Here is a 57,671-nt window from a genome sequence, read left to right as displayed (position 1 = left end):
TTCATCCCCCAATATTTTGCTTCAATAGGAATGGTAATAATTCCAACCATAACTGAAGTTGATATTAACATTGTTATTTGAACCATACCAGCTCCATTTTTTAGTAGTGTGGCCGCTAACGGAAAGGTAACAAATCCAGGTATTACAGTACAAGAACCAATAAGTGCAGCTAACATTATACCTAATATACCTGATTGCTGCCCCATTATTTTTGAAATAACATGAGGACTTAAAATAGCAAGCATAATTCCTATAACAAATAATATTGAAAGAAATAATGGCAAGATATTTTCAAAGGATTTCCATGCTTTTTTTAAAGCTAATAATGTTTTCTTACGACTCTTAAACAAAGATATAAACAATAGAATAAATGCTAAAAGATATAATCCAATAGTAAACATAAAATTTTCATAACCTCCGGTAAATTAATTAGATATCAATGAAACTTAATGATGATTTTAACACTATAGTGTGTTTTACACTATCATCATACATCTATTTTATTCTAGTGTCAATAACACTAAAGTATTATTTGCAATTAGGTGTATAAAATAATATAATGTGATAAGAATACAAATAAAAAGGAGAGATTTTATGGCCAATAAAAGAAATCAATCTCGTCATTTGCCTGCATTTATTTTACTAACATTAGCTGAAGGTTCTACTTATGGTGGTGCAATATACACTTCACTTATAGAAAAGATACCTAATTTTCAATGTGATCAAGGTGCTATATATCGTACTCTCCAGCAACTTGAAAATGACCATGCAGTAATATTTTCATGGGATACAACTAATTCAGGACCTGCAAAGAAAATTTATAGTATTACTGAAACTGGATTGAAGCAGCTTGATGATTGGAAAGATGATATAGAAAAAAGAATTGTATATTTAAAATGCTTTTTAGATAGATATGAAAGTTTTAAAAAATAAAACTATCTGTTACATACTATTACTGTAGTTTAAAAATAATTCGGTGTAAGTGTGCAGTGGAAGTTTGGATTTTAACTTTCATTCCGTGATATATGATAAGGGTGTCATCACGGCTAAATGTTTTAATTATTCTAAAGCTCGAAATTTTTGAAAGCCTAAGAACTTTGTCAAACTCGGTTCCCTCAGACAGGACTAAAGTTCTAAGGCTTTCAAAAATTTTGAGCTAAGAATAATACTAAAACAATTTAGCTAATGTGATGATACCCTTATCATATATCACTGCATAAAAGTTAAAATTCAAACTAGTAACTTCCAAGTATACACACCTAATTACATTGTTATAGGTAATTTTAGTAAGCCACAATCATATTATAACTATAATTTATAACACTTAAAATTAAGGCGTAGCCTGCTATTTGGCTAATATATTCAGTTTAAAAAGTAGTTCTATTCTGTGGAAATGTCTTAAAAAAGACTTATTGTTAATTTGAATACTGCTGCAATCTAGACTTAAGTATTTCCTTAGGCTGAAAACCCACTATTTTATCAACTGCTTTACCATCTTTGAAAATCATCAATGTTGGTACTCCTGTAATTTCATATTTTTCAGCTAAATCACCACTTTTATCCACATCAACCTTAAATATTCTAGCCTTTCCTTCAAGTTCTGTACTTAATTCTTCTAAAACTGGAGCTACCATCTTACATGGTCCACACCATTCTGCAAAGAAATCCACCAATACTGCTCCATCACCATTTAAAACATCATTCTTAAATTCACTACTATTTATTATTTTAGCCATAACTAATAACCTTCCTTTCAACTATAATTTTTAATTTTATTTATCTTTTAGCATGAAGAAAAATTGCCACCATATATGGTAAATCCTCTTGTAAACCAACTATTTGAGTAATCAATAGTTGACCCATTTATATATGCTTCAAGTTCTGGACTGTAGGCAACGTTTATACCTTCTGATTTAGTAATTACGTCATCACTATTTTTCAACTCATCCAGAGTTAACTGTAATTTTGGTCCGCCTCATCCATAACCTGCAAAAACAACTCTCAATATTGCATTTTTAGGATCCTTAACTCTTTGCTTCATTTCATTAAACTTTTCTGCTGCTTGTTTAGTAACCTTAACCATAATAATATTACCTCTCTTTCACATTTCTTATTTGAATCAATATTTATATAATTAATTTCTGTCTAGCTGATAATTTTTATAAGTATGAAAATACGGTGGAGTAACAAGTATTCACATAAACTTGAATATAACAACATATTTTCAAATCCATCATCTATCCTTATATTTATATATTACGATATTATAATATATATGTCAATATATTTTTTTAAATATTAAAAAATAGTCCCATTTAAGAGACTATCTAAATTTAAAACTATTATTATTTTTTCATTTCCTTAAGATATTGATTCGGGGTTACTCCTACACTATTTTTAAAATGTCTAATCATATGGCTTTGATCAACAAAACCTACTTCTAATGCTATATCTGTCATTTTCATTTTTCCATCTTTTAAAAGCTCTTTCACCTTTCTTATTTTGATATTATTCTGATAACAATGGGGAGCAAAGCCATATTCATTGGAAAAAAGCCTAATTAAATAGTAAGGACTTAAACCTGAAATTTGAGACAATTGATTTATTGAAGTATTTTCTTTATAGTTATATTCAATATATTCTTTTAATAACTTTATAACTCTTTGTTCATTACCTATACTTTTTAAACTACATATAGTATCTAAATATTTTATATTTAATTGTTCTATAATTTTAATGAATAAATCATTACTTTCTAAATCTATATTTTTATTTAAAAGATTGCAACAAAGTTTGTTTATTAAGTCATATAAATATGAATCATCAATTATATTATGAAAAAATAACTTTCTTGAATTTTTTTCTTTTGTATCTCCTAAAATGTTTTTCATGCACCCTTTATCAAAACAAATACACATATAATCATGTGTTCTTTTATTTAAAGATTTAAATGAATGAACTTCACCTGTATTAAGAACAAATACTTTACCTTTATCAGCACATAATTGCCTTTTATCTATGGAATATATTCTTGTCCCTCTATTTATAACTCCTAAACACATACTGCTGTGTGAATGTTTAGGAAATGCTCTTCCTACATTAATACCTTGAATTACATCAATATTATAAAAGTCATTTAAATGACGAAATTTAATTTTCTCCTTATCTATCAAGTATACTCCCCCATATTTCTATTGATTTAAAACAAAAACTTCTAATATAGTAATTATATCAGAAGCTTTACATATAATATAATTTTTTTCTATACTAACGCAGGTATAAATTTAGCAAATAAATATAGATCACCATTTACAGCTTTAACTTTATGTTGTATGCCTTGTGGTATTACACTGAGTGTTTCAATAGAATAATTTATTTCTTTATTCTCTAAAAAGCATTTTCCTTCACCATCAATTACCTCATGCAGTTCCCAATTGCCTTCATGAATATGTTGTCCTATTTCACATCCTGATTCAATCTTTACAATATGACAGCTAAACTTTCCAGCTGTGTCCTCACCTTTAACAATGTGCTTTAGATATACACCCTTATTAGGATTTTTGTTCCATTCTAACTTTTCAATATTAATTTCCTTGTTTTGGTATATCACCTTACCACCATTAAAAATTTTTACAATACCATTATTCATCACTATTGACCTCCTTGTATTTCTAGGAAACCCTTAAAGTTTATTAAACCTTCATTCCTAGAAACTTTTTATATTTTTATAATAAATGAATTTTAGAACTTCGTATTGTACGTTATTGCCATTATCTTTAATGGTTACTCATTCATATTGATTTTGTAGCCCACTATTTTTAGCAAGGTTATAATAAGGTAATTTAATTATGGAATTAGCATGTAAAGGTAGAATTACCTCTAAGGAATTAGAAAAATTATATGATGGACATATAAGCGATGAATCTATACTTTGTACTGATAGTCATAAAAATTACATACAATTTGCAAATGATTTATCATTAGAACACAAACGTATAAAAAGAGGTAAACATAAGGAATGGTTATATCATATTCAACATATTAATGCTCTACATAGTAATTTAAAGAAATGGATGAATAGGTTTAATGGTGTTGCAACAAAATATATCAACAACTATAATAAGTGTTATTAAAAACTATAGTTTAATAAACAGTACTATTTAAAAACGAAGCAAAAAAAATTTAAGGAGCAATATATATGAGTAACTTATGCAATGATATTGAGGCGATTTTTAAGAAAAATTCTAATGTTTTATTTGGTATTTCTAATATAGATTTTAGTGAATATAAATCAGATTATGAATGTGCATTGGTTTTTGCTGTTCCTCATACGGAATTATTGAGTATAAATGATTATAAAGAGGAGAAATTTGAAAATTTAATATGTGAAGCTCATGGTTGTATCAATTTATTATTAGAAGAGATTACCACCATATTAAATCAATACAAAATTCAATATTACATACCACCTGTTGCACAATCAAGTGAAGAAACACTCATTGCACCATTTTCATTTAAATTTGCAAGTGTCAATGCAGGTTTAGGGTGGATAGGCAAAAATGGCGTTTTGATTACAGAAAAATATGGACCAAGAGTACGGTTATCTGCAATATTAATTAATTATAATTTGCCGATAGGAACTCCTATTACTAAGAGTAAATGTCCGCCAGAATGCAATATATGCTTTAATGCTTGTCCTCATAAGGCTTTAACTGGTTATCAATGGAATATAGGTACAAAACGTGAAGAATTAATTAATTATAAATTATGCAATCAGAAAAGAAGCCTTTATTTAAAAACACATCATAGAAAACATTCTTGTGGATTGTGTATGGTATCATGTCCTATTGGAAGATAAAAATATATTAAGAGTTTCTTCTCATATTGAGCATTATAGGTGGACAATCCCACTTATAATTTTTAAGGCTATATTTCAACATTATATTAAAACATAGCCTATTTATAAAAAAACATACAGTAAAATAAAAAGTCCACAGGTATATCTTTTCCTGCGAACTTCTACAAAACATGAACAATATTATAAACAAATCCATATGAACTGCTTTTTGTATCTGTCTATTATTTTTTCTCTCCATCCTGTACAACTGACAGTTTCTCATCCAATGATGGATTTGCTAATCCTTTCCTTTTCTAAAAATACTATTAGATATATATTTGTGAAAAAACCATTCTCCTGCAGCTATAATTACAGCTGCTATTAATGCACTCATAAAATGTATTTGAGTAGTACTCCATATGTAATTAAACATATACATAGCAGCTAATGCCAGCGCAACATCTGCCATAGAAGCTATAGTATTGTTTGATGCGGGAAGTATTAACAAATCACCTATAATATATGCAATAATTGTAACAGCAGCAGCTATATAAAGTATAGATGCAAAAGTTAAAGTGGTTAATATACTGAAAATAATTTCTAAAACTACTGCCACCATTACAAATTTTATAAGTAAGGCTGCAATATGTCTCATACTATCATCTCCTCTAATTTTTTTCAAAATTAGTTTTCCTAGTATTATAAAAAATATCCAATTATTTTCATCAAAATAAAATCCATTTCTTTTTAATCTATACTTCCATTCTTAGTAATCAATATCTCTATTGTTTTTTAGAAACTATGTTTCATTTATTCTTACCTTTTTTATCACACTCTTATATTGATACATACGGTTATCTGCAATTCTTATCAGTTCATTAATTTCCAATCCATCTCTGGGAAAGTTAACAATGCCATAACTATAACTGCAAATAATTTTGTTTTTGCCAAAATTTATTGGATTATTTTTAAAGTGTTCAATTAATTCTTCAAATTTATCAATTAAATTTTCCAAATCCAAATTAAAGAAAACTCCAACAAATTCATCTCCCCCAAACCTTCCTATAATATCTGAAGCATCAGATAAACCACTCAATCCTTTTGAGAATGTTTTAATTAATTCATCTCCAGCTAAATGGCCATAACTATCGTTAACAAATTTTAGTTCATTTAAATCAAAAACCACTAAAAAAAATTCTTTTTTATTTATACTATAATTGTAAATATTATCATAAAGTAATTGTTCAAAATAGCTTCTATTATATACATTAGTTAACTTATCATATCTGGATAGATATACAGTTTTTTCATAAAGTTTATGCTTTGTAACTGCAATAGAAATCTGACTTGCCATGTATTCCATTAATTCCAAATATCCTTCATCAAATATATTGTTATATGTACTGTCAATGTTTAAAAAACCATATAACTCATTATCTATAATAATAGGCGCCCTAATTACAGATTTTATTTTTTTTCCTTCTGCTGTATCCAGCATAACTACATTTTTCATTTTATCCACATTATTATAAATAATTGCTTTATTTGTATTTTTTTCACTTTCACTCCATTCGAAACGTTCTTTAAAGTTAACTACAAATTTTTTAATATCTTTTGAATTATAACCTCTAGCTGCAACTATTTTTAAGTTTTCATCCTTATCCAAAAGTACTATTGAACCATTTCTATTCCCATCAATACAATTAATAACCTTATCTAATATTAATTGGAGTAAATCATTAATATCTGATATTTCATTAATGGAATACCCAATATCAAGCATAACTTCTTTTAACTTTAATAACTTATTTATTTTCTCTATATTCCTTTTTTGCTCTGTAACATCTATAAAAACAAGTATTTTGCCAATGATTTCACCAGTATTTTCATATATATTATTAATATTAATCTTATAGTATATTAACTGATCTTTATCCTTTGCTGTTATTAAACTTTCATTACTAGAACCATCCTTCACTGCTTTTAGTAATGTCCTATGATCTTTCAATACTTCATCAATTTTTTTATTGCCTGCTTCTACATATTTCAATTCTGAAATAATATTTTTTGATGCATTATTAAAGTTAACTATATTATTTTCAGAATCTAATATTATAACTCCATTCAGCATATTAGAAAAAACTTTCTCCAGCATAATTGATGTAGGCTTTAAGAATTTAGATCTCAATACAGGAATCAAATATATAGCAACATATTTCTTATCACTTTTCCATGCAAAATACCCTACAAAAAACAATACTAGTGAAGATACTAATAATATAAAGCTTAAAAGATTGTTTACCTTCAAAGAACTCACCTCATATGACTATTATACTAAATATTTATTACAAACCTATAGAACTTTTTTTATAGTCATAAAAAAAATTCCCCAAAGAAACTTCTTGGAGAATTTATAAAATATATTTACGAACTCATTATAACTACTTATTCAAAACTTCAATATATTTTTTCATATATAAAGGTAAATCCATTGGGCGTCTGCTAGAAACAAGGTTATTGTCTACAACTACAGCTTCATCAATCCAGGTTGCACCTGCATTTTCCATATCATCCTTTATTCCTGGAGTACTTGTAACCTTTTTTCCTTTTAAAATCTTTGCTGAAATTGCTACCCATCCAGCATGACATATTTGTCCTACTACCTTGTTTTCATCATTCATCTTTCTTACTATGTTTATAACTTCTGGAAATCTTCTTAGTTTATCTGGAGCCCATCCTCCTGGTATTAAAATACCGTCAAATTCTTCTACATTTATTTCTGAAAAAGCACAATCTGAGTGTGCAGGAACTCCATACTTACCAACATATGTTTCATCAGCTTTTTCACCAGCTACAATTACTTCTACTCCTTCTTCCTTAAGCCTTAAAATAGGATACCAAAATTCTAAATCCTCAAAATCACTATGAATAAGACTTAAAACTTTTTTATTAGTTTTCATGTTACTTCCTCCCTATAATATAATTAATGAATTTTCACTCTTTAAAATCTAATTATTAAGTTAAATAAGTTTTCTCTACTAAATTCATATATAGCTTTTAATGTATTACTATACTTGAATTCATACACTGTATGTCTTTTAAATCGCTATTGACTGATATCTTCATTATACATTTACTGGTATACAAATATCAATAAAAAGAAAGTCTGTGTCAAATTCAACACAGACTAATAATCACAATATCCTTTACTTCATCAAAGCCTTATGGTAAGTCTTTTTCCCTTTACGTATTTTTACACTATTTTTTAGTTGTTCTAAAGTAATATTACAGTCAATAGATTTAACTTTATCATCATCAACAAATACACCACCCTGTTGAACTACACGTCTTGCTTCACTCTTAGATGCAGTTAAACCACATGCTACCATTAAATCTAAAATACTAATAGCACCATCATTTAACTGGTCATCTGAAATTTCAGTAGTTGGCATATTAGAATCATCTGTACCACCTGCAAAAAGAGCATGAGAAGCGCTCTTTGCCTTTTCCGCTTCTTCTTCACCATGAACAAGCTTAGTCAATTCATATGCCAATATTTCCTTGGCTTCATTCAACTTACTTCCTTCCCATTTATCCATTTCATCAATCTGTTCAAGTGGCAAGAAAGTAAGCATACGTATGCACTTAAGAACATCAGCGTCAGCAACATTACGCCAGTACTGGAAGAATTCAAAAGGTGAAGTTTTATTAGGATCAAGCCATACAGCTCCATTTGCAGTCTTTCCCATTTTCTTGCCTTCAGAATTCATAAGCAATGTAATTGTCATAGCATATGCATCCTCGCCTAACTTATTGTGGATCAATTTCGTACCACCCAACATGTTAGACCATTGATCATCGCCGCCAAGCTGCATATTACAGCCATAATTTTTGTGAAGATGATAAAAATCATAAGATTGCATAATCATATAGTTGAATTCCAAGAAAGATAAACCCTTTTCCATTCTCTGCTTATAACATTCTGCACGTAACATATTATTTACAGAAAACCAAACTCCTACTTCACGAAGCACTTCAATGTAATTCAATTTTAAAAGCCATTCTGCATTGTTAAGCATGATTGCCTTGTCATCACCAAATTCAATAAATCTTTCCATCTGCTTTTTAAAACAATCACAGTTATGCTGAATTATTTCAGGTGTCATCATTGTACGCAAGTCAGTACGTCCAGATGGATCACCTACATGGCCAGTTCCACCACCTAAAAGAACTATAGGTTTATTACCTGCCATTTGCAAACGCTTCATAAGGCAAAGAGCCATGAAATGTCCAGCATGTAAAGAGTCGGCAGTTGGATCAAAGCCAATATAAAAAATTGCTTTACCATTATTAATAAGTTCTTTAATTTCATCTTCGTCAGTAACCTGGGCAATCAAACCACGAGCTACTAGTTCATCATAAATTTTCATTGTAACAACTCCTATCTATTTAATAATGAAACTCCTCCTCCCTATAGTCGGATGAGTAAGCGATCATCTCAAAATCGTAGATTTTGGATGCCTGCTTAAAAAAGCCTTCTGTTCCAATTGGAACAGAAGGCAAAAATTGCGGTACCACCTCTGACTTAGAAATTCCTCACAGAATTTCCCTCACTGAGTGCAATCACACTCTCACGCTATATCGGGCGTCCCCATCAAGCCCTACTATAATATTCAGGCAGCAGCTCCAGGATGTATTTCGAATCAGTGCATTTGCATCTTCTCACCAACCAGATGCTCTCTTAATAACATGAAACTGATCTACTTCTTTCCTCTCATAGCTTTTTAATAACTTAATTGAATTATAATTTATAAATCCAAAAAAGTAAAGTCACAAAATAACATATATGTTACATTTTATAACTTTTTAATCAATATATTTAAGAATATCTTTTGACAAAGTTTCTTTAAGCAGCGATATCAGTTTACTCTTTTCCATTTATCCTAATATCCCTCTTCAAATATTTCTTTTGAAACATACTCAATTTCAGGAAATAGTTGTGCATAATTCATACCATATTTTCTAAGCTGTTCTGTAATATCTTCCCTCGAATCTTTGCATATTATAAGTTTTTCCATATAATCAGAACTATCTGGAAGCTTATCAAACTCAATCATATTATTGGTATATGGAAAAATTGTAAATACTCCTTTTTGAGCCACAATTCTTGTATTATTTAAAGGTCCATACACTGCACAAGGCTTCTTATTGATAAATCCACTTTGTTGTGGTCCAAACATCTCATATACTTCTTTTTCCTCTACATTAGGAATATATCCTAAAGGATAAGCATTATTAAAGTTAAAAGCTTCATTTAATTTAATAGGATTCAAACACCAAACCGCAGGATCCTTAGCCAATTCTTTAGGTGTTGCATCTACATTAATGGCAAAAATAAGTGCAACTAGTGCATCCTCAGTCCAATCCATTAGTCTTGTAGGTACGCCATAATGCTGCATTAAAAACATCCAGTCCCAATAACCAGCAAGTCCTTCTGAAAAAGGATATGATGGTAACTGTCCTAAATAAGGTATTGCTTTTGATTTAAATTTTGATAAGAATGTTGTCTCATAATTCGCATTCAAATCATTTCTAGAAATAGAAGGCAGCATACTATAATCCTGATCTCTAACACCTCTGTACCAAATTTTCGAGCTATATTTAATTGTGTCATCATCCTGATCTTCTTCCCAAAACTTTTCATAAACACTATCTATAGCATTAAGATATTCCTCAACAGTCTTTATCTTACCTTCACACTGGTCCACTTTTTCTTTCTCTACTTTTTCTACTTTTTCTTTTTCTACTTTCTCTACTGGTTCAATTTTTTTATTATCTATATTAACTGAATTATTTATATGATTTCTACTCATCTTTAATCCTCCTAATAACTTCTTGATCTATAATATGTAGAATAAATGTGATGAGTGATAATAAAAATATGGAAACATTAAAATCTTTAGTATATACTGTAGAATGTATATTGATATTTGATTGAAGGTGATTTTTTATGAAAACAGGAAAAGTATTAATAGTGGATGATGAAATTAATATAACAGAACTCATTTCCGTAAATCTTGAAGAAAATTTTAATGTAGTATGTTGTCATAATGGCTTAGATGCAGTAGAACTTGCCAAAAAGGAACTTCCAGATATTATACTGCTAGATATTATGATACCAGAAATTGATGGATTTGAAGTCTGCAAAAGAATACGAAATGATGAAGTCACTAAAAAAATACCCATAATAATGCTTACAGTAAAAAGAGAAGAAAACGATAAAGTTAGAGGTTTAAAACTAGGTGCAGATGATTATATAACTAAGCCTTTTGGAATAAATGAATTATTAGCTAGAATAGATGCTGTACTTAGAAGATCAGATATGATATCTGCTTCCAATACAAGTGACAATATAATGCAAATAGGTGATATAGAAATTGACACTGATAAATATGAAGTTAAAAAGAAAGGAACTGTTATAGAACTTACTTTACGAGAATTTAAGTTATTACAAACCTTGGCTAAAAATAAAGGGAATTTAGTTTCAAGAGAAGTTTTGTTAAGCGAAGTATGGGGGTGTGGTAATTTAGGCGATTCAAGAACATTAGATGTACATATAAGAAAGTTAAGAAAAAAATTAGAGGATAATGATAAATTTCCTAAATATATCGAAACAGTAAGAGGCCTTGGATACATGATTAAATAGTAGAAGAACTTATCCAGGTACGTAGCTGCTCTTTACTCACACTTGGAGAAGTGGGAGTATTAGAGCAGGTAGTCATCGGATAAGATAAATATTATATTAGAAATAGGTGATTTTATGAGGAGAAAGCTATTCATTACTTATATTATTTTGGTTATGGTGGGTTCTTTAATTACAGGAGCATTGTGTTTAAGTTTTGTAAGAACCTACTATGTGAAGAATATTCAAGATAAACTTGTTAGTAATGGAAATTTGATTACCACTACTCTTTTAAATTTAGTAGATGAAAAAACTGAAATTGACTACATGGCTATGGCTCAAAAATTTTCTTCTCAAACCAATTCGGAAATATCTTTTATAAATGATAAAGGTTATATTCTAGCTGATTCTAGTGGCAGCTTAATGCTTGAAAATCAAATTAACAAACCAGAAATACAAAATTGTCTGCATGGTAAAACTTCAGTTAGTGATAGATACAGTAAAGTTAAAGGTGAAAGATTTATTTATGTGGCATTAAGTCCTGTAAAAATATATGATAATAAGGTTATAGTACGACTTGGAATGTCTCTTAAGGGTTTTGATAACCTTAATAAAGTGTTCTTGAGCTGCACTTTAATTTCTATACTTATAGGGGTTATTGTAGCAGTAGTAATTGGATGCTTTTTTTTAGACAATATGATGAACCCCTTGCAAAAATTAAATAATGCAGCTAAGAGAATATCTAATGGAAATTTTAATCATAAAGTAAGGATTAACACAAAAGACGAACTTGAGGAGCTTGCAAATAGCTTTAACAACATGTCTTCTACAATAAATAATGTACAATTAAACTACAGAAATCTGGAGTTAAATTCAATTTTAAATAGTATAACCTATGGAATATTAGTAATAGATATCAACTGGAATATAATACTTTCAAATCCTGCAGTTATAAAAATACTAAGGCTAGATAAAAATTTAAACATAGGAGATAACTTAAAAAACAGCATAGAATCGCAAGAACTCTATAATTTAATTGAAGAAACCTTTGATAATAATGTACATAAAGAGAAAGAATTAGGCTTAAGAGATAATGATGATAAAATATATAAAGTATATACTAAATTAATAGATTATGATGTTGAAAATTTAGTATATGAAAAAGGTATAGTAATTATTTTACAAGATATTTCAGAAATTAAGCATCTTGAAAAGATGAGAAGTGAATTTGTGGCTAATGTTTCTCATGAATTAAAGACACCACTAACTACTATAATTGGTTTTGTGGATACTTTAAAAAGGAAACCAGGAGAAGACAAAGAAAAGAGACAAAGGTTTTTAGGTATTATATCTGAAGAAGTAGAAAGATTAAAAAGGCTTATAGAAGATATACTTTTGCTTTCTCATCTAGAAAATCAATCTTCTTCAAACAATCTAGAAGAAGTAAATATATATAAAGAGTTAGATGATATCTTATATATGTTAACTCCTTCAGCAAACAGAAAGAATATAGGTATTAATTTAATTGTAGAGAGAAATTTCACATTATATGTGAAAAGCAAGGATTGGTTTAAGCAAGCTGTAATGAATCTTATAGATAATGCAATAAAATATACGCAGCCAGAAGGACACATCAATGTTTCAGCATATATAAAAGAAAATAATGCTTTTATTATTGTAAAGGATAATGGTGTTGGTATACCAAAAGAAGATATATCAAGGGTTTTTGAAAGATTTTACAGGGTAGATAAATCTAGAAGCCGCAGTGAAGGAGGAACAGGACTTGGATTAGCTATTGTAAAACATATAGTTTCCGAATTAGATGGCAGTATATATTTAAATAGTGAGTTAAATAAAGGCAGTGAATTTATTATACAGCTTCCTTTAAACAAATTAGATGCTATTTAAGTACAGCTTATTATGGGAAGTAAAGAAAACGTTGACAATGGATATTAAATCATATATAATGTTAACAATGTTAATTTTGTTAACAATGTTAATTTATTTAATAATGTTAACAATGTTATATATGGTTTTAAATATTAAAATATTATTGATTTGGAGTTAGTTGAGATATGATTAAATTTTTAAAACCATCAAGTGCAAAAACTTATTTACCAGAAAAAAGCATAGACAAAGAATACAAAAAACTACGATTTCAAGTGCTTATAACTATATTTATTGGATATGCAGCTTATTATTTTGTAAGAAAAAACTTTATACTAGCAATGCCTTATTTGGAAAGTGAAGGTTTAGATACAGCAAAATTAGGGTTTGCTGCTGCAATTTTACCTTTTAGTTATGGTTTAAGTAAATTTTTTATGGGAGTTGTTTCAGATAGAAGTAATGCTAGAATATTTTTTTCTCTAGGTCTTATATTGTCTAGTATTATAAGTATTTTGCTAGGGACCACAACAAACATAAACTTAATAATTGTTCTTATGTTTATCAATGGTTGGCTTCAAGGAATGGGATGGCCCGCTTGTGGACGAGTAATGTCTCATTGGTTTTCAGATAGAGAAAGAGGTATGAAAATGTCCATATGGAATGTATCTCATAATTTTGGAGGAGGAGTTTTAGCTACTATATCCAGTATTGGAATAATTATTTTTGGTACCTGGAAAAGCTTATTTTACTTCCCTGCAGCTATTTCCATATGTATAGGTATAGCTTGCCTTATATTCTTAAGGGATACACCTCAATCCTGTGGATTACCACCAATTGAAGAGTATAAGAACGATTACCCTGAAACAAATGTGGATGATAGAGAAAGAGAACTACAAGCACATGAAATATTGTTTAAATATGTATTGAATAATAAGTTTTTATGGTATTTAGCTATAGCAAATATATTTGTATATATGGTTCGCTATGGAGTTCTAGATTGGTGTACTTTTTATCTTACTACAGTAAAAGGAGCTCCTCAATGGCTTTCACAAAGATGCTATTCTCTATACGAATATGCTGGCATACCAGGAATATTAGTTTCAGGTTGGTTAAGTGATAAATATTTCAAAGGCAGAAGAGGTCCAATTTCAACTATTTGCATGACTTTTGTAACATTAGCCATATTACTTTATTGGATGAATCCAGAAAATAACTACAGCGTTGATGTTATAGCTTTAATACTCATAGGCGGCCTCATTTATATTCCAGTAGTTCTTGTTGGAATTGCAGCTATAGACATAGTACCTAAAAAAGCTGCTGGCACAGCTGCAGGATTTACAGGTCTATTTGGATATTTATTTGGTACAGCCCTAGGCGATTGGTTAATAGGTGTGATACTTAAGTATAATGGTTGGAATTTAGTTTTTTTGATGCTTATTTGCGCCTGTGTTTTAGGAACATTATTCCTTGCACTAACTTGGAATCTTCATGATAGAGAAAAGCTTGATGAAGAAGATGAATACATTATTTAATTCATATCTACATTATAAAAAGTGAAAAACTCTAGGATTAGAGTTTGAAATATATTACATAATCAAGGGGGAATTTTTAAATGTTTGGAATTTTTAAACCTGCACCTCATATAAGTAGGCTGCCAGAAGAAAAAATCGATTCAACCTATAAAAGATACAGAATACAGGTTTTTTTAAGTATCTATTTAGGTTATATGCTTTACTATTTCGTTAGAAGTAATTTCTCATTAGCAAAAGCTTATCTTATACATCAAGGTTTTACTAAAACAGAACTTGGACTTGTAGCTTCAGCACTTGGACTCGCCTATGGTATAAGTAAATTTGTAATGGGTAATTTATCAGACAGATCAAATCCAAGATATTTCCTAGCTGCAGGATTGATACTTTCAGGAATTGTAAATTTATTTTTTCCAATTACAAAAGGCATAACTTTTTTATTTGCATTAATGTTCTTAAATGGATGGTTTCAAGGAATGGGATGGCCTCCATGCGGAAGAACAATGACTCACTGGTTCTCTGATGGAGAGCGTGGTGTTAAAATGTCTATATGGAATACTGCACATAATGTTGGTGGTGGATTCATAGCCGTTATTGCATTAGCTGGTGTTTCAATATTTGGAAGCTGGAAAGGATTATTTTATTTACCAGGCTTAATAGCAATTGTAGGTGGTTTATTGTACATAATATTTGCTAAAGATACTCCACAATCTGTTGGACTTCCTCCAATTGAAGAATATAAAAATGACTATCCAGAAGTAAACGTTGAAGATAGAGAAAGAGAAATGACAGGTAAAGAAATATTGTTTAAGTATGTATTAAATAATAAATATTTATGGTATATTGCTCTTGCAAACGTTTTTGTGTATCTTGTTAGATATGGAATTATAAACTGGGTTCCAACTTATTTACAAGAAGCAAGACATTTTTCTCCTAAAGATACAGCTATTGCTTTTCAAATCTATGAATATGCAGCCATTCCAGGAACTATAATAGTAGGTTGGATAAGTGATAGATTTTTCAGTGGCCGTCGTGCTCCAATAGGTATAATTTGTATGATTGGTGTTACTTTTGGTGTATTTATTTATTCTCACAGCACTAGTCTTCTTGTAATAAATATTACACTAGCAGTTATAGGTGCATTAATATATGGCCCAGTTATGCTTATAGGTGTAAGCGCATTGGATATGGTGCCTAAAAAAGCTGGTGGTACTGCTGCAGGATTTACAGGTCTATTCGGATATATGGGTGGACAAGTTGCAGCTGAAATAGTAATGGGTATAGTAGTAGACAAGTTTAGCTGGAATGGTGGATTTATGCTAATTTTAGCCTCATGTGTACTTTCTATAGTATTCTTAGCCTTTACATGGAATGTTCATGATAGATCTAAATACAATAAAGATAATGAATTACCTGCATAAGATTAATTCTGAAATAGAGGGCTGTCGCACTAAAATAAATAATTAGTGTGACAGTTTTTTGCGTAAAAATAAATCTTTTAGTATTAATTATCCTTAACAATATCCTCAAGTCCAAATAACGCTGCTCCAATTGCTCCAACTATTTCTGGCTCATCTGAAATAAATAATTTTTCCCCTATTCTTTCTTCTAAAGCTTTTACAACTCCTATATTCTGGGCTACTCCCCCTGTCATCATAAATTCACTTTCTCCCCCTACTCTTCCAAGAAGGGCATTAGTTTTACTGGATATAGATTGATTTAAAGCATGGATAATATCGGCTTTTTCTTTATTTTGTGCAATAAGAGAAATTACTTCTGACTCAGCAAAAACAGAACACATACTGCTTATTTTTATATCTTCTTTCCATTTTAAAGATTCTGGCCCCATATCTTTTATATCTATTTCTAGTGTCCTAGCCATCATTTCTAAAAATCTTCCTGTTCCTGCAGCACACTTATCATTCATTACAAAATCAATTACTTCACCTTTTTCATTTAGTTTAATAACCTTGCTGTCTTGACCCCCAATGTCTATTATTGTTCTAATTTCAGGATTTATATAGTGAGCACCTTTTCCATGGCAGCTTATCTCTGTTACTTCCTTATCTGCAAAAGCTATACTAACTCTTCCATAGCCTGTAGACACAATTAACGAAAGCTCTTCCCTATCTAATCCAGCCTTTTTAAGTACTTCATCTAAGGCTTTTTTAGCACTTTCGCTACTTTTAGCTCCAGTTCTTACTACAGTATAAGCTACTATTTTCTTATCATTGTTTAAAATAACAGCATTAGTTGATGTTGAACCACTATCAATTCCCATTACATATTTTTTCTTTTCAGCATTTTCCTTAATATTTTTTCCCATAATATCATCACCTGTTTCATTTTTAGCATTTAATGCTTCAATAAAAGCTTCAACTCTTGTTTTTATTTGTCCTTCACACTGCTTAGTATAATCTGTTTCTACTTTCAATAAAGGAACATCATAATTTTCTTTAATATCTGCATATTCATAAGCATAAATATCACAGAACTTAACCGTATGATAAATAATTCCATCTAAATTTTTTTTCTGCTTCTCAAGGAAATCACTTCTTTCACTAATATCTGTCATGTGTAGACATGGGAATTTGCTTAACAATTGTTTTATATATTCATAATATATATTCTCACCTTTTAAGTTGTATTTACGTTCATCTCCAGTGCATGAAATATTAAATAATACATTAGCATCATATTTCTTAACTAATTCAATTATCCCCTCATTGCACCTTGCACCCATTAATCCTATATTTAACCCTTTTGAAGGCTTAATGAGCGATTCCTTTAATAAATCACATACTTCTTTAAGTTTTTTCTCATCAAAGCTTTTCCCACTAAATCTTTCATAAGCATATATCATTTCCTTAACTGCAACTTCATAAATTTTTATAGACTCTTCATTCACCTTTCTTGGTAAATCCAATATATAAATAAATTTGTCTAAAAAATTATCTTTTAATGTATCATAAAGTCTTCTAGTGCTGTCACAGCAGCTAGTTAATATTACTCCTTCATAATCATTAATAATCACATCTTCTACTACACCCTTAACATAAGAACATAAATTAGTATGCATCATGGTTTCTGCTTTATCATAACTTGTCACATTTGGTTCAATTTTCTTTACCTGGACTCCTAAACTCTTAAATATCTCTAAAGGTACATATTTGCATGCATATCCAATCATCTACTTGCCTCCGTATTCTTTAGTATTTCTAAAAATGCTTCTAATCTAGTTTTCAGCTGACCATCATGACAATTTCGTCTGTCCATACAGTCGCCATCTAAAATAAGCATTGGTATACTTTTTTCCTTCATAGTTTGTTTAAGCTGCATCACTCCACCTGAAGACTGTTTACAGCCCCAGTGGCAGAAATGAATGACTGCTTCAGATTGAAGGGTATCAACAGCCTTTTCAATTGCTTTAATTTTTCTTTCATAAGGACCATTATATATATTTAAAATAAGCTTTTTAGCTAATGCCTCCAGTGGATGTTCTACATCTAATTCTTCCATATAATCAAAGTTTATGTCGTAAGATTGAATTTGGTATTTAGGGTTAAAATTAAAATATTCTTTCATTGTTTCTTGATAATATGGTAAAAGATGAACCCAAAATATTTTTACTCCTTCACTTTCAGGATACTTTTTTATATCCTCCGCTAACAGCTTATAAAAATCATAAATTTCTTTAGTTCCTATACCTACATGAGCTGCAAAGAGCATGTACATATGTAAAGTTAAAGAACTTGGGTAATATTTTGTTCTTTGATATTTTAAGTATTTTTTAAAAAACTTCTTAGATTCATTTTCCCTTTTTAATATTTCTTTTAACTTATCCTCATCAAATTTTTTACCACTCTTTTCTTCAAGCATAGCAATCATATGTTTTAATTGAGTTACAACATATTTTTCACCCTCTAAAGAGTATTCATAAGGAATATCTAATATATATGAATCTAAATTATGTTTTTTAGCAAGATAACGTATTGTATTAACATTACCATCACAACAAGTAGATGTTGTAAATGCAAATTTAGGTTTGGGAAGTATGCCACTTTCAACTGTTCCAATAAAACCTTTATGGTAAGAGCATAAAGTCTCTGCTATACCAATATTTTCAGCATATTCATTTACAAAATCTTCACATTCAAATCCTGACATAAAACATGCCATACATTCTATTGATAAAGGATTTATATCAAAGCACTGCAATATTTCTACTGGAGTAAAAATATTAATCCATGCAGAATTCTCTGGTTCCTTTAAAGCTCTTAAAATTGAATTAATAGCTATTAAACTTAACTTTGTATAGGCTTTAGGAACTTCCTTAGATGATAATTTTACTATTTGCTTTTCCAAAAAAAGACCTAATTTAATCATCTTGTATGCTGTTTCAGGATTAGTTTCAGCTTCTTTCTTAGTTAATTCTTCATATTTTTTTACTATACTCATACTTCACCTCATTTTTATGACTAATTTTCAGGTTTAACATATTATTCCGCTTTATTCATATAAATCTCCTGCCAAACCTATTAAAATATCTCTTCTAACTATTTCATAGTTTGCATTTTTCTTTTCAATTGCTCCTCTTTCAATAAATTTATTTAATGTTCTTAATAAATGCCTATAACTTGTTCCTAGTAGCTCTGACATTTCTGTTAAATTACAATCCTGTATGATTTTAGTTTCTTCACCCTCATCATTAATAGATATAGCTAAAATATAGCTTGCTAGCCTATTTTCCAAAGGGTACAGAAGATTTATTGAATTACTATCTGTATTTCGAGCAAGTTTTTTACCTAAGCTATTTATGATGTATCTTAAAAACTTACCATCATCCATTAAGCGCTCTCCAATAATATTCAAATCAATAGATATACAATAAGTTTCTTGGATAGTCTGTATATTACAATGAAATTTATTTAGCTGTATACATTCAAGATCTCCAATCACCTCTAAATTACTATTAAAACTAAGTAGTAACTGTTTACCATTGCTTAATGTAGTATAAACTTTTGCTCTTCCTAGTACTAAAAAATATAATTTAGTTATGTTTTCATCTGATCTACAAATATGTTCTCCTTTATTGAATTTCCAAAGCTTCATATACATTCGCATATCATCTGTAAACATATCATTTAGACTGTATTTTTCAACATAATAATCAATCTTAGCATCATCAATAATTTCTATCATCAGATCTCACCTTTATCATTTTATTATATAATAGCCTTTTTTACAAATAAACCCAATTAGAAAATTCCTATTATTACCTTCTATAAATATAACATATATTTGAACATATATGACATATGTCATAGTATTGAATTTTATTATTATGGTAATTTAGTATTAGTTATTTTAGGAGGTCACAATATAATGTATAATTTTTTATCAATTTTAACAGGTGTTTTAATTACAATAATGGTAAGCTTTAATGCCATACTTTCAAAGAATTTTGGAAACTACACTTCAACTATTATAATTCATATTGTTGGATTAATTGCAATTTTAATTGTGCTAGCTGTTAAAAGGTTGAAAATTTCTTTTGATAGATCAATACCTCTATTTACATATACGGCTGGTTTTATAGGGGTTTTTACAGTTCTATTCTGTAATTCTTCAATGATAGCTTTAGGAGCATCTTTATCTGTTGCATTAGGCCTTTTCGGACAAGGAGTTACTTCAATTATAATAGATCACTATGGACTTTTCGGCATGGAAGTTGTGAAATTTAATAATAAAAAATTAATTGGATTTGTAATAATGGTTATAGGCCTTGTTGTAATGACAATTTATTAGAAAGGAGAATTATAATGATATTAAATATAATCCTTGCTTTGGCAAGTGGACTAACCAACGTTTTGGGTAGAATTATAAACTCAAATTTAGCTAATAAAATAGGTATTTTACCTGGCACATTCTATAACTATTTAACTGGCTTAATAACTTCGGCACTTTTCTTTATGTTTAGCAGTAATACCTTAAGATATTCTCCTGATAAATTTTTAGGCTTACCTGTATATGCATACATTGGTGGTGCTATGGGAGTAGTTGTTGTAGGAATCTCCAGCTACATAACCCCAAAAATCTCTGCTTTATATGCCACAATACTCTTATTTATTGGACAACTTTTTGCTGGAATAATCGTGGATTATTTCACATTACATGTTCTTTCAACAGGAAAAGTTGTTGGTGGAGTTCTAGTTTTATTAGGATTAGTTTATAACGCATTTGTAGATAAGATTGATGCAAGAACTGTTGAAAATTCTTAATAATTATTTAAATTATATGCACTATTATATAATTTTTATGGAAGCTACCTTAAGTAGCTTCCATAAAATCAATTCAAGCTATTTTACAAATATCGAGGCAAGCTTCCTCACTATGCTCGGAATGTCAAGCTCAGCTGACTACACCTTCAACATATATTATTACTCTTCACCAATTTCGATTTTCTTGATAATTTTTGCAGGTACACCTCCAACGATAACATTAGCCGGTACATCCTTGCTCACAACTGCACCAGCAGCAATGATAGCTCCATTACCAATAGTCACTCCAGGAACTACAGTTGCATTTGCTCCAATCCAAACATTATTTTCAATCACAATGGGTGCAGGATGCATATTGCTGCGTTTTCTCGGATCAATATCATGATTGAGGGTAGCAAGCACCACATTGTGCCCAATAAGAACACCATCACCAATAACAATACCGCCTTGGTCTTGAAAACGACAGCCCGAATTGATAAAGACATTCTTTCCCACAGAGATATTCTTTCCACAATCTGTATAGAAAGGTGGAAACATAGCAAATGTTCTATCAACGTCTTTACCAATTAGTCTGGAAAAAATTTCTTGAATTTCTTCTGGTGTATGATATTGTCCATTCAGATCAGCAGTCAATTTCAATGCCTCCTGGGAGACATCATGCATCAATAGGTGTAATTCAGAACCGCCCTCAACCGCTTCTCCTCTATTCAAGTGTGCTAATAAGTCATAAATGTCCATTGATATCCTCCTTTTAAAACTAATAACTGATCTGTCATTAATTTCGGACCTTGTTACTGCCAATATAAGAGTAGATTCAGCTGGTACTATATTTTTTATTTATACTATTTTATCTTATTGTTTCTTTCTATAACATTTTTTATAAATTGGAGCAATTTCGAAGCATAATAACCTACACACACAAACAACCCCATAATTGCCAGCTGATCAGTAAAAAACAAGCTTAGTGGTTCATCAAAATCAAAAAACATAAACTGATTTTTAAGCAGCATATAAGAACCGTTCTTCCGCTGCAAAAAGGCATATAATCCATAAACAGCAATCAAGGCAGTTACTATGTGCAGAAAAATAGTACGCATTTGAGAAGGCTCTTTTATTCCAGTAATCTTTTTTACAACAACCATGAGTATACTCCAATGAAGGCCAAGATGTACTGACATCAGAGCAAATCCCCAATAGGCAGCAAGCAAATGAATTGTTCTTGCAAAGGATGTGCCATCACTTATATGAAGGAACAGGAACACATGTCGTGATATCATAATTCCGCTGACCATAAGGCATATCATAATTACAAAAATTAGAACATTGATAACCGTTCCCAGGATTCGAATGCCAGAATACCGCCCTTTCAAAAGATTTTGATGCCATCTGTAATTCAAAATATGGTGGATGATGAATAAGATAAACATAGAAATTCCCACCAACTCATGAGCTGCTTCACCGACCAATGAATATGCCATGAGTACAAGCAGCATAACAGTCATTAATAAATCTACAATAATTTGAAATATTTTCTTTGATGTCATTTCATCTGCTCCTTTTAACCTTTGAAAATGAATCAATTCATTATTTAATAAATCCTAATTTAGACAGCCTATTCTTTACATTGTCCGACGTATTATTAGAAAGTTTTTCACTTATTGCAAGCCCTTCTAGAATTGTGGCCTTGGGTTCCATATTACCAATAGTCTTAATGCTACTTGAGAAGCCACTACCACCGCTGGTGCAAAATGGCACAATGGTTTTTCCAGATAAATCATATTCATCAAGGAAACTGTAAACAGTCATAGGCATATCGTACCACCAATTAGGATAGACAAGAAACACCACATCATAGGAATTCATATTCTCCATATGTTTTGCTAACTTTGGTCTAGCATTGTTACTATGTTCATCTTTCCCCTGCTTAACAGTGGCATTATAATCTGCAGGTAACTTATCTGCTGTCTGAATAAAGAACAAATTACTGCCTGTCATATCCTTCTGGATCATTTTTGCAACAATCTCTGTATTACCCTGAACACCATCCTTTGTAGCATTCAAACTGGCAGAAGAAACTACATCCACGTTATTAGGAAAATTAGTATTTCCAACACGGGAAAAATACACAACCAGAACTTTGTGTGAACCTGCTGAAATTTTAGCTGAACTATTAGATGTCTGAGCTGCACCAGAAGATGTATTTGTTTCAACGTTTTTTCTGCTACTGCAAGCAGTAAGAGAAAGTGTCACAAGTAAAAGCAGTAAGATAACTCGTTTTTTCATTATTATGATCATTCTCCTCGCTTAAAAATAAAAACTTTCGCTAGAGTATGATGAAATTTTTTTATATCTCGATTAGTTCATACTCACAGCTTCCCATTCCGATTTCTTCCCCATAACTTAATTGATGACTTCCTCTTGTTTCAGATCTTAGAGCGTGGAATTTGTCTTCTCCAGCTTTGCAATCACAACTTAACATTGAATGTGCATTTACTGATTGCTTATTAACAAGATCATAACATGCCTTATCAAGTGCTACAGGATCAGTGGATGCTAAGAAACCTATATCAGGAACTATTGGTGCATCACTCCATGGCACGCAATCACAGTCTGGAGTAATATTGATTAAAAAGTTAATATATCCAATTTTATTTTCATGAGGCTTCGCAGCACCAAATGCATATTCAGTCAATCTTTCAATAAAAGGATTCATTTCTGCAGACCAATCCATACCAATTGCTTTAGGTTTGCATACTGTCATACATTCCCCACAACCGATGCATTTATCATGTGATACTGAAGCTTTTCTATTTTCAATTGCGATAGCTTGCTCTGGACAAACTTTAGCACATTGACCACAGCCAACACATTTATCCTCTTGAACACCCATCTTTAAAGCATGTTGTTCTTTTTTTCCAACAGCTGGTGCTCCACCCATTCCAAGATTTTTAATTGCACCACCAAAGCCAGCCATTTCATGACCTTTAAAATGAGAAAGTACAATCATACCATCAGCACTAACCATATCTTTTGCCAATTTTACTTTTTTAAAGTGTTTTTTATTTATTTCAACCTCTTTAATATTTTCACTTTTTAAACCATCCGCAATAATTATTGGTGCTCCAATTACTGCATAGTCATAACCATGTTCTATAGCAGTTATCATATGATCTACCGAATTATGACGGCTTCCAGAATATAAAGTATTAGTATCTGTTAAAAAAGGCTTACCACCAGCTTCCTTAATCTTATCTACTACTTGTCTTACAAAAACGGGATTAATAAAAGTATCATTCCCTCTTTCCCCAAAATGAAGTTTAACAGCAGTGAGATCTCCTTCATCAATAAAATTATCAAAACCTACTTTTTCAAATAAACGTCTTATTTTTGTAATTTTATTATTTTTATCACTTCTTGAACGTAAATTAACAAAGTAAACTTTGCTTGCCATAATTAATCATCCCTTCTAATTTACAAATTTTATAAAGCTGCTTATATAGAAGCAATCCATTTCTTAAGATTGCCTTCAGGTATTGCCATTTTATCCATATCAAATTTAATATCAATAGCTTTTGTAACAGTGGCATTCTTGCAAACATTTTCTATATCTTTTAACGTATGTCCAAGCCATCCTCCATTTGTTGCAAATGGAATTATGGTCTTGCCTGACAAATCATATTCAGATAAAAAAGTGGCAACTGCTGGTGCATAGGTATACCACCACACAGGAGTGCCTATAATAATCGTATCATAGTCTTCTAAGTTTACTTTAAGAGGTTTAATTTCCGGTTTAAACCCACGGTCTACTTCCTTTTTTCCTTGGTCAACTACCGAATTATAATCACCTGTATAAGGCTTTACTGTTTCAATTTCACAGATATCTGCACCTGTAGCCTTCTGAATCTGCTCTGCAATTTTCTTTGTATTATTTGTATATGAATAATACACTATCAACTTTTTTCCCATATAATCTATTCCCCCCAAACTTCTTTTGCCAGTGCAAATGCTGCCCATGCATTTGGCCATCCTACATAAAATGCCAGATGTGTGATAATTTCAGAAATTTCTTCTGCAGTAATTCCATTATTTTGGGCATTTACCATATGGTATTTTAAAGAGTTATCAAAAATTCCTTTTGTCATTAATGCTGTTACTGTAATTACACTGCGATCTCTAAGCGATAATTTATCCTCCCGTGACCACACTTCACCAAATAAAACATCATCATTTAATTCTGCAAATTTAGGTGCAAATTTTCCAAGTAAATCTCTTCCTGCTGTCTGCTTTTTCATAACTATCTCCCTTCTGGTCAGACAAAATTTTCATTTTATCTAACCACATAATCCTATTTTAATTTTTTATATTCTTCCTCTGTCACTGGTTCACACCATTCATTGGAAGCACCTTCTACCGGAACAGATAAAGCTAAATGTGCAAAAGCCTCATCACATACAGCACCATGCCAGTGCTTGATTTCTGGAGAAATATGTACCACATCCCCACTTTTTAAAAGCTGTGCTTCTTTACCCATCTCTTGATACCATCCATGACCACCAACACAGATTAATATTTGTCCACTTCCATGATGAATATGCCAGTTATTTCTACATCCTGGCTCAAATGTAACATTACAAATAATAACTTCCTTATTATTCAAAAGACTTAAATAGCTTTTTCCAATAAAATAAGGTGCATAAGCAGTATTTTCTTCTCCAAGTAAAAATTCAGATACATTTTCTAATTCTTTTCTATCCATGCTTTTTCTCCTCATTCCTATTTATTTAATTTCTCATAAGTTTTTATACAATCCTAATGCCTTTGCCATAAATACAAATCTTTTATCGAAGATTCTAATTTTATTAATCAAAGTACGCTTTAATCTTGCATAAGTTTCTTTTATAGCTTATGATAAACAGAGTTCTTGGCATAAGACGAAGCTTTTGCTTAGAACTCGTTATCTATGGACATAGCCGCTCTTTACTCCCACTTAAAGAAGTAGGTTATTGAAGCGGGTATTCATCGGATAAACATATTCTAATACCTAAACCTAACTTTAGGTCAATACTAAATTTAAAATTTATTGGAGGTAACTTATGACTTATTCCATTGGCGATATTTCAAAAATGCTAAACATATCTATATCAACCCTGCGTTACTATGACCAAAAAGGGCTTCTTCCTCTTGTAAATAGAACGTCTGGAAATATCCGAGTATTCGATGATACCGATGTTGAATGTCTAAAAATGATAGAATGTTTAAAGAATACAGGAATGCCACTTAAGGATATTAAACAGTTTTTTGAGTGGTGTGAAGAAGGAGATTCTACCATTGACCAACGATATGAACTATTTACTCACCAGAAGAAAAAAACAGAAAAACAGATTGCACTCTTACAAAATGCTTTGGATCGAATCAATTATAAATGCGAATTTTACAGAATATCCAAAGAAAATGGAACAACAAATGTTCCCGGATTACGTGAAGAACTAGCTATGAAATTTTTAAATAAGAATACAGAAAATGATACAACGGACAAGTAATAACGTTGTTTCAATTTTGTTATTTAATGATATCTTATCTATAAATAACTTCTATTAACATTTATAATGTTACTTATAGACAAGACATCATTAAATATTAACCCCATATCGCAATTAGTTATGTACTATTTTTTGTGAACTATAAATTATCTAAAACAAATTCATCAACAGCCTTATAAATACTTAAACTACCCACATCATTAATTCATTGTTGTTAAATAACCATATATTGATATGGACATTATTTAAAAACTCTATTAAAGCAACATTTCTATTTAATTCTATAAAATTAATAATTTTTTCTACTATATTAATTTTTATTTGAAAGTATTTACAAACTACAATAATAGCAATATAATAAAACATGTATGAAACATGTTTTAAAATTAGGAGGAGATACTTTGAATAAATCTGAAAGGACTAAAAATCAATTAATAGAATCAGTGATAGAATTATTAAGAGAATGTAATGATGTTTCAGAAATAACATCAAGAAAAATAACAGAAAGAGCCCAAATTAATTTGTCCACAATTAATTATCATTTTGGTTCAAAGGATGAATTATTAAATACTGCAGTAAATAAACTAATAAGAGATACTGCTGATGTATATTTTCAAAGTACTAATAGTATTGACAAATCACCTAGGGATAAACTTAGAGATTTTTTAGTTAATATTTGTGATGTAGTTGTTTCTTACAAAAAATATACAAAGGAAATAATGCCTTATATTTTATTGAATGAAGAATTTACTCAAGCTATTGAAGTACTTCCTTTAGTTAAGGAATGTTTAAATAAAAATAGGAGTGAAAAAGAATGTAAAATTATTTCATATGAATTAATTTCATTCATGCAGCTAATATTTTACAGAGCTGATACTTTTAAAATATTTGCTGGGATTAATATTATGAATAAAGAAGAAAGAGATATGCTTATTGATATGCAAATAGAATTATTAATTAGGTAAGAGGTGTAAGTAATTATGAATAAGGAATTTAATTTATCCCAATACATGAATAAAGGAATTGAAAATATAATAAAAAACATCTTGAAAGCATCCATAAAAAATCCCAGAGAAACTGCATTTATAACAAAATATATGTTGTCAACAAAGGATACCAAAAATAAAAGAGATATGTTAGAAAACAAAGGTGAGCATATACCACCATTTTTAATGATCAGTATTTCTACAACATGTAATTTGTATTGCAAAGGCTGCTATGCAAGATCAAATAAGTCTTGTGGAGATAATCTAACTGAAAACGAGATTTCCGAAGAAAGATGGATAGAAATATTTAATGAAGCTAGGGAACTTGGAATTTCATTTATATTATTGCTTGGAGGAGAACCTTTTACGAGAAGAAGAATTATTGAAAAAGCAGCTTCCGTTAAGGAAATAATCTTTCCTATATTCACTAATGGCACTATGTTTGATGAAGATTATATAAATATGTTTGATAAGAATAGAAATCTTATACCAATGATAAGCCTTGAAGGAAATGAATTTCAAACAGACAAACGTCGGGGAATTGGTATATATAACTCAATATTAACTTCAATGGATACTTTAAATAAAAAGGGAATTTTATTTGGGTGTTCTATAACTGTAACAACTGAGAATATAAGAACTATTATAAGTGAAGAATTTGTACAAGGCCTTTACATTAGAGGCGTAAAAGTATTAATATTTGTAGAATATGTACCAGTAACTAAGGGAACTCAAAATCTTGCACCTACAGATAAAGAACGTTTAATCCTGGAAGAAAAGATTGAAAAATTAATAGTAAAATTTGAAAATATAGTGTTTTTATCATTTCCTGGTGATGAAAAAAATGCAGGCGGATGTTTATCAGCTGGAAGAGGTTTTTTTCATATTAATGCCAATGGAAATGCAGAACCATGCCCTTTCTCTCCATACTCAGATACTAACCTAAAAAACTTAAATATAAGGGATGCGCTAAAGTCACCATTATTTAAAAAACTTAATGATAATAAAATGTTGTTAGGAAAACATGATGGTGGATGTATATTATTTGAAAAAGAAAATGATGTTAAGAAATTATTAAAATCATAATTCTTTAACTGTTTTATACTCTAACCTGCACAAGAATTAACTTGAAATATATTTTATGCTAGTGTATCATAAAAGAAATATATTAATAATACGATTGTTTTGATTAATTCAATCGTTTTTTACGATTGGATGTGATTTGTTGGATATTAGACAACTTCAAACCTTTCTTGTTGTTGCAAGATTGCTAAATTTTAGAGCTGCTGCTGAGGAACTTAATTACTCTCAATCTACTGTTTCAGATCATATACGTAATCTTGAACAAGAACTTGGTGTTAAACTCTTTGAACGACTTGGACGAAAGGTATTCTTAAACGAACAAGGAGAAAAACTAATTTCTTCAGCTAAAAAAATGATCAAAGATGCTGAAGAAATTCATAAATTATTTGACAATGATGAAAAAATTAAAGGTACGCTAACAATAGGATCTGCTGAAACCCTATGTGTATTTTGGCTGCCACCACTACTTAAAGAATATAGTAAAATCTATCCAGATGTCCAAATAATACTTAAAGTGGCAGACTGCCTAGATCTTCCTGAAATGCTAGAAAAAAATATTATTGATGTTGCATTTAGTCTTCATGATGAATCTACACAGCAACACCTTTCTCAAATAGATCTTTTCCAAGATTCTACTATTTTTGTTGCAGCTCCAGATCATCCTCTTACTACTGTGAAAAAAATTACTGCATATGAACTTGAAAATCAAGCATTCATCCTTACTGAATCTAAAATGGGTTACAGCTTTGAATTAAAAAAAATGCTTGAAAGTTTAAATATAAAAACAAACACTATTATGGAATTTAGCAGCCTAGAAGCAATAAAACAGTGTGTTAAAAATGGGCTTGGTATTACTCTGCTGCCGCGTATAGTAGTTGATAAAGAACTTCAAAATGGTGAACTTGTGATTCTACCTGTAGAAATTAGTCAAATACTTATACAAGCTAAAATGATATATCATCGTGAAAAATGGATGTCGCCACCATTATTAGCTTTAAAAAATATTGTATCACTAAGAAAAGATGAAATTAGAAAACAGACTGATGTAGATTAAAATATAAGAATCCTCTACTATTGAGAATTCTTCTACCATTTCAAAGTATTTCATAATATTTAATATTTTAATTATCAAAAGATGAAAAAACATTGTGACTTAACTACTAATCCTATATTTGATACAACCAAACCATAATTGGCATTGTTATAATACATACAATAGTTGTAATTGCATTTATAACACTAGCATATTCTTCATTCTTACCATAGATTTGGGCCATTTGTGTAACCGCTGATGCAGAGGGAGTAATTGTTGCAAGCAGGCTGATAAACAAAATCATCTTTCCATCGGATAATAAGTTTGCCATTCCACCATATTTAAGCAGAAACAAAATTATAAAGGGACATACTATCATCTTAAGAAAAGTAACTATATAAATTCGCTTATAAGCAAATACCTGTTTGAAGCTCATATTTCCAATTAGCATTCCCATTATAATCATAGAAATAGGACCAAGCATAACACTTACTGATTCCATGGTTTTTATTATAATATCCGGCAGTTGAAATCTTGTAACAAAAAATAAAATTCCAAGAAAAATAGTAATCATATTAATATTTAAAAGAATTTTTTTCAAATCTACTTTTTGTTCTTCACATAGCATCATCTTTCCATGAGTCCATAAAAGAAATAACTGTACAGATATAAAAGCACTAGAATAAATAACCCATTCCTTTCCAAGTATAGAAGTTACAATTGGAATTATCAGATTTCCGGCATTTGAATATATCATGGATGCTTTTTCAACTGCATCCAAGTTGAATATCCTTCCAAGTATTTTTACTAAAATCAATAGTACAATATGAATCAATACTGCTGCCACGAAAGCAAGAATCAATCCATTCCGTATACTTTCTGTATATTTAATCTGAAAGGCATTAATAATCACACAAGGCATTATTAGATAAAGAGCAACTGTTGAAAGAGTTTTGCTCTCTTCTGCTTCCAATAAATGTGTCTTTACTAATATGAATCCCATGAACATAACTAAAAAAAGTTCAGTAATCTGTTTTATTAATAATAAAATAATCATAATTTCACCTCCATAATTCAAAGGAAACAGTTATACTTTACATATAGTCATTCATAATAAGCTTTAATTTTAATCCAAGGAAAGCCTGTCTATAAACTACAGCAATTAAAAGCTAATTATATCATTAGATTCCATTAAATTGCTACTTTTTCAGAAAAATTTGAAGAAATGGAAATTACCTATTGACATATATAGATTGTCGATATATTCTAATATTATAAAAAAGCATATAGATTATCTATATATGCAAATAGAAATACCTATATAAATTTTTAAGATATGAAAGAGGTGATTAAAATGCCATCTGACAACAGTTTATACTCTGGTGATATGACTATGCTTATTTTAAAACTACTTGAAAATAAGGATATGTATGGCTATGAAATGATCGAAACTTTGCAAATTAATTCAAACAATATGTTTCAATTTAAAGCAGGAACATTGTATCCTCTCTTACACACTTTAGTAAATAAAAACTATTTAAATTGCTGTGAAAAAGAAGCTAATGGGAAAATTCGTAAATATTATTCCTTAACATCCCAGGGAAAAAAATTACTACAAGATAAAACCTCCATATGGAAAAAATACGTTAAAACCATGGCATCTGTGCTAGAAGTAGAGGTGTATTAATATGAAAGCAGATGAATATTTACATCTTTTAAGTAAAAATATTTCTAATAGAAAAATGCGAAAGGAAATCTGCACGGAAATCCAAAATCATATTGATGATCAAAAAGAAGTCTATATTAAAATAGGATACTCTAATGAAGATGCAGAAAAAGCTGCTGTTAAAGACATGGGAGATCCTAAGTCTACAGGTAAAATGTTAGATTCTGTACACCCTCCAACAATTGATTGGATTCAAATTATTGCATTAATTTTAATAACTATATTCTTATATTTATCAAAAAAGGCAGCGGAATTTAATGGTTTAGATTTTATATCTATAGCACCAATTGATATATTAAGAATTCTCGGGGTATTTTTCTCAGCATATGGCTTGATATGGTTAGGAATGGAAAAATATTTAGATTTGCCATTTTTTTATGGAAGAAGCCAACATGGAGGTTCAAACGCCAATGGGGTATTTATCTGTTCAGTAGGAATTGTTATGATATCTCACTCTTTTTTACAATCTATCATATTAATGTGCATTTTTATTCCAATAGTAGCTATTGAACGAGCTATTATTGAATCCAAAAGAATAAAAAAGGAACAAAAGTTTCTTTGGCAGCAGGGTATAGCTTCTGAGAATTTTAATTATAAAGGTAAAGGCATATTTAATAATTCTCCCCAGAAAGTCTATTCTCAAAATGAATCAATAAAAAAAGGAGACCCTATCATCATAACCAATGTAGATGGATTTAACCTAGTTGTTAAAAAAGCAAAACTTTGATAACAAAAAACTCTAGTATGAAAAAATTCTATAAATTGGACATCTAAAATTAAAGCTTTCTATGATAAGCAGCTCATAGAAAGCTTTTACTATTATCATGTTACTAACAATTTGAAATTGTTATATTAGTTTTCCTGTGATTTCCAATATTTACACAATAGCAATATATTTGACAATATTTACTCAAATGCTATGGCATGATATAATATTAATAATATTTTTAACATAAAATTGTACTTAATTAAAAATATGGTTAAAATTAGGAGGAATGTATGAAGAGTATAAAAGCAAAGTTAATATTATTTGTAAGTTTGTTAATAGGAGTTATATGTATAAGTTTAGGTGCAATTTCATTTATAAATTCAACAAAGTCCCTACAGTCAAATTTAAGCAAAACACTTCCTAAAATTGCAGATCAAACTGCCAGTGGTGTTCAGGGAAGAGTTGAGGGACAGCTAAATGAATTAGAAGCTATTGCATCAATGCCTGAAATAAAAGATGTTAATAATTCATGGGAAAATAAAAAGGTCATACTTTCAGATCAAGCTAAAAGAATGGGAAGCATGAAATTAGGTATTGCAGATAAAAATGGTGATACTAAGAGTATCGACGGATCAACCGCTAATGTGAAGGATAGAGAATACTATCAAAAGGCATTATCGGGCAAAAGTAATGTATCGGATCCATTGATAGGTAAAGTTAGTGGTAGTGTAGAGGTCAAGTATGTGGTTCCTATTAAGAATAATAATGAAGTTGTAGGAGTATTAATTGAAACGAGAGATGGAAACCAATTAAGCGAACTAACTAATCAGGTTAAGGTTGGACAAACCGGAAATGCATTCATGGTAAAAAAAGATGGAACAACTATTGCTAATGTTAATAAGGATTTAGTTATGAAAATGGATAACACAATTGAAGATGCAAAAAAAGATAATAAATTACAGGCATTAGCAGATATTGTGAAGAAAATGGGAGCAGGAGAATCAGGAATTGGTCAATATAGCTATGGTGGATCAGAAAAATATATAGGTTATGCTCCAGTAAAAGGAACTGAATGGTCTGTAGGAGTTATAGTAACAAAAGGTGAAATACTATCCGAGTTGAATAGTCTAAAAATTTCTGTTATAGGGTTTTCTATATTATTTATATTAATTGGATTAGCAATAGTCTATATTATTGCTAATAGTATATCTAAAGGAATAAAATCAACTTCAAAGCATTTGGGGTTATTAGCAGAAGGCAACCTATGTGAAGAAATTTCACCTAAATATCTGCAATTAAAAGATGAAGTTGGAGATATGACTAATTCAATGAAGGTAATGCAGGAATCATTAAAACAAATGATTCGCCGAATAAAAGACAATTCTACAAGTATTAATATGCAGTCAGAAAACTTATCCTCTGTTGCAGAGGAAATAGCTAGTTCCTCGCAGAATGTTACGGAGGCAATAAATGAAATTGCAAAGGGTACAAGTTCCCAATCTGAGGATTTCATAAATGTAACAGAAATTCTTAATGATTTTAGTGATAAGTTATCGGGAATGGTTGGAGAGATACAAGTTGTAGACTCAAATTCCAGGGGAATTAGTTTAATGGCAAAAGAAAGTAGTAATGAAATGAATGAATTAAATCAATCTGTAACGAAAGTTAGTAGTTCATTTAAAAACTTTAATGGTAAAATTATTGGACTTGGAAAAGACGTAAAGGAAATAAATGAAATTACTAATATAATAAATAGTATTGCAGAACAAACAAATTTATTAGCATTAAATGCAGCTATTGAAGCAGCTAGAGCAGGTGATTCAGGAAAAGGCTTTGCAGTTGTGGCAGATGAAATAAGAAAACTTGCTGAGCAATCAAAAATCTCATCAGAAGAAATTAATAGATTGATTAATGAAATAGCTAAAAATACAGATGTTATAGTCCAAGATTCTGTTGAAATGGATGATGAATTAATAAACCAAGTTAAGATTATAAACAGTTCAATAACATCTTTTAAGAAAATCATAGAAGCGGTAAATGAAGTGATTCCTAAAATTGAAACAGTTAAAAACTCTGCTGAAAGTATAGATAGGGATAAAGAAACTATCTTGAGTAGAGTAGATGATGTATCTTCAGTTTCTCTTGAAGTTTCAGCATCTTCAGAAGAAATTTCTGCGTCCTCAGAAGAGATGAATGCTTCTACAGAAGAAATAGCTGCAGCAGCTCAAACGCTTAGCAATATGACTAAAGGAATGATTGATGAAGTAAACAAATTTAAAATTTGAAGACGAAGAACTTCAAATAAAAAAAGAGGCATCTCTAGTTTTTGATGTCTCTTTAAAAATTTTTATTATTGATTTTCTTTTATTTCTTCAAATCTTTTTTCTGCTGCTTTTATTGCTTCAACACCTGTTTTACACAAAACATTGATACCTTTCACAATAGTTACTATTACAAACGCTTCTACTAATTCTTCCATAGTTAAACCTGCTTCTATTGCAGCAACAGCATGTTGTTTTGCACCACTTACTTCGTCATCTAAACTATCCAATATTGTAAAAATTAATTCTCTTGTTTTTTTAGGTAAATGTCCATTTTGAACTGATTCACGCATTACTAAGTATCCTTTCAAACCTTCTGAAGCATATTTAGAAAGTATTTCAGCAAAAGGTGGATGCCATTTTAATTCATCCTCATAATAACTAAGTATACTTTGAAATTCATTCATAACAAAATTCCCCCTAATTTTAACATTTTTGAATGCTTTCTCATAATACATATTTATTATAAATCATTACGCTGCGTAATGTGCAAGTCTAATGTTATTCTGTGTTTGAATTAAATGTAAATGTTAAAGGGTTTTAGTAAATGTATACTAAGTTTAATTTACTTCTAAATCTTTACGCATGATTAAATCTATTTGTTCATCATCTCCCATAAAAAAGGAATGCTGGCCGATGATATAAAATCCATTTCTTTTATAGAACTTCATAGCTTTATCGTTATTTTCCCATACACCAAGCCATAAATATTTCTTTTTCTTTTCTTTTGCAATTTCAATAGCCTTATTCATCAACACACTTCCCAATGCTTTGCCATGAAATTCTTTCAACACATAAATCCTTTCGACCTCTATAGATTCTGAGTCTTTGATATCAGTTTGTGCCAGACCTTCATTCAATTTTAGGTAACCTGCCAATTTTTCATCAACATATAGAAAATAGAACTTTGAACTGGCGTTTAACAGTTCATCCCGCATTTTACTCATACTAAAAGCCTTCTCCAAATAATCCTCCATGTTAGAAGGTGTATTCCAATCTTTGAAGGTTTCGTTATATGCCTTATAAGAAATTTCTCTAAGTATAACAAGGTCGTCAATCATACATTCCCCGATAGCAAGTTTCATTTTTTTACTCCTCCTCATTTTCTTAAATATAGCCTTTAAAACCTATCTCAACGCAATAATATAAATTGCCATATAAACTTATTATTTTACATAAAAAAATTTTATTGTTCATTCATTGAGGGTTTTTCAGGTACATATTTTTGCTTTAAGCTTTATAATTATTACTTTCTTTCAATTCAATATTGTTGCATATGCAATATTAATGTATCATAATATTATTGCATTTGCAACAATATTATGATATAAATTAAATAGTATAATATAAAATTAAGAGGTTAGCTATGAAAGAGATATTGAGAGAAATAGGTAAAATTTATCGCTGCTTGGATTCAATCAGCAATATAGAATTCAAACAATTTGATTTGGCTAAAGGTCAATATGCATATTTAGTGAGGATATGTGAAAATCCAGGAATTATACAAGAAAGGATCGCCGAGATGCTTAAAGTAGACCGTACAACAGCCTCTCGTGCCATTCAAAAATTACAACAATCCGGTTTTATTAGTAAAGAAATTAGTCCAGAAAATAAGAAGGTTCTCCTCTTGTTTCCTACAAAAAAAGGCCAAGAAGTATATGAGATATTACTAGAAGAAGAAAACTATTCAAACAAGATAGCGCTGCAAAATATTTCAGTAAAAGATCAGAAAACATTATTGAGCTTGCTTGAAAATATACGAACTTGTCTTGAGCCAGATTGGACCTTGGTTAAAAAAGGCGGACAACGACAATACTTAAAGAAATTCAACAAGAAATAATTTACTTAATACATTTAACCATATTACTTTTTAACCTTGGATTTAATGTTAATTATAAGATTATTTGAAACAGCATGATTAATAGTCATTCTGTTTCAAATATATTATTAAGATTAACAAATATTTTTTTAACTTATTAAGCTAATTTGTCCTGTAATTCGTCCCATTCTTCTAAATAGCTCATATTAAGATTTTCCTGTGCCATAAGTTCTTCTTGAAGCTCCGTTAATCTTACATAATCGGAAATAACCTCTTCTGATTGAAGTTCTTTTTCAAGTTTTGCAATTTTTTCATCACATTCCTGAAGCAATATTTCAAGTTTTTTTATCCTTGCCTCCATTCTGGCCTTTTCCTTACCAGGCGTTGTAAATTTTTTCTTTTTACTTTTTTCTTTAACTGTAAATTTTTCTTCATCAGCGGATTTCTTTGCTGCCTGCTCTAAATAGTTCTCATATCCAAAAGGGTAGTAGTCAACATTTCCATTGTCAAATACCAAAACTGATGAAGCAATCTGTTTCACAAAATATCTATCATGAGAAACGAAAAGCACCGTACCGGTATAATCCATGAGCATTTTCTCCAATGTTTCCTTACCTATTATATCCATATGGTTTGTAGGTTCATCAAGGATCAGAAAGTTTGGTCTTCTCTTTAATATCTTACATAATTCCAAACGTACCTTTTCTCCACCAGAAAGGGCATTAACCGGTTTAAACACATCCTCTTGTGTAAAAAGGAAAGCTCCAAGAGCACCTCTAACCTCTGTCTGAGTTAAATTAGGAAACTCATCCCAATATTCATCCAGTACAGTTTTATCACTTTTATATTGTGCCATATGCTGATCAAAATATCCAATTTTAACCTTATCCCCAATGGAATAGTTACCTCCAAGCTGAGGTATTGCACCAACAATGGTTTTTAAAAATGTAGATTTACCTAATCCGTTACCTCCAATAATCCCAATTTTTTCACCACGAGTTATATTAAGCGAAACTGTTGAAAGTGTTTCACTGTAGCCTATTTTCAAATCCTTTACTGACAATACCAATTGAACACTTTGGTATTCAGGTTCAAAATCCGTATGAAAACTATTAGTATCTGCGAGCTCAGGGGCTTCTACAATATCCATACGCTCAAGCTGCTTTATTTTAGATTGTGCCATAGCCGCTTTGGTAGCTTTATAACGAAAACGTTCAACAAGTCCGCTTAAATGAGCTATTTCCTTTTGTTGTTCAATGTGTTTTTTCTGCTGTATTTCCCACTCAATACGCTTCTTTTCAGCAAATGCAGAATAATTTCCAGTGTATTTTGTGATTTTTCCTCGTTCAATTTCATAAACTGAACCAACAACTTTATCTAAAAATTCCCTGTCATGAGCAACTATAAGAACTGACTTTTTATATGACTTTAAATATTCTTCAAGCCATTCAATAGCATTAATATCAAGATGATTAGTAGGCTCGTCTAATACCAATAAATCTGGCTTACTGAGTAAAAGCTTAATAAAAGCAATTTTAGTACGCTGTCCTCCCGAAAACTCTGAAAGAGCCTTTGACTTATCTTCACTTGTAAAACCAAACTGTTTGATAGCACTCTCATATTCCTTCTTATAAGTATATCCTCCAAGCAGATTATATCTTTCCTGTAATTCTGAATATTTCTTAACTGCAGAATTATTTGAACCACTTTCCATTTCACTAAGAAGTTTCTCCATTCTAACTTCCATATCAAGTATTTCCTTGTAGGCTTTTTTTACTTCTTCCTCAAGAGTAAAAGTTTCATCTTCAAAGGTAATCTGCTTAAGATAACCAATAGTTATATTTCTAGCTGTAATAATGGAGGACGTTTCACCATTATCAAGCTTTGCAAGCTCATATTCACCAGAAATCAACTTAAGCAAAGTTGTCTTTCCGCATCCGTTTCGTCCAACTAAAGCAACTTTTTCCCCTTCGTTTATTTCGAAATCTATATTAGATAATATTGTGTTTGCGCCAAAAGCAACGCAGCCATTTGTAATTTTAACTAGCATCTGATGCACTCCTTATAAATTTCCTTATTTTCCTTTTCAATTATATATCATTTATAAAAAACATAAAACAATTAGTATTATAGTATTTCAAATTACACATTATACAATGAAGTAATATAAGTATTATTTATATTTTTTAATCGCTGTAGTTTTAATTGATTTGTGTTAGTTACTTTTACACTTCTATACCTTTAATCCACTCTTCTGTATGATTCATTGTCCATTGTAATTCCTGCAAAAGCACCTTTATGTGATAACCATCTACTGCAGCATGATTAACCGTAATAGATAAAGGCATCATAATTATACCATTGGTTTCAGTAAATCCACCAGCTTCAAAAATTGGTGCATAATAATTTTTTGCATTTTGCAATTGCATGGACAAACCATTAAAACTAAACCATGGAACACAAGATATGATATAGTTATTAGAAGGTAGGTCTTTCTTTGATAACATAACACCATGCCTTTTCTTATACTGTTTTATATCTAAAATATAATTTTTATAAAACACTTCAAAATCCTCATCATATTCTGTCCAAAGAAATTATCCTCTTCATGAAATATTGGATAAAAAGGAGTTCTACAATCCCAATATCCTAACACCTCATCTTGAATTGCCATAAGAAATTCCTGCTGTTTTCCAATAGCTCTGGTTACTAAATAAAGATATGCAGGAAAGAATTTTAACCCTTTACTTTTTAAGGCATTCCTAAGGATTGTAACATCCATTGTTACATTAATGGAATAAATAAGTGTTGATACTGTTTTTGTAAAGTAATTATACGTGTGTACTCTTGTCCATGTATCCATGTCAATAGTATGAAAACTTGTATTCATATGATTATACCTCTATTTGATTTCAATTAATTTATAATGAAATTATAACCTCATATCTGATAATTTATCTAGTTCATAAACAATTCTGCAACAAAGTTGTCTATACTATGAAAATTTAAAAACGGTATTTTTATATCACCAAAATTGATAACATAAAAACACCGCTTACTTTTTTATATTTGAAGTTGTAAGATAAAAGTAGACATGAAAAAAGCATGTCTACTTTTTTCATGTTAAAATCAAGTTAGAAGGATGTGATTATGATGAGTAGAACAAAAGGTGGTCAAAATAAAAAATGGTCTAAGGAAGAAAAACTCCGTATTGTCCGTAGATATTTTGATGAAGGTATTGGTCGGCCAACTTTAGCAAAAGAAGAAGGTATCGCAAGTGGTATGATTGCAACATGGATTCATAAATATTTAAATGAAGGTGAAGCTGGCTTAGAAAATAAAAAGAAATCAGGAAATAAGTTTGCAGCATTACATAGAAGCAAATCAATGAAGGAATTAGATCGACTTCGTTTAATTGTAGCAAAACAAGAAATCGAAATTGAAAGGTTAAAAAAAGGGTACATGGTGAAAGGAGTTGGTGCAAACAAGGAGTTCGTTTCTATAAAAGATCCGAGTACGAAATAATTGACAACTTAAAAGTTAAATATTCTCTTAAGGCTCTTTGTATTTTAATGCAGGTTAACCGTTCTGGGTACTACAAGTGGAAATCCCGTCAGGGTGTACAGAATCGATATGAGAAAGATAGGGAACTACTTACAGATTTACTGAAAGAAGCTCATAGCAAACATAAATCATATGGATATCATAGACTCGCTGCAGTCATCCGCAAGGAAACTGGGTGGTCGTTTTCAGATAATCTTGCACATAAGTGCTGTAAAATCAGTGGCATCAAATCCAAAGTTAGAAATTATAAATATAGGAGACCTGGGAATGAAAATATCGTTTATCCAAACATAGTTAAAGGAAAGTGGAATGCTTCAAAACCATTAGAATTAGTAGTTTCAGATATGACTTGCCTTAAACATAGAGGCCGCTTATACGAATTAACGTATATTATGGATACATACAACAATGAGATTATTGCACATCACCTCACATCTAAACCCGGTGATAGACGTACCTACTTTTTATGTTTGAAAGATTTAAAGAAAAAAATTGAAGAACAAACAACTCCAGTCGTTTTGCACACGGATCAAGGAGCAGTCTATTCTTCAAGAGCATTCGCAAAAGCTCATAATAATTGTAACATAATTCGCTCTATGTCGCGAGTAGGAACTCCAACAGATAACCCAGTTATTGAATCAATAAACGGTTGGATTAAAGATGAAATGGCAGTTGATTTTAGATTTTGGGAAGAAGATGATCTATTTGAATTTGTGGACAGATACATCCATTATTACAATAATGATAGACCAGCATATGCATTAAGTTATCAAAGCCCCATTCAGTATCGAACTGAACGAGGCTTTGGTTAATATTGCTTTTATTGTTGTCTACTTTTAGTTGACAACTTCACTTACTTTTTTATATTACTTATTTTTCTTTCCTGATTATTCTCCTAATACTATATTCAGTGAGATAAAATTGCTCAGCAAGTTCCTTAACAGATGTTCCTTGTTTATATTTATTAAAAATATTTCTATTCCTTTTCTTCAAACTATTTTTTATGCCGCTGGATTCCCCCCAAGCTTTTTTTCTATTGCTCTTCCTAGGAATATACAGATAGCTTCCATCAACATATTGTTGGATTAATTCAATAATATTCTGTGGCAATATATTTTGTGCTTTTGCATATTTCATACCTCATGCTCCTATCTACATTAATAATCTGTAAATATAAAGCAAAGTCCACACAAAAATATTTTAGTCTATATCAGTCAAAACTTAGCTCCGAACAAGACATTCCTTGTATTTTCATGTAGTCTTTGCGCGGAGCCTTGTCTCACAATACATTCTGATACGCCTCTCATACATAGTCCCCCCTTTATATGCTGTATTCCAGTTTATGATAAAGTCCAAACACAACATTTGAAATTCACTATAATGTTTTTATGTTTAAACTTTCCCTTTTATCCTTTCTTATCCTAAACAAAAATCTAATCTGTGGAATGCTATAAACTATTTCGCAAATAATGATAGTTATTGAAGCAATAATATCAATACGAATATATAATTAAAAATTATTGGAAGTTTTAAATACCTTACTATGCAATAAGCAATAATATTCATAGGAAGATAGTGAAATATATAAATAAAAAAACTTCTGCTGCCCATATATTGTGTAAATTTATTAGAATAATTACCTAAATTTCATACAAACATAAAACTTATATTTGTACATAATTGCCTGTTAGTATTAACTATAATATTCCTTTAGCTTCCAATATTTTAGGCGAAGCCTGCTGGAATAATATACAAATGTTAAAAATGATAACACTAAAAATAGCTAAAATTTTATTTCTAATTTTGGATTAATCTGTATTGATTAAAAGTCAATTTTTAATTTGTATATATTTAGGACTACAAAGTGCGTCAGCAATTAGCCTTGTTATCGGTGGAATATTTACACTAATTCCTTCAGAATTCCTTTTAACAAAGCCTTTTATAGTTCTAATACTTTTAACTAAAACTCTTACTCCTACATTTTTAAGTTCTGTTCCATGCAGAACTGTAGATTTAAACCAACTTATGAGATTATGTGTTATAAATACTAACCATAAAAATCTGTAAATGCCGTAAAACTTTGAAGTTCTTAGGTTTTTTATATGGTATACATTCTTGGCCATTTTAAAGAAAGCCTCTATGGTTTGACGTTTGTTATAAAAACGAAATATCTCTACCGCGCTCATATCCTTATTGTTTATATTGGTTATTAGCAGTAAATATTTTGGTTTTCCTTTTGGAGATAGTGTCTGAACTATAATATTTCTAATTCCATTGTTCTCTGGAAGTTCATAAACCCAAGCAGCCTTATCGGCCTGAGTTACTGTGTTCCATAAAAATATGGTGATGAATATCTTGAAATTGATTTATGCTGTCAGAATCAAACCGTCTAATTAGCTCATTAATCTGTGATTGGTCTGGTGCTGTATCCATATCAAACATGTTTAGGGCAAGTTTTTCATTGATGTCATTAGTAGTCTCATAACCAATAACTATAGACATCATAGTAACAATAAGTTTTTGGTACACAGAATAAGTTACTTTTTTCATTTTAAGCTTGAAGCCTTCAAATGGATTAAATAAATTAAATTTTAAACCAAATTGCATTACTGCAATTAACCAAATGGAAATAGTTTCTTCTTTAAAGTTGTTTTAAGTAAAAGTAAAATTATCCATTATTTATTTTTTTGAAACTATGATATGGAAAATACTAAAGTTTTGTTTGTACAAAACTTAGGTAATTAGGATTTAATCATTTTAAATTTTTCAGAAATATACTTCGGAATTTTATTTAGAGCACTGGAATAATTTCTATCTATTATGTGAGGAACTTTACTATCTATATGCGATTCTACCTCAGGTATAAACTTAGAATTATCTCTTATTGATGTTAAATTAATTTTAGTTCCATCTTTCATTATTAAACAATAACTTAGAGTATTTTTGGCATCATAAACTTTAACTTCTTTGATATCTGAATATCCATAATATTTACCAAAAACATTTGTTATACTTCTATGAAAAATCCTATCTTTATATATAATTGAATAATCAACACATAAATTAAAAAAATCCAAAAGTATAATAATGATTATAATTTTACTTTTTCTACTCTTCATAAACTTAGTATCTATCTTTATCTTCATAAATCCACTTTTTATCCGCATAAATTCATTTGAAAAACTCATTCTATTTTTCCACAATCTAACACATATTACAATAAGCAAAAAAGCTATAAAAAAAGCTATAAATAGAAAAATAACAAATACAGCTGATGAAGTCCCTACTGCTATATCTCCAGGTGTAACACAAACAAAATTTGATGTTGCATTTAATTTGGCTCTAAGACAACATATGAATTTTAACATTTTCATAGCTATAACAAAAATAATAAATCCTCCTATACTCCCCAAAATAATAGCACTTGTTTCTGTTTTTTTATTTTGCAAATTATTTTGCAGATTATATTTTATCTTTTTTCTTGAAGATTTCTTTCCCATTTCTAGCTTCCTTTCAAATTGTATAATTTTAAATTATACAACATAACAATTATAAAATCAAAAATAAAAAAAATTTACAGAAAGCAGCCTACTCAATATTTTAAAGCACACAAAGATAATTAACAAAACAATTTGTTAATTATCAGCAACCTCCAGAGAGCTTGCCAAAGCATGATAAAAACTCTCAGTTTCAGCGCCCATATCAAAGTAACTAAAGCTCTTAACCTCATAATCCACAAAAATAACAGTCTCTCCCTAATTGATAATTCTATTTTTCAGGCTGAAATGAAAAATGAGCATGAACAATTTTCCATCTATTATTCATGCATTCCAAATATAAAGTACTTATTACTGCTGGAACAAGGAAATGTTTATATTTTGAAATAAAACATAAACATGCTGCCTCCCATTTATGAAAAATATTTAAATTTTCTATAATAATCAGCTCAACCTGTCCAGATTCAGTGGATTTTCCTTTTTTGAAGAAATCAGAAATTAATAAAAGTAACATCGTTCTTCTTACTTTCCACTCTCCAATTCCTCCTTATCTATTACTTTTAACTCTTTTTCCAATAGCAAATCAAATTGTTAACAACTTATTTACATCCCTCAGGAATATTTATGATCGCAGCAAATTTGCTAACGATTTATTGCTTTGTAGTTTCATAAGTTATCTTTTGTGATATTTCCACCGGCCAGCTTTTATTTTTACTACCAAGTGTAAATTCCATATTTCCACCCACATTTTCTTTAAAATTACCTTTTTCTATAAGACCAGTTTTCTTATTAATATTTACTGTTCCTTTGCTATTACCTTTTAACCTCATATCTGACTTAAATTCCATAAACTGTACTTGCTTACCTTTAGTATCTGCTTCAACTGTTGATTGTACATCAATATTTAATAATCCATCTTTTTCACCTAAAAATTTAAATTTATTGTTACTTTCCATTGGACACAATGCGGCTATGCTATATTTGCTTTCCCATGTATCATTGGTTTTAACTTTATTTGATGGATTGTAGTTCATACTTTGATTAACCATTGATTTAACAGCATCCTCACCAAAACTTTGTTTGATAGCGCCTTTCAAAGGATTTGTTTGCTTAGCAGGTGGAACTTTGCCAATTAATGAACTTACTAACTCATTCGCACCCTTAATTTCTAATACTTGTCCTTTGTTACTCACTTTTACAGTAAAGCCTTTTCCAACAACACCTCCATATATATCAGCTAAAGAATCGCTTGGATCTGGTTTTTTAGAATCATATTCCTTCATTTTCTCACTATCTCCTGTAGATACTTTTATAGAATCATACTTATAGGCTATAGTTACATTTTTGTCTTTGTCCACATCTTGTATTTCCATTGTAAGATTCATATCCTTTACTGTAATTGTGTGATCCTCCAACTCGTCAATTATCAGAGCAGCGTCTTGATCAACTACTTCATGAAAATTATATTTGTCACCTTTTTTTACATTTAAGCTCCAATTATTCGTAATATTGCAGCCTGCCAAAAATAACAGTGCTGTTATTACAGAAAGTACGGCCATTATCTTTTTTGCTTTCATTTTGTCCCCCTTATTTTCTTGATATTTTTTACTACTTATTAATTTTACTCCAGATTATGCTATTTTACCATAATCTATATATCTGTCAGCAAAATTTTAGCAATAATTAAAATTTATATTTGTTATTCTATAAATTTTTCAAAATCATTTTCAAGAACCAGCTAAATCAGCCACATAACAAACTGTTTCTCACATAATTTTTGCATATGCTTATATTAAATTCTTTTTATAATTGGAAATTATTTTATCAAAAATGCGACTTGGAATCTTTAGAAAAGAACTTTCAAAAAATAAATTCAGTTTTAGTAGCTTTGATAAATTTAATTATCCTACTTATAGATAAAATAAAAAGGTAGCCCACCGCCTCAATACGTAAATAAGAAATTGTTATAAAACTTCACTTACTAGACTAATAAAATCAGTTGATTTCAACTGTGATGGAGCTTGTCTAGATATTATTTTAGTTTTCATTGCATTCAAAATCATAAACTGTGACATGTCATAATTATTTAAATCCACACACTTTTCATATGCCTGTGTTACTTGTGTTTGTTGTTCTAGTTTCTTCTTATCTTGTTCTTTTGCTAACTTTTTCATTTTCTCATGACGTCTTTGCCACCAAGATTTTTTATTTTCAGAAGCGCCGAAAAGACCATTACCTTTATTGTCTAATGACACCGCATATCCATAAGTTTCTTCCGGTGATGCTCCTAATATTATCAATAACATAGTTAACACCATCTATCAAATTTTAATGCCGCACAAAAATTAGCTTTTGCCTTAATAGACTTATAATAACTTTTTAAGGTTTTCCAGAAAGCTTCTTAAATGAAGCCACATATAAAATCATTCCTATTAGAGTAAATATAAGCCTACTCATTATAAAATTCAAAGATAAACTAAAAACAGGTTCACCGAGACTATCAACAGATAGAACTGTAGGCATATAAGTCACATAGCCTTTGGCGAAAATATCAATAAAAGGTGCGTTGTTAAAACTTATAAGTGACAAAATCAAAATAATTGGAATCCAAGCATAAAGCAAAGTTTGGCTTTTGCTGCCTAAAAACATACTGGTTCCAAAAACAAACACAAAAGTTGGAAGTAATATTATTAACATCGGTAATAAAAATTTTTGAAAATCTGTAAAATTAAAAGTTGTCTTATAAAACACAAAACTTATCAAAATGCAGTATATGGCAATAATTAAATAAGAAATAGACAGAGCTAAACTTTTTGTAGCCAAATACTTTTTCTGTGGTAAAGACGTACATGAAGTAATTTCTCTTACTCTTTGTTCATTTCTAGAAAAAAGTCCTGTGCAAGAAAGCATTAGAATTAATAACATAATCGTATTTATGTCACACAAAAACTTGCAATAACTCCACTTGGAAAAAGGTGCCGTACTAGAAACACCTTGTATTATTTCTGTATATAGGTCAATCACTGAAAAGAAAAGTGCAATTATGAAAGTTATAACAAATATATATGGACATAGCTACTAATAACCCAAACAACCTATTCCAGAGCATTCCCAAAACGATATTCTCGCTTCCGAAATTTTCGGAAAGTCCACTAGCACCTGTCTGAACCCACATATATTGATAATTAATATTTCCTGTTAAAAAACTAAAAAGCACCGCTAAAAGCATAATAATGCAGGTTATATTAACGTTCCTAAATATAAGATAAAATCCTGCGGTCATAAGAATTGTTATCACAATGGAGCCAAAAATTATTATAGAATAACTGAGCAGAAAATAACTAAAATTGCTTAGACTGCCCATGTTAAATATATAGTGAGGAATCATAATTATCATTGAACCCACTGTTGAAATAACACCAGCACACATTAAACCTGTAATTTTGGTTAAATTTATCTTTATAGAACTTGATATTGGTTCAATTATATAATTGACTCTAAACCTAAGTATTTTGTCAAACTCAAAAACTGTTAGTGCAGTAAACGCAAAAGCTATAAGTACTGCTCCTACCTTTGCCGGAAAAAGTATGATTTGAGATAAAAGAGTAGAGCTATTTATTTCCAATAATGGGCTAATACTTCTGGTAATATATGGTGAGAGTAGTGCAGCAATCAAAGGAAAAACTGACGTAAGCAAGATTACTATTTGAGTAAACTTTGACTTCAGAATTCGCTTTGTTTCATAGGCAAAAAATGCATTTCTCATTTAATGAACACCCCCATTGTGTATGACATATGTGTACGCATCTTCAAGAGTAGGCTCTATAAGTGGAATAGAGCTTTCTATTTCTTTACCAATAACACGACAAGAGATACCATTACCCGTAAACAATTTAGATGTTATTATGTACTTATCTCCAATTCTTTTTTATAAAGCCTCGTTATCTTTTTCCTCAATAAAGCCAACACGTCCGTGTACAGCTTTTATTAAATCCGGCGAAGTTCCGTCAAATAAAATCGTACCGTTATTAATGATTATAATTCTATTGCAAATGGCTTGTATATCATCGATAATGTGAGTGGAAAGTAACACTATTTTGTCATTTGCAGTCTGCGAAAATATATTTCTAAATTTAATTCTTTCTTCTGGATCAAGTCCAACTGTAGGTTCATCTAAAATGATAAGCTCAGGATTTCCAAGTAATACTTGTGCTATACCAACACGCTGCCTCTGACCGCCTGAAAGAGTTTTAATTTTGGAATTTCTTTTTTCCTGCAAATTGGTCTCTTTAATAGCTTGTCCGATAATATCTTTCACGTTGTTTTTAATTTCTTTTAATGCACACATGTAATCCAAAAACTCATAAACTGTTAATTCGTCATATAAACCAAAGCTTTGCGGCAAATAACCTAATTGCTTTCTGAGTTCTTTTTGGCATTTTTTGGATTTGTTTACCATTTGCTTAGTGCCTTTTTTCCTGTTTTGTATGTCATACTCACGTTTTTAATACTGATTTTCATAAATGTTGTTACACTCCTTTTTCATGTTTTACCTATATAATAGAACCTTCAACTTACATCTCTGTGACTTTCCAGTGAGAGATTCGTCACTTTAGGAAACAAATGAAAAAGGAAAACGGCGGTTTTGATTGTTATTTCAAAACCGCCGCATGGCCACATTTTGGCCGTAAAACATCATCTGACACAACTGCGGTTTTTTATACCGCAGGTTAGCACTTCTTTGTAATTTACATTACTTGTAGAGGATGGATTCTGTATTTTCAATGTCTAAATCGCCTTTCGCGACGATTGTGAATCACTTGAACCCAATCATGCAAATGTTTTTTGATTTTCTATCAAGTTAATATCGGTTTTGAATCAAGTCATGTTATCCCGAAGCGCGTCGATGATGTTTTCTTTTTTTATCTTGCGAGTGGCATACAGCATTGTAATGAACATGATAAAGAACACGCTGATTGACATACTGCCCCACGGAAATACAAAATCGAAGTTGTCCATCTTTTGTACATTTTATGATATCCTTTCTTGCTTTAAATTTCCCAGAAATTTCATTATAAAACAAATTAGGTATATATCGGACTAATTTGTATATATTGGAGTCGTAGAAAGATATTATTTTCTAATTCATGAATACGCCACCATTTATATCTATACTACATCCAGTGATGTAATCTGAATCATTACTAGCTAGAAATGATATAACTCCACTACAATCTTCAACTTTCCCTAATCTACCTAACGGAATGATTTGTTTAATTAAAGATTCCGGAGCATTTGTGTACGTAAAATCAGTAATCATATTTGTTTTAATGGCACCTGGACAAATACCATTTACATTAATATTGTAAACACCGTATGCTTTTGCGTAACATTTAGTAGCAGTAATCATTCCGCCTTTCGATGCAGAATAGGCTATAGATGATTCAGTACCACCAATTCTACCTGCAGCGGAAGAAACGTTGATTATCTTTCCATATTTCTGTGGTTTCATAAACTTAAGAGCTTCTAATATACATAGGTGCATACTTCTTAAGTTAATATTCATTACCCTGTCCCATTCTTGTGCATCAATAGTTTCGATTGGCATTGATGGACAGACTCCAGCACCATTTACTAAAATATGAATAGTAGGGATTTTTGATTTTGCTACTTTAAATAAATTTACTATATCCTCTGGTTTTGAAACATCAGTCTGAACATAATAGCATTCACAACCTGTTAAGTTTTTGATTTCTTCAGCGGCTTTTATACCTCGTTCTTCATTTCTACCAGCGATTATAGCACCACTTAATCCTTCCCTTGCCATGCGAATAACACTTTCCTTTGTAAGACCATCCGTCCCACCTGTAGCAATAGCATATTTACCTTCGAATTTATGCATGTTTCTATCTCCCTTAATAAAATTTTAATCTTAAGCTAGTCTTTTGAAGCACACTATAAAGCCACATAGTTATAGCTTTTCATCTTACCATTTAGTATAAGAACTCATCATCATTTGTTGATACGGCGTACAGTGGAATCAATCCCCAAAAGTCCAGCTAAATTCCCACCAAATATCTTACGCTTATCCTCATCAGTAAGGAGTAAATATCCGTACTTCCATTGTAATTCTCCAGGGATTTGGAAGTTACGAAGTCCCATTACTGCCGCACCTATTTGAACACCATATCCAGCACTATCTGTTCCCCAAATAATACGATCTGGTCCTACAAATCTCATTGCTTCTCCAAGGATTTTTCCAAATTTATATGGTGCAGTTATTGCCCAAGGTACAAGCAGGCTTAAGCATAAGTATATATTAGGATGCCCCATAGCTACCATATTGAGATCATCACAATAAGGATAACCCATGTGAAAAGCTACAAGCTTTAAGTTTGGAAAGTCACGAGCAACATCATCAAGTTGGATAGGCAGACAATATTTGCTCTTTCCGGGTGGTACCCATGAGAAACCTGTATGAATATCTAAAACTATCCCAAGCTCTTCAGCTCTCTTATAAAAAGGCCATATCTCAGGATCATTGATGTAGGTATCCTCAGGTGGATAGTATTTAAAAATTTTTGCCCCACACTCTACCCAATATTCCATCTCCCATATTGCATTTTCTACACCTCTGTGTTTAATTGGAGAAATATTCGGCTCAATGATAAAGCGGTCAGGATGTTTTAAAACAGCCTTCCATGTATCACCATTTGTACACCAACGACTAGAATATCCTGTAGTATCCATCATGGATTCGGGTAAAAGACATGCAATATCAACGTTATACTTATCCATTGCACGGATTATATTTTCGGGATCAGAACTTTTTTTAAGTTCCCAAGGTTCTATCATATCAGAGTACTTTTCTGGTGCCCCCTGCAGCAGAGGACGCATAATACCATCAATAGCACGCCACCACATTTTTACACCAGGAAAGTGATTTATTGGTTCCATATCTCCAATTAAATGACATTCTGGATCAATTTTGAAAAAAACATCATCAAAATATTTATCATTCATATTAGTCACTCCTTTCTTATATTTGAGGTAAACCTTCTCGTTTATCCATAAATCTTTTTGCATGTGCATCCATTAAACCATTGTTCTTCCAAAGTTCTGGATAATATTTTTCAAATCCAGCAGTAGGATTCATCGAACATCGAATCCAACGTGGTTCAAATAAATTCATGTAACATTGCTGACAGCGTATGCATTTTACGATATCTCCGTATCTTCCAGCTTTCACCTTTGCAGGCCAATATGGATCAGCTATAGACTGACGGCCAAGAGAAATAATATCAGTTTTTCCGCTTTTAATTGCTTCTGCAGCAGTCTCTGGATTAACAAAATCTGGTGTAATGATTGGCAATCCCCCACTAGCCTCTTTAAAGCCTGGTGCCCAGCGTGTAAAATCATCTTCACCATCTGGTGCAAATCCAGCTCCCGGATTCTCATAAGAACCTTGTGATACATCAAAATAGTTTGCTCCTGCATCAGTAAAAAGTTTAACAAGCTTACATGCTTCTTCGTGCCCTAATCCACCTGGTACCAATTCATCTCCTGAAAGACGACAACCTAGCACCTTATCTGAGCCAATTTTTTTACGAATACGCTCAATAATATTTGTAACCACACGAGCACGGTTTTCAGTACTGCCACCATACATATCGGTACGTTGATTAGATCGTGGTGACAAGAATTGATGTAGAAGATATCCATGAGGAGTGTGGAGTTCTACACCGTCATAGCCCAATTTATAAGCAGCACAGGCATGTTCCACCATGAATTCCTCTATCTTCTCAATTTCTGCAATAGTTAGTTCTCGTGGAGTATGTCCTTTAATTGCGTGGAAAAATTCAGGAGCATTCTTTTTTAGATAGTTAAAGGCCATATCTTTAACATCTTCATATTCCTCATCGCTAAGGTTTTTGAGTTTTTCCACACCTCCAATTTCATCAATCAATGTGACACCAAGCCTTTTCAACTGCTTAGCCCAACCATAATTTAAATTTCGTAGATCCGTTTCTATTGAAATAGCCGATGGAGCACCTGAAGCAATAGCCTCATGCATCATATCAGGATGTCCCTGCCTTCCCCATCCAGGAGAAAGTTGCATAAATACCTTGGTATCTTTATAGGAATGAACAACATCAGATAATTGGCTCAAAAAGCGGTATTTTTTTTGACTGTCACATAAAAGCGGATTAAGAGAATCGCTGCCACGCCATGGATAAGGGTTCGCTACAATACATTCAGTGATGATAAGACCGAAGCCACCTCTTGCTCTAGTGGCATACCAAGCATTGGATTGATCACTTGCGTAGCCTTCTGGTCCTGTATAACCCATATTCATTGGTGACATGGCAATTCTGTTTTTTAATTCTACATTACCAATTTGAATCGGCTCAAATAATATGTCTGTATTCATTTAAATAGCCTCCTTATTTATCTTACAAATGTTCTCATAATTGACATTTGCTGCTTTTAACTATAAGATATTTCTATCGTCAATTCAAGAATCAAAAGGTTATGATTTGTAAGATAAGAGACAAAACATATTAATCTGTTTCCGAAAAGGAGGATATCTATGGAACCAAAATACGACTTACGGATTATCCGTACATATAAATCATTGACAGAAGCTTTTTTACAACTCATGAGCGAGAAACACTTCGAAGACATCACAATAAATGAATTATGTGAAAGAGCAATGATTGGGAGAACCACATTTTATAAACATTTTGCAGATAAATATGAGTTTTTTCGTTTTTTTGTTAGGCAATTGCAATCTGATTTTGATGCATCAAATGCTACTTCAGCTGATTATGAAAATCCACATTATTTTTTTATGAGCATCATAGGTCATGTGCTAGATTTCTTAAAAGAACATGAACAATTTGTTAATATGGTATTAAGTAGTAATTTGCTTTCTACTCTTTTAGACATACTTTCGGATCAAATTACTTTTGATATCACCCAGAAAATTAAAATTGGCATAAAAAAAGGTATAGATGTGCCTGCGTCACCTGAAATAATAGCATCTTTCTTTACTGGTGCTATAATACACACTGTCAGATGGTGGCTTATACAAAAAAAGCAGCTGTCTGAAGAAAAGTTAATTGAGGAAGTAGAAAAAATTCTCTTTGCTTTGCACTAATAAATCAATTAGAAATCTAAAAAAGATTGAAGATGAATATCAAGCAATGTCTTTATAATTATGGAGATGAAAAAATATGCACAGAAAAACGGTGTTTTTCATTGTTATCTCAAAACCACCGCATGGCCACATTTTGGCTGCAAAACATCATCTGCCACAACTGAGGTTTTTTATTACCGCAGTTGTGGCAGCACTTCTTTGTAATTTATATTACTTGTGTAGGATGGATTCTGTATTTTGAATCAAGTTATGTCATCACGAAGCACATCAAAAATAAATTTTAGCAACCACCATCCCCCACAACAGTACAATCGCCGCAAATATCCATTTATATCTGAACATAATGGCTATATATTCACGGATAAAGGCGCTTGGCCAGTAATAAGCTGCTGTTCCACATCCAACGCCACTGGCCTTCATCTTCAGCTTTTTTGCATAGAGACTTGTTCTAAAAACATGATAATTATTTGTCACAAATATATAACGATGTTTTACACCATTCACATTCAGCATATCTCTGACATTTTTGAGATTTTCAAAGGTAGTCTTAGATTGTTCCTCAAGAATGATATCATCTTCCGGAAATCCGGTTTCTACAAGATAATTTTTCATTGCTGCTGCTTCCGATATCTTCTCATCAACACCCTTACCACCTGATACCACAATCTTCGTATGCTGCCTGCATTTATGGTAAATATAGACAGCTTTGTCAACTCTGCCTTTTAGCAGCGGAGATACTCTTTCTCCGCCTATCAGACCACATCCATGGACAATAATATAATCACAATTCAGTCGTTTCGGTAAACAGGTATAAATCAACGAATAGATCAACAGTGAAGCAAACGTAAAGGCAATATAGAATTCCAGAATCAACACCAGTGAGAACAGAGTCCTCTTCACCGAAGTATCCTGGAAAAAATATATTCCAGCAATGGTTAATATACTTCCAAGGATCATTGCTATTCCCGTCAATAAGGATAGAACATTCTGCAAACGACCCCCCTCTTTTTTCATCATCTCAAAACCATTCACAATGAGGAAGATGGCAGTAACAAGAAAAGTTAATGGTATTAGTAGCAGCGTCAAAATCCCAAGAATCATTCCCCGGATTCCTGGTGCAGAGCCAAATCCAAGAAGAAAAATGCCAATTGCCATCATAAGCAGTAGTGCATTCCAGAAGCTTCTTGGTTCATACAGCATACTGATAACAAGGATGAGCATTAAAATACAACCAGGCATCATTAGAGACATTCAGACCACCTCTTCTCAATATCATCTGCGTCCTAATGGTCCTTAAGAGGATTTGAACGCAGATGTTTTTTGATTTTTTCTATTAAGTTAATATTAGTTTTCAATTAAGTCATGTCATCCCTAAGCGCATCAATGATATTTTCTTTTTTTATTTTGCGAGTAGCATACAGCATTGTAATGAACACAATAAAGAGTACGGAAAACACACTGATTGCCATACTGCCCCAAGGGAATACAAAAGGAAAGTTATCCATCTTTTCTGCGGACACAAACCCTTTGTAAATTAGCCAAGAACATATTGCAGATATTGGAATACCGAATAGTAACGTCCTCATGCCATAAAAGACACACTCGAAATTCATCATTTTTTGGAAATCACGTTCAGACATTCCCACCGAGCGGAGCATGGCAAGCTCTCGCTTGCGCAGCATGATATTGGTGGAAATGGTGTTGAATACATTGGCAACCGCAATCAGCGAAATCATGATGACAAAAACATAGGTGAAAACATCAATAACAAATGTTAAACTGCGGTATTGTTCAACCACGGTGTACACATTTTGCAGGTTATACGCAGAGGTAATTCCTGCGTCCTGAATCATGGTTCCCATTTTAGTAACCGATTGCGAAGGATTCTTTGACCGAAAGCTCAGTCCTATATCTGTATGGATATCCGGTGTTTCAAACTTCTCTTTGAGAGAATAGGGAGCCACCACCATAAAAACGTATGCATTCTTATTGGAAGATTGTGTTATTCCCTTAAGAGGGTCTACCGGGTATGTATCCACAAAGGTAATGTTTATGCTTTGACTCTGTTCCATCTTAGGCTTATCATTTATTTCTGGAGCCACATTGAAAGTCATTGAACGACGGGCAAACATATCAAACAGTTCGCTTGGCCCGTTTTTCTTCTCAACCGGCTTTTTGGCAACGGCAATCATTTTCCCATCATTACCAGTATATTCTTCTCGGGGCAAGCCCAATTTTTTGATAAAACTCAGATATTCGCTGTCTTCAATAAACTGGATGTCCATTGGAAGATGAACCGTTTGGTCCGGCGCAGCATAACCTGCGGATTTTCGATAACGGTCTGAAAAATCGCTTGCCTTGGCAGTACATGAATACGATAAAATCCTTTGGTATGAGCTTTTGTAAACCCCCTCTGCGTTTTTTAGTTTGTTGTAAAGAGGGAACATTTCGTTGTCATTCATGCCCTGAGTGGTAAAAACGATGTCATAGTCAAAATCCACTATAGATCGTTGTGCAAGCCGTTTCAGAGTTGTTCCAAAAACATTTCCTGATACAAACAGCACCACACTTAAAACAAGAGATAGAACAATGCTGCGATAGCGTTTTTTGTTTCTCTTAAAATTCTTTAGCGCAAGAGTTCCTTCCAAACCGTAAATACGCTGTGCCAGTTTTGACATTTTCACGGCTTTCGATTCGGTTTTGACCTCGCCCGTTTGGCGAATACTCTCCATTACGGGAGTGTTTGCGGCTTTCCTGGCTGGGATATAAGCTGAAATCAAAATGGTAACCAAACTCACCGCTGCTGCTGCAACAATTGCAGGGACAGACACCGACAATGTTAAAGGTACGTTGCTTGGGATAATGTTCCCGAACTTCCTAGCAACAATAGGAATTATAAGTCCAATACTGCCTATGCCCACAATAATGCCAATAGGTATGCCCATTGCGCCAATGCAAAGTCCTTCAAATAGCACCGAATTTCGCAGTTGCTTTGCCGTCGCACCCACTGACGAGAGAATTCCGAACTGATGTGTGCGCTCATTCAGCGATATATTGAATGAATTATAAATCAAAAAAATCGAGCCTATCATTATTATGACAAGCAAAATGCCGCCAACAGTGTACAGAAGCGCGTTGAACAGTTTATTGTCGGAAAGGCCCATGAATTGCAGCACACTATCGTTAAAGACATAAGCTTGGCTAACCGCTGTGCTGCTTGCGTAAACCTTAACTTTGCTTGGGTTTTTAAGTGTGACAAATATGCTGAAACTGTCCGCTTTGTCTTGAGTATCTGCTTTCGTTATCAAGGTGTATCCCGGTGCGGAATGTTCCTCAAAAACGGGTCTTTCACAGATACCCACAACTGTGTAGGTTCTTTCTGATTTTGACACAAGAGTTTCTTTCCCGGAAATATAAGGTGTGTGTTGACCGAGATTCTTATTGTCGTTCATGCGGTTTCCAACATCAAGTGAAAGCGTGTCTCCCACCTTGAATCTAACGCCGCCCTTTATGGCCACGTGGCTTGGGATAAGAACTTCCTCACTGTTTTTCGGCAATCTGCCTGAAACCAGGGTTAAGGGTAAGGTATCAAAGGCTTCCTTGCTAAATCCGGCTATAAAAAGATAAGGTTTTTCGGGGCTTTTCCCACCTTCAAGTTTTGCGTAGCCGATATTTTCAAATGTTGCTGTTTTTTTAACGCCCTTGTCCTGGGTTTGTTTCTGTGCGAAAGAGGAATTAACATCCAAAAACTCAACGTGCCAATCGCCGTGTTTCACAATAGAACCCTTTACCAGAAAATTTAACAGGGAAGTACCAAATGTAGCCACTGCCGTAATCATGGCAGCAGACAGGATAACTCCGATAATCGTTACAAGTGTTCGTGTGCGGCTTTTTTTCATGCTTTGTAGTGTAACTTTGTTGAAAATGTTCATGGTCTCACCCTTTCGTCTCGCACTACTTTACCGTCTGATATACCGATAATGCGGTCCGCTTGCAGGGCGATATTTTCGTCATGGGTGACGACGATAAGTGTCTGTCGATATTTTTGATTGCTTAATTTCAGCAGATTGATAATTTCATGTCCATTTCGGCTATCCAAACTGCCAGTAGGTTCGTCGGCAAGCATTACTGCTGGGGCATTCATCAAAGCACGTCCTATGGAAACACGCTGTTGTTGACCGCCCGAAAGCTGATTGGGTAAATGGTTCTTTCGATGTTGTAACCCAAGCAGTTCCAGTAATTCATTCAACCGCTCCTTGTTGACCTTACGTTTGTCCATAAGTATAGGCAAGGTGATGTTTTCCACAACATTCAGCGTGGGAATAAGGTTGTGAAACTGGTAAATCAGTCCTACCTGTCTCCTGCGGAAAATGGCGAGTTTTTCATTGCTTTGAGCATATACATCATGACCATCCAAATATACCTTTCCACTTGTGGGCACATCCACTCCACCTATGCTGTGAAGTAATGTGGATTTTCCGGAGCCAGAGGAACCGATGATTGCGGTAAACTCTCCCTTTTCGATTGTAAGTGAAACATGATCAAGGGCAGTAACTTGGTTTTCGCCCTTGCCATAGACCTTACATAAATTTTGAACTTTTAAAAATTCCATTATGTGAGTCTCCTTTCTCGTTGCTTTACTTATATAATAGAACCTTAAACTTACATCTGTGTGACTTTTAGGTGAGAGATTCGTCACTTTGGGAAACGAATAGAAAATATGGCACCGCCTTGTGGATGATTTTTGGCAGTAATCATTCCTCCCTGACGTGTTATAATCATCTTGCAGAGAGCCAATCCAATCCCATATCCTGTAGCACCTGAGTTTTTTCCACGATAGAACCTGTCAAACAGGCAGGGTAAATCTTCTTTTTCAAAGCCTGCGCCGCTGTCGTGAATGGCAATCTCGGTAAACAGTGGATTGTCCATGCAGACAATGTCAATCTTTCCGTTATCGCCTGCACTTTCCATACAATTTTTGAGGATGTTTTGGATTGCTTCCGAAAGCCAACCTGAA

At 31.5% G+C, this 57,671-nt stretch carries 58 protein-coding genes, 4 pseudogenes and 1 other annotated feature (2 of these 63 only partly in view); of the genes and pseudogenes, 20 read left to right on the top strand and 42 right to left on the bottom strand.

Annotated elements, in window-relative coordinates; genetic code table 11:
* A protein-coding gene (locus tag Q6H37_RS09980) for a permease (RefSeq protein WP_318741487.1) crosses the window boundary here: on the bottom strand, nt 1–401 show its 5' portion. 76 nt of this gene lie to the left of the window's left edge; the window shows 401 of its 477 coding nt (coding positions 1–401); its start codon is at nt 399–401; the stop codon falls past the left edge of the window.
* 193 nt (nt 402–594) lie between these two features.
* Between Q6H37_RS09980 and Q6H37_RS09975 the strand changes: the two genes are divergently transcribed.
* On the top strand, nt 595–933 hold the full coding sequence (locus Q6H37_RS09975) for a PadR family transcriptional regulator (RefSeq protein WP_318741485.1): 339 nt from the start codon (nt 595–597) through the stop codon (nt 931–933).
* A 482-nt stretch (nt 934–1,415) separates the two neighbouring features.
* Here Q6H37_RS09975 and trxA read toward each other — a convergent pair whose 3' ends face one another.
* The 4 genes from trxA to Q6H37_RS09960 form a co-directional block, all read right to left on the bottom strand.
* Nucleotides 1,416–1,736 carry a thioredoxin gene (trxA, locus tag Q6H37_RS09970; protein ID WP_318741483.1) on the bottom strand — a complete coding sequence of 107 codons (321 nt, stop codon included), beginning with the start codon at nt 1,734–1,736 and terminating at the stop codon, nt 1,416–1,418.
* Nucleotides 1,737–1,783: 47 nt separating this feature from the next.
* Entirely contained in the window at nt 1,784–2,083 is a 300-nt protein-coding gene (locus tag Q6H37_RS29555; protein WP_412523914.1) for a HesB/IscA family protein, read from the bottom strand.
* Between the two features lie 262 nt (nt 2,084–2,345).
* Nucleotides 2,346–3,173 carry an AraC family transcriptional regulator gene (locus tag Q6H37_RS09965; RefSeq protein WP_318741481.1) on the bottom strand — a complete coding sequence of 276 codons (828 nt, stop codon included), beginning with the start codon at nt 3,171–3,173 and terminating at the stop codon, nt 2,346–2,348.
* Between the two features lie 89 nt (nt 3,174–3,262).
* Complete coding sequence (locus Q6H37_RS09960) at nt 3,263–3,649, bottom strand: cupin (RefSeq protein WP_318741479.1); 387 nt, start codon at nt 3,647–3,649, stop codon at nt 3,263–3,265.
* Nucleotides 3,650–3,836: 187 nt separating this feature from the next.
* On the opposite strand from Q6H37_RS09960, the pseudogene Q6H37_RS09955 reads away from it, so the two are divergent.
* Nucleotides 3,837–4,130, top strand: a pseudogene (locus tag Q6H37_RS09955) (IS1595 family transposase); the annotation flags it as partial.
* Nucleotides 4,131–4,198: 68 nt separating this feature from the next.
* Nucleotides 4,199–4,858 carry an epoxyqueuosine reductase gene (locus Q6H37_RS09950; protein ID WP_318741477.1) on the top strand — a complete coding sequence of 220 codons (660 nt, stop codon included), beginning with the start codon at nt 4,199–4,201 and terminating at the stop codon, nt 4,856–4,858.
* Nucleotides 4,859–5,135: 277 nt separating this feature from the next.
* On the opposite strand, the gene Q6H37_RS09945 is transcribed toward Q6H37_RS09950, so the two are convergent.
* From Q6H37_RS09945 to Q6H37_RS09925, 5 genes are all read right to left on the bottom strand, one after another.
* Nucleotides 5,136–5,519, bottom strand: a complete 384-nt coding sequence (locus Q6H37_RS09945) for a DUF2512 family protein (protein WP_318741475.1) — start codon at nt 5,517–5,519, stop codon at nt 5,136–5,138.
* 117 nt (nt 5,520–5,636) lie between these two features.
* Nucleotides 5,637–7,145, bottom strand: coding sequence for a diguanylate cyclase (locus Q6H37_RS09940; protein ID WP_318741473.1), 1,509 nt, complete (start codon nt 7,143–7,145; stop codon nt 5,637–5,639).
* 133 nt (nt 7,146–7,278) lie between these two features.
* Nucleotides 7,279–7,797 carry a type 1 glutamine amidotransferase domain-containing protein gene (locus tag Q6H37_RS09935; protein ID WP_318741470.1) on the bottom strand — a complete coding sequence of 173 codons (519 nt, stop codon included), beginning with the start codon at nt 7,795–7,797 and terminating at the stop codon, nt 7,279–7,281.
* A 246-nt stretch (nt 7,798–8,043) separates the two neighbouring features.
* A complete protein-coding gene (tyrS, locus tag Q6H37_RS09930; protein WP_318741468.1) occupies nt 8,044–9,267 on the bottom strand; it encodes a tyrosine--tRNA ligase in 1,224 nt (407 codons plus the stop codon).
* A gap of 122 nt (nt 9,268–9,389) precedes the next feature.
* Nucleotides 9,390–9,624 (bottom strand) — a binding site (T-box leader).
* Between the two features lie 156 nt (nt 9,625–9,780).
* A complete protein-coding gene (locus Q6H37_RS09925) occupies nt 9,781–10,710 on the bottom strand; it encodes an FRG domain-containing protein (protein ID WP_318741466.1) in 930 nt (309 codons plus the stop codon).
* Between the two features lie 137 nt (nt 10,711–10,847).
* Between Q6H37_RS09925 and Q6H37_RS09920 the strand changes: the two genes are divergently transcribed.
* The 4 genes from Q6H37_RS09920 (at nt 10,848) to glpT (ending at nt 16,356) form a co-directional block, all read left to right on the top strand.
* Entirely contained in the window at nt 10,848–11,543 is a 696-nt protein-coding gene (locus Q6H37_RS09920) for a response regulator transcription factor (protein WP_318741464.1), read from the top strand.
* A 114-nt stretch (nt 11,544–11,657) separates the two neighbouring features.
* A complete protein-coding gene (locus tag Q6H37_RS09915) occupies nt 11,658–13,427 on the top strand; it encodes an ATP-binding protein (RefSeq protein WP_318741463.1) in 1,770 nt (589 codons plus the stop codon).
* Nucleotides 13,428–13,594: 167 nt separating this feature from the next.
* Entirely contained in the window at nt 13,595–14,938 is a 1,344-nt protein-coding gene (gene pgtP, locus Q6H37_RS09910) for a phosphoglycerate transporter protein PgtP (RefSeq protein ID WP_318741461.1), read from the top strand.
* An 80-nt stretch (nt 14,939–15,018) separates the two neighbouring features.
* Nucleotides 15,019–16,356, top strand: coding sequence for a glycerol-3-phosphate transporter (glpT, locus tag Q6H37_RS09905; protein ID WP_318741459.1), 1,338 nt, complete (start codon nt 15,019–15,021; stop codon nt 16,354–16,356).
* 83 nt (nt 16,357–16,439) lie between these two features.
* Here the strand turns inward: glpT and Q6H37_RS09900 are convergent, their stop codons facing one another.
* From Q6H37_RS09900 to Q6H37_RS09890, 3 genes are read right to left on the bottom strand one after another with little or no spacing between them, the layout of a single operon-like run.
* A complete protein-coding gene (locus tag Q6H37_RS09900) occupies nt 16,440–18,125 on the bottom strand; it encodes an acyl-CoA dehydratase activase (protein WP_318741457.1) in 1,686 nt (561 codons plus the stop codon).
* Nucleotides 18,122–19,393: a 2-hydroxyacyl-CoA dehydratase family protein gene (locus Q6H37_RS09895; protein ID WP_318741455.1), complete on the bottom strand. Its 1,272-nt coding sequence runs from the start codon at nt 19,391–19,393 to the stop codon at nt 18,122–18,124. The genes Q6H37_RS09900 and Q6H37_RS09895 overlap by 4 nt, the downstream gene beginning before the upstream one ends.
* Before the next feature lie 51 nt (nt 19,394–19,444).
* Nucleotides 19,445–20,137 carry a cyclic nucleotide-binding domain-containing protein gene (locus Q6H37_RS09890; RefSeq protein ID WP_318741453.1) on the bottom strand — a complete coding sequence of 231 codons (693 nt, stop codon included), beginning with the start codon at nt 20,135–20,137 and terminating at the stop codon, nt 19,445–19,447.
* Between the two features lie 183 nt (nt 20,138–20,320).
* On the opposite strand from Q6H37_RS09890, the gene Q6H37_RS09885 reads away from it, so the two are divergent.
* Both Q6H37_RS09885 and Q6H37_RS09880 read left to right on the top strand, forming a co-directional pair.
* Nucleotides 20,321–20,743 (top strand): DMT family transporter, encoded by a 423-nt coding sequence (locus Q6H37_RS09885; protein WP_318741451.1) that lies wholly within the window; start codon nt 20,321–20,323, stop codon nt 20,741–20,743.
* Nucleotides 20,744–20,757: 14 nt separating this feature from the next.
* Complete coding sequence (locus Q6H37_RS09880) at nt 20,758–21,216, top strand: DMT family transporter (RefSeq protein WP_318741449.1); 459 nt, start codon at nt 20,758–20,760, stop codon at nt 21,214–21,216.
* Between the two features lie 159 nt (nt 21,217–21,375).
* On the opposite strand, the gene Q6H37_RS09875 is transcribed toward Q6H37_RS09880, so the two are convergent.
* The 7 genes from Q6H37_RS09875 to Q6H37_RS09845 form a co-directional block, all read right to left on the bottom strand.
* Nucleotides 21,376–21,954 (bottom strand): sugar O-acetyltransferase, encoded by a 579-nt coding sequence (locus Q6H37_RS09875; protein WP_318741447.1) that lies wholly within the window; start codon nt 21,952–21,954, stop codon nt 21,376–21,378.
* Nucleotides 21,955–22,058: 104 nt separating this feature from the next.
* Nucleotides 22,059–22,760 carry a DUF4405 domain-containing protein gene (locus tag Q6H37_RS09870; protein ID WP_318741445.1) on the bottom strand — a complete coding sequence of 234 codons (702 nt, stop codon included), beginning with the start codon at nt 22,758–22,760 and terminating at the stop codon, nt 22,059–22,061.
* Between the two features lie 40 nt (nt 22,761–22,800).
* Complete coding sequence (locus Q6H37_RS09865; RefSeq protein WP_318741443.1) at nt 22,801–23,499, bottom strand: flavodoxin; 699 nt, start codon at nt 23,497–23,499, stop codon at nt 22,801–22,803.
* Nucleotides 23,500–23,560: 61 nt separating this feature from the next.
* Nucleotides 23,561–24,667: a DUF362 domain-containing protein gene (locus tag Q6H37_RS09860; protein ID WP_318741441.1), complete on the bottom strand. Its 1,107-nt coding sequence runs from the start codon at nt 24,665–24,667 to the stop codon at nt 23,561–23,563.
* A 41-nt stretch (nt 24,668–24,708) separates the two neighbouring features.
* A complete protein-coding gene (locus Q6H37_RS09855) occupies nt 24,709–25,182 on the bottom strand; it encodes a flavodoxin (protein WP_318741439.1) in 474 nt (157 codons plus the stop codon).
* Nucleotides 25,183–25,187: 5 nt separating this feature from the next.
* Nucleotides 25,188–25,508: a carboxymuconolactone decarboxylase family protein gene (locus Q6H37_RS09850; RefSeq protein WP_318741437.1), complete on the bottom strand. Its 321-nt coding sequence runs from the start codon at nt 25,506–25,508 to the stop codon at nt 25,188–25,190.
* 53 nt (nt 25,509–25,561) lie between these two features.
* Nucleotides 25,562–25,972 carry a cupin domain-containing protein gene (locus Q6H37_RS09845; RefSeq protein WP_318741435.1) on the bottom strand — a complete coding sequence of 137 codons (411 nt, stop codon included), beginning with the start codon at nt 25,970–25,972 and terminating at the stop codon, nt 25,562–25,564.
* A gap of 337 nt (nt 25,973–26,309) precedes the next feature.
* On the opposite strand from Q6H37_RS09845, the gene Q6H37_RS09840 reads away from it, so the two are divergent.
* The 4 genes from Q6H37_RS09840 to Q6H37_RS09825 all read left to right on the top strand — a co-directional run bounded on the left by Q6H37_RS09840 (nt 26,310) and on the right by Q6H37_RS09825 (nt 29,879).
* A complete protein-coding gene (locus Q6H37_RS09840; protein WP_318741433.1) occupies nt 26,310–26,756 on the top strand; it encodes a MerR family transcriptional regulator in 447 nt (148 codons plus the stop codon).
* A gap of 401 nt (nt 26,757–27,157) precedes the next feature.
* Complete coding sequence (locus Q6H37_RS09835) at nt 27,158–27,721, top strand: TetR/AcrR family transcriptional regulator (protein ID WP_318741431.1); 564 nt, start codon at nt 27,158–27,160, stop codon at nt 27,719–27,721.
* 15 nt (nt 27,722–27,736) lie between these two features.
* Nucleotides 27,737–28,828: a radical SAM protein gene (locus Q6H37_RS09830; protein WP_318741429.1), complete on the top strand. Its 1,092-nt coding sequence runs from the start codon at nt 27,737–27,739 to the stop codon at nt 28,826–28,828.
* 139 nt (nt 28,829–28,967) lie between these two features.
* Nucleotides 28,968–29,879, top strand: a complete 912-nt coding sequence (locus tag Q6H37_RS09825; RefSeq protein WP_318741427.1) for a LysR family transcriptional regulator — start codon at nt 28,968–28,970, stop codon at nt 29,877–29,879.
* A 112-nt stretch (nt 29,880–29,991) separates the two neighbouring features.
* Here the strand turns inward: Q6H37_RS09825 and Q6H37_RS09820 are convergent, their stop codons facing one another.
* Nucleotides 29,992–30,915, bottom strand: coding sequence for an AEC family transporter (locus Q6H37_RS09820; RefSeq protein ID WP_318741425.1), 924 nt, complete (start codon nt 30,913–30,915; stop codon nt 29,992–29,994).
* A 297-nt stretch (nt 30,916–31,212) separates the two neighbouring features.
* Here Q6H37_RS09820 and Q6H37_RS09815 point away from each other — a divergent pair, with 297 nt between their 5' ends.
* The 3 genes from Q6H37_RS09815 (at nt 31,213) to Q6H37_RS09805 (ending at nt 34,578) form a co-directional block, all read left to right on the top strand.
* Nucleotides 31,213–31,545 (top strand): PadR family transcriptional regulator, encoded by a 333-nt coding sequence (locus Q6H37_RS09815; RefSeq protein ID WP_318741423.1) that lies wholly within the window; start codon nt 31,213–31,215, stop codon nt 31,543–31,545.
* Between the two features lies 1 nt (nt 31,546).
* Nucleotides 31,547–32,311, top strand: coding sequence for an NfeD family protein (locus tag Q6H37_RS09810; protein ID WP_318741421.1), 765 nt, complete (start codon nt 31,547–31,549; stop codon nt 32,309–32,311).
* Nucleotides 32,312–32,583: 272 nt separating this feature from the next.
* On the top strand, nt 32,584–34,578 hold the full coding sequence (locus Q6H37_RS09805) for a methyl-accepting chemotaxis protein (protein ID WP_318741419.1): 1,995 nt from the start codon (nt 32,584–32,586) through the stop codon (nt 34,576–34,578).
* Between the two features lie 65 nt (nt 34,579–34,643).
* Here the strand turns inward: Q6H37_RS09805 and Q6H37_RS09800 are convergent, their stop codons facing one another.
* Nucleotides 34,644–35,021, bottom strand: a complete 378-nt coding sequence (locus tag Q6H37_RS09800; RefSeq protein WP_318741417.1) for a carboxymuconolactone decarboxylase family protein — start codon at nt 35,019–35,021, stop codon at nt 34,644–34,646.
* 153 nt (nt 35,022–35,174) lie between these two features.
* The gene (locus Q6H37_RS09795) at nt 35,175–35,699 is read right to left on the bottom strand and encodes a GNAT family N-acetyltransferase (protein ID WP_318741415.1); all 525 of its coding nucleotides are present in this window, start codon (nt 35,697–35,699) and stop codon (nt 35,175–35,177) included.
* A 281-nt stretch (nt 35,700–35,980) separates the two neighbouring features.
* On the opposite strand from Q6H37_RS09795, the gene Q6H37_RS09790 reads away from it, so the two are divergent.
* Nucleotides 35,981–36,454 carry a MarR family winged helix-turn-helix transcriptional regulator gene (locus tag Q6H37_RS09790; RefSeq protein ID WP_318741414.1) on the top strand — a complete coding sequence of 158 codons (474 nt, stop codon included), beginning with the start codon at nt 35,981–35,983 and terminating at the stop codon, nt 36,452–36,454.
* Nucleotides 36,455–36,590: 136 nt separating this feature from the next.
* Here the strand turns inward: Q6H37_RS09790 and abc-f are convergent, their stop codons facing one another.
* Nucleotides 36,591–38,483: a ribosomal protection-like ABC-F family protein gene (gene abc-f, locus Q6H37_RS09785; RefSeq protein WP_318741412.1), complete on the bottom strand. Its 1,893-nt coding sequence runs from the start codon at nt 38,481–38,483 to the stop codon at nt 36,591–36,593.
* 175 nt (nt 38,484–38,658) lie between these two features.
* A pseudogene (locus tag Q6H37_RS09780) lies at nt 38,659–39,296 on the bottom strand (CatA-like O-acetyltransferase).
* Nucleotides 39,297–39,583: 287 nt separating this feature from the next.
* On the opposite strand from Q6H37_RS09780, the gene Q6H37_RS09775 reads away from it, so the two are divergent.
* Together Q6H37_RS09775 and Q6H37_RS09770 are read left to right on the top strand one after the other, a co-directional pair.
* The gene (locus Q6H37_RS09775; RefSeq protein WP_318733555.1) at nt 39,584–39,958 is read left to right on the top strand and encodes a transposase; all 375 of its coding nucleotides are present in this window, start codon (nt 39,584–39,586) and stop codon (nt 39,956–39,958) included.
* Complete coding sequence (locus tag Q6H37_RS09770) at nt 39,955–40,809, top strand: IS3 family transposase (RefSeq protein WP_318742896.1); 855 nt, start codon at nt 39,955–39,957, stop codon at nt 40,807–40,809. Before Q6H37_RS09775 ends, Q6H37_RS09770 begins: the two co-directional genes overlap by 4 nt.
* Before the next feature lie 58 nt (nt 40,810–40,867).
* Here Q6H37_RS09770 and Q6H37_RS09765 read toward each other — a convergent pair whose 3' ends face one another.
* The 13 genes and pseudogenes from Q6H37_RS09765 to Q6H37_RS09710 all read right to left on the bottom strand — a co-directional run bounded on the left by Q6H37_RS09765 (nt 40,868) and on the right by Q6H37_RS09710 (nt 51,925).
* A complete protein-coding gene (locus Q6H37_RS09765; protein ID WP_318741410.1) occupies nt 40,868–41,134 on the bottom strand; it encodes a CD3324 family protein in 267 nt (88 codons plus the stop codon).
* A gap of 692 nt (nt 41,135–41,826) precedes the next feature.
* Nucleotides 41,827–42,255: a transposase gene (locus Q6H37_RS09760; protein WP_412523939.1), complete on the bottom strand. Its 429-nt coding sequence runs from the start codon at nt 42,253–42,255 to the stop codon at nt 41,827–41,829.
* Between the two features lie 49 nt (nt 42,256–42,304).
* Nucleotides 42,305–42,547 (bottom strand): hypothetical protein, encoded by a 243-nt coding sequence (locus Q6H37_RS09755; protein ID WP_318741408.1) that lies wholly within the window; start codon nt 42,545–42,547, stop codon nt 42,305–42,307.
* A 191-nt stretch (nt 42,548–42,738) separates the two neighbouring features.
* A complete protein-coding gene (locus tag Q6H37_RS09750; RefSeq protein WP_318741406.1) occupies nt 42,739–43,497 on the bottom strand; it encodes a hypothetical protein in 759 nt (252 codons plus the stop codon).
* Nucleotides 43,498–44,144: 647 nt separating this feature from the next.
* Entirely contained in the window at nt 44,145–45,071 is a 927-nt protein-coding gene (locus Q6H37_RS09745) for a DUF6263 family protein (protein WP_318741404.1), read from the bottom strand.
* 387 nt (nt 45,072–45,458) lie between these two features.
* Entirely contained in the window at nt 45,459–45,800 is a 342-nt protein-coding gene (locus Q6H37_RS09740) for a hypothetical protein (RefSeq protein WP_318741403.1), read from the bottom strand.
* Nucleotides 45,801–45,873: 73 nt separating this feature from the next.
* The gene (locus tag Q6H37_RS09735; protein ID WP_318741401.1) at nt 45,874–46,440 is read right to left on the bottom strand and encodes a hypothetical protein; all 567 of its coding nucleotides are present in this window, start codon (nt 46,438–46,440) and stop codon (nt 45,874–45,876) included.
* A gap of 70 nt (nt 46,441–46,510) precedes the next feature.
* Nucleotides 46,511–47,260, bottom strand: coding sequence for a hypothetical protein (locus Q6H37_RS09730; RefSeq protein ID WP_318741399.1), 750 nt, complete (start codon nt 47,258–47,260; stop codon nt 46,511–46,513).
* A pseudogene (locus Q6H37_RS09725) lies at nt 47,261–48,015 on the bottom strand (ATP-binding cassette domain-containing protein).
* A 357-nt stretch (nt 48,016–48,372) separates the two neighbouring features.
* Nucleotides 48,373–48,522: pseudogene (locus Q6H37_RS29550) on the bottom strand (ABC transporter permease); the annotation flags it as partial.
* A gap of 112 nt (nt 48,523–48,634) precedes the next feature.
* Nucleotides 48,635–49,396 (bottom strand): SDR family oxidoreductase, encoded by a 762-nt coding sequence (locus Q6H37_RS09720; RefSeq protein ID WP_318741397.1) that lies wholly within the window; start codon nt 49,394–49,396, stop codon nt 48,635–48,637.
* A 110-nt stretch (nt 49,397–49,506) separates the two neighbouring features.
* Nucleotides 49,507–50,517, bottom strand: coding sequence for an amidohydrolase family protein (locus Q6H37_RS09715; protein WP_318741395.1), 1,011 nt, complete (start codon nt 50,515–50,517; stop codon nt 49,507–49,509).
* Between the two features lie 16 nt (nt 50,518–50,533).
* On the bottom strand, nt 50,534–51,925 hold the full coding sequence (locus Q6H37_RS09710; RefSeq protein WP_318741393.1) for an NADH:flavin oxidoreductase: 1,392 nt from the start codon (nt 51,923–51,925) through the stop codon (nt 50,534–50,536).
* A 159-nt stretch (nt 51,926–52,084) separates the two neighbouring features.
* Here Q6H37_RS09710 and Q6H37_RS09705 point away from each other — a divergent pair, with 159 nt between their 5' ends.
* Complete coding sequence (locus Q6H37_RS09705; RefSeq protein ID WP_318741391.1) at nt 52,085–52,654, top strand: TetR/AcrR family transcriptional regulator; 570 nt, start codon at nt 52,085–52,087, stop codon at nt 52,652–52,654.
* A 267-nt stretch (nt 52,655–52,921) separates the two neighbouring features.
* Here the strand turns inward: Q6H37_RS09705 and Q6H37_RS09700 are convergent, their stop codons facing one another.
* The 4 genes from Q6H37_RS09700 to Q6H37_RS09685 all read right to left on the bottom strand — a co-directional run.
* Nucleotides 52,922–53,905 carry a YdcF family protein gene (locus Q6H37_RS09700; RefSeq protein WP_318741389.1) on the bottom strand — a complete coding sequence of 328 codons (984 nt, stop codon included), beginning with the start codon at nt 53,903–53,905 and terminating at the stop codon, nt 52,922–52,924.
* A 104-nt stretch (nt 53,906–54,009) separates the two neighbouring features.
* Entirely contained in the window at nt 54,010–56,586 is a 2,577-nt protein-coding gene (locus Q6H37_RS09695) for an ABC transporter permease (RefSeq protein WP_318741387.1), read from the bottom strand.
* The gene (locus Q6H37_RS09690) at nt 56,583–57,266 is read right to left on the bottom strand and encodes an ABC transporter ATP-binding protein (RefSeq protein WP_318741385.1); all 684 of its coding nucleotides are present in this window, start codon (nt 57,264–57,266) and stop codon (nt 56,583–56,585) included. Before Q6H37_RS09690 ends, Q6H37_RS09695 begins: the two co-directional genes overlap by 4 nt.
* An 83-nt stretch (nt 57,267–57,349) precedes the next feature.
* A protein-coding gene (locus Q6H37_RS09685) for a HAMP domain-containing sensor histidine kinase (RefSeq protein ID WP_318741383.1) crosses the window boundary here: on the bottom strand, nt 57,350–57,671 show its final stretch. Its footprint extends 668 nt past the window's final position; the window shows 322 of its 990 coding nt (coding positions 669–990); its start codon lies beyond the right edge, outside the window — the gene reads right to left on this strand; its stop codon occupies nt 57,350–57,352.

It is taken from the genome of Clostridium sp. JS66, from assembly GCF_033561535.1.
Lineage (GTDB): Bacteria > Bacillota > Clostridia > Clostridiales > Clostridiaceae > Clostridium_AM > Clostridium_AM carboxidivorans.
The sequence above is the reverse complement of the archived record's forward strand: the minus strand, read 5'-3'. Positions and strand labels throughout refer to the sequence as shown.

Bases quoted from the DNA above. Each gene is read 5' to 3' on its own strand.
- Q6H37_RS09765 (WP_318741410.1), bottom strand. From the start codon at position 41,134: ATGAAATATGCAAAAGCACAAAATATATTGCCACAGAATATTATTGAA.
- glpT (WP_318741459.1), top strand. From the start codon at position 15,019: ATGTTTGGAATTTTTAAACCTGCACCTCATATAAGTAGGCTGCCAGAA.
- Q6H37_RS09935 (WP_318741470.1), bottom strand. From the start codon at position 7,797: ATGAAAACTAATAAAAAAGTTTTAAGTCTTATTCATAGTGATTTTGAG.
- Q6H37_RS09715 (WP_318741395.1), bottom strand. From the start codon at position 50,517: ATGAATGATAAATATTTTGATGATGTTTTTTTCAAAATTGATCCAGAA.
- Q6H37_RS09925 (WP_318741466.1), bottom strand. From the start codon at position 10,710: ATGAGTAGAAATCATATAAATAATTCAGTTAATATAGATAATAAAAAA.
- Q6H37_RS09805 (WP_318741419.1), top strand. From the start codon at position 32,584: ATGAAGAGTATAAAAGCAAAGTTAATATTATTTGTAAGTTTGTTAATA.
- Q6H37_RS09885 (WP_318741451.1), top strand. From the start codon at position 20,321: ATGTATAATTTTTTATCAATTTTAACAGGTGTTTTAATTACAATAATG.
- Q6H37_RS09820 (WP_318741425.1), bottom strand. From the start codon at position 30,915: ATGATTATTTTATTATTAATAAAACAGATTACTGAACTTTTTTTAGTT.
- Q6H37_RS09865 (WP_318741443.1), bottom strand. From the start codon at position 23,499: ATGAAAAAACGAGTTATCTTACTGCTTTTACTTGTGACACTTTCTCTT.
- Q6H37_RS09790 (WP_318741414.1), top strand. From the start codon at position 35,981: ATGAAAGAGATATTGAGAGAAATAGGTAAAATTTATCGCTGCTTGGAT.
- Q6H37_RS09695 (WP_318741387.1), bottom strand. From the start codon at position 56,586: ATGAACATTTTCAACAAAGTTACACTACAAAGCATGAAAAAAAGCCGC.
- Q6H37_RS09860 (WP_318741441.1), bottom strand. From the start codon at position 24,667: ATGGCAAGCAAAGTTTACTTTGTTAATTTACGTTCAAGAAGTGATAAA.
- Q6H37_RS09880 (WP_318741449.1), top strand. From the start codon at position 20,758: ATGATATTAAATATAATCCTTGCTTTGGCAAGTGGACTAACCAACGTT.
- Q6H37_RS09870 (WP_318741445.1), bottom strand. From the start codon at position 22,760: ATGACATCAAAGAAAATATTTCAAATTATTGTAGATTTATTAATGACT.
- Q6H37_RS09775 (WP_318733555.1), top strand. From the start codon at position 39,584: ATGATGAGTAGAACAAAAGGTGGTCAAAATAAAAAATGGTCTAAGGAA.
- Q6H37_RS09690 (WP_318741385.1), bottom strand. From the start codon at position 57,266: ATGGAATTTTTAAAAGTTCAAAATTTATGTAAGGTCTATGGCAAGGGC.
- Q6H37_RS09750 (WP_318741406.1), bottom strand. From the start codon at position 43,497: ATGGGAAAGAAATCTTCAAGAAAAAAGATAAAATATAATCTGCAAAAT.
- Q6H37_RS09890 (WP_318741453.1), bottom strand. From the start codon at position 20,137: ATGATAGAAATTATTGATGATGCTAAGATTGATTATTATGTTGAAAAA.
- Q6H37_RS09705 (WP_318741391.1), top strand. From the start codon at position 52,085: ATGGAACCAAAATACGACTTACGGATTATCCGTACATATAAATCATTG.
- Q6H37_RS09850 (WP_318741437.1), bottom strand. From the start codon at position 25,508: ATGAAAAAGCAGACAGCAGGAAGAGATTTACTTGGAAAATTTGCACCT.
- Q6H37_RS09960 (WP_318741479.1), bottom strand. From the start codon at position 3,649: ATGAATAATGGTATTGTAAAAATTTTTAATGGTGGTAAGGTGATATAC.
- Q6H37_RS09710 (WP_318741393.1), bottom strand. From the start codon at position 51,925: ATGAATACAGACATATTATTTGAGCCGATTCAAATTGGTAATGTAGAA.
- Q6H37_RS09755 (WP_318741408.1), bottom strand. From the start codon at position 42,547: ATGAAAAAAGTAACTTATTCTGTGTACCAAAAACTTATTGTTACTATG.
- Q6H37_RS09720 (WP_318741397.1), bottom strand. From the start codon at position 49,396: ATGCATAAATTCGAAGGTAAATATGCTATTGCTACAGGTGGGACGGAT.
- Q6H37_RS09700 (WP_318741389.1), bottom strand. From the start codon at position 53,905: ATGTCTCTAATGATGCCTGGTTGTATTTTAATGCTCATCCTTGTTATC.
- Q6H37_RS09810 (WP_318741421.1), top strand. From the start codon at position 31,547: ATGAAAGCAGATGAATATTTACATCTTTTAAGTAAAAATATTTCTAAT.
- Q6H37_RS09855 (WP_318741439.1), bottom strand. From the start codon at position 25,182: ATGGGAAAAAAGTTGATAGTGTATTATTCATATACAAATAATACAAAG.
- tyrS (WP_318741468.1), bottom strand. From the start codon at position 9,267: ATGAAAATTTATGATGAACTAGTAGCTCGTGGTTTGATTGCCCAGGTT.
- Q6H37_RS09830 (WP_318741429.1), top strand. From the start codon at position 27,737: ATGAATAAGGAATTTAATTTATCCCAATACATGAATAAAGGAATTGAA.
- Q6H37_RS09840 (WP_318741433.1), top strand. From the start codon at position 26,310: ATGACTTATTCCATTGGCGATATTTCAAAAATGCTAAACATATCTATA.
- pgtP (WP_318741461.1), top strand. From the start codon at position 13,595: ATGATTAAATTTTTAAAACCATCAAGTGCAAAAACTTATTTACCAGAA.
- Q6H37_RS09730 (WP_318741399.1), bottom strand. From the start codon at position 47,260: ATGAGAAATGCATTTTTTGCCTATGAAACAAAGCGAATTCTGAAGTCA.
- Q6H37_RS09800 (WP_318741417.1), bottom strand. From the start codon at position 35,021: ATGAATGAATTTCAAAGTATACTTAGTTATTATGAGGATGAATTAAAA.
- Q6H37_RS09895 (WP_318741455.1), bottom strand. From the start codon at position 19,393: ATGAGTATAGTAAAAAAATATGAAGAATTAACTAAGAAAGAAGCTGAA.
- Q6H37_RS09740 (WP_318741403.1), bottom strand. From the start codon at position 45,800: ATGTTATTGATAATATTAGGAGCATCACCGGAAGAAACTTATGGATAT.
- Q6H37_RS09915 (WP_318741463.1), top strand. From the start codon at position 11,658: ATGAGGAGAAAGCTATTCATTACTTATATTATTTTGGTTATGGTGGGT.
- Q6H37_RS09900 (WP_318741457.1), bottom strand. From the start codon at position 18,125: ATGATTGGATATGCATGCAAATATGTACCTTTAGAGATATTTAAGAGT.
- Q6H37_RS09875 (WP_318741447.1), bottom strand. From the start codon at position 21,954: ATGGACATTTATGACTTATTAGCACACTTGAATAGAGGAGAAGCGGTT.
- abc-f (WP_318741412.1), bottom strand. From the start codon at position 38,483: ATGCTAGTTAAAATTACAAATGGCTGCGTTGCTTTTGGCGCAAACACA.
- Q6H37_RS09975 (WP_318741485.1), top strand. From the start codon at position 595: ATGGCCAATAAAAGAAATCAATCTCGTCATTTGCCTGCATTTATTTTA.
- Q6H37_RS09920 (WP_318741464.1), top strand. From the start codon at position 10,848: ATGAAAACAGGAAAAGTATTAATAGTGGATGATGAAATTAATATAACA.
- Q6H37_RS09845 (WP_318741435.1), bottom strand. From the start codon at position 25,972: ATGGATAGAAAAGAATTAGAAAATGTATCTGAATTTTTACTTGGAGAA.
- trxA (WP_318741483.1), bottom strand. From the start codon at position 1,736: ATGGCTAAAATAATAAATAGTAGTGAATTTAAGAATGATGTTTTAAAT.
- Q6H37_RS09815 (WP_318741423.1), top strand. From the start codon at position 31,213: ATGCCATCTGACAACAGTTTATACTCTGGTGATATGACTATGCTTATT.
- Q6H37_RS09795 (WP_318741415.1), bottom strand. From the start codon at position 35,699: ATGAAACTTGCTATCGGGGAATGTATGATTGACGACCTTGTTATACTT.
- Q6H37_RS09950 (WP_318741477.1), top strand. From the start codon at position 4,199: ATGAGTAACTTATGCAATGATATTGAGGCGATTTTTAAGAAAAATTCT.
- Q6H37_RS09745 (WP_318741404.1), bottom strand. From the start codon at position 45,071: ATGAAAGCAAAAAAGATAATGGCCGTACTTTCTGTAATAACAGCACTG.